Origin of the sequence: Halomonas sp. 11-S5 (assembly GCF_029889825.1) — a bacterium.
Classification (GTDB): Bacteria; Pseudomonadota; Gammaproteobacteria; order Pseudomonadales; family Halomonadaceae; genus Halomonas.
On record NZ_JARANW010000002.1, the window covers coordinates 167,753 to 223,508 of the forward strand.

Below are 55,756 nucleotides of genomic sequence, written 5' to 3' on the forward strand. Positions count from 1 at the left end.
GGCCAATGGCGAGATCGACTACGCGGAGACCGTCGAGACGGGCCTCGAGCGCACCCCGGACGCCTTCCTGGCGCTGTTCGAGGGCGCCAACACCGGCAAGATGCTGGTGCGGCTCTGAACGACGCCGGGCATCGGTTGCGGCTGAGCGCTACTCGGCCGGCGCTCGCACCAAATCATCGACGAGCACGGTGCGCTCATCGCCCCTCACCCGATAGCGCACCACCGCCTGCGCGTCGACCGTGCCATACGAAACCCCGTTGACGATCAGCCGGCCGTCGTACCGTTCGACCCGGTCGCCATTGACCGCCACCCGTGCACTGTGCCCCGTCAGCACGGCCTCCACCACTGCACCCTCGCCCGAGGCCGAGCTGACCACGGCCGAGCTGACCACGGCCGAGCTGATGCTCGACCCCGCCTGGGCAATGCCGGTCATGGCCAGCAGCGCCAGGCCGAAGACGATATGGCCCAGCAGGGTGGAGAGGGGCGCCACCAGCCCCGCCAGCATCCCACTACTCAAGCGAGCGAACATGGCGCACCTCGCGAGGACGGCTACCGTTAGTCAGAGTATAGGCGAGGCGGTCAGGCCGCGCTGTCGCCCAGTGCCTCATGTGTTGCGCCTGATGCGTTGCGGCATCGGCCCCTCAGACCCGGGCCTGGCGCTTGTCCTGGGTCTTCGTCTGGACGTCGCTGGCGTGGTGTCGCTCGTGAAGCTGCAGCGCCGGGTCACCGAAGGTGCGGTTGACCATGCGCCCGCGCTGCACCGCCGGGCGCGCATCGATCTCCCTGGCCCAGCGCTGCACGTGCGCGTACTCCTGCACCTGCAGGAACTCGCCGAAGCGCTCCGCCAGGTAGAGCAGGATCGCGCCCGACTCGAACACCCGGATGGGCGGCGTTGTGCTGTGATCGACCAGTGCCGGGATCTTGGCGTTGGGATTGATCTCGACGAAGCCGCTGCCGAACTGGTCACCCTCGCCGATGCGGATCAGCCAGGCATCGTACTCGGCGTCCTGGTAGCCCAGTGCCAGCAGCTCCTCGAACATCGCCGTGACCTTGACGCCGTTGGGCGTGCCCATCGAGTAGAGCTGGAAGGGGTGCGTGCCGACCGGCAGCGTCTTCTCGTGGGTGGGGCCGGCGACGGGCCGGTTGATGCTGGCGAAGGTGCCGCCGCTCGCCTTCTCCCAGGTCCAGACCCTCGGCGGGACGTACTCGGTTCGTTCGCTCATGTCGGCTCCTTGTCGGACGATGGCTAGCCCACCAAATTGAATAGAGATGGGCGGGATGTACCCTATCGCTTCGACAAACGATAGCCTGTTAAGGTTTCTTCCGCGATCGACGTCACCCCCGACAGAACGGCCAGACCTGGTAGAAGCGCCGGCAACGAAACTCGGCTTCGCAGGCGGCCAGCTGTGACTGGTAGCGACTCGCCAGGGTGCCGACCTGGCGGGCGGCCTGCCTCACCCGGGGCTTGTTGCGGTAGCTGCCGCGCCGATACCCCCCGGCCCCCTCGTGGTAGGCCAGATAGAGGTGTTCAGGGTTGTGCAGCGAGATGCCCAGCTGCCGATGGGTGCGCGCGTTGTACCAGCCGATGAAGTCGGTGGCGTCCTGCATATGGGTGCGGCGCGCGAAGAGGCTCCCGGCATCGTCCTGGTACTCACCCCAGACCGGGTCCTGGGCCTGCGCATAGCCCCGTGCCGAGGAGGAGCGTGGGCCGGGGAAGATCCCCAGGATGCGCTTGCGGGGCGGGCGCACATGGCTGCGGAACGAGGATTCCCGCTGGACGAAGGCCATCTGCGTGGCGATCGGTGTGCCCCACTGCTCCTGGGCGTCGCGGGCATAGTCATACCACTCGGGTTGTTCGCGGAAGATCTCGCAGATGTTGCTCTGATCCTGCGGCGGTGACGGCGCCAGCATGGCACAGCCGCTGGCAAGCAGCCCGAGCCCCACGATCAGCAACCATCGCACGGCCCGCGCCACCACGCAGGATGCCCTTCCCTGTCGATCCATCGATGATCCCACCTGGCCTCCTGATATGTCGCGACGGATGTTTCGCCCCGCATGATAGCGCTCCGACAGGATGGCGTCTCACACGGCCCGGTGGGCACAGGGGCCATTCGAGGCTTTCCCTCGGCGTCTCGCCGATGTATCGCGCCGCTAGCGGCGCTCCCACGACATCACCGCTTTTACGCATGGATTGGTGTTACAGATCCGGGCGGCCACGCAGCCAATCGACTGGATGGCGCTGTTGGCGATGGCATCGAGCGTGACGTGACCTGGCGACCTGGCTTGACAGTGAGTGCGTGGCGCGGGTTGGCTGTCCCCTGAAAGGGCTGCCTCAGACGTTGACGACGGGTTGGCCGCCGAGCGCTACAGTGAATGGCATGAACCCCGACACCTCCTGGCGACGCTACCAGCAAGCGTTCACGAGCCTCTCCGGCGATATTTCCGGTGCCTTCGGCGACCTCGGCACCCTCCTCCCGTTCGTGATCTCGGCCATTTCGCTGGGCGTGCTCGCGCCGACGCCGGTGTTTTTCGGCTTCGCCGCCGGCTACCTGCTGGTGGCCGTGGTCTACCGGCTGCCGATCGCCGTGCAGCCCATGAAAGCGCTAGGCGCGATCATCCTGACCGGCGGCCTGACCAGCCTCGAAACCGCCTGGGCAGGCACCATCATCGGCGCGGTGCTGCTCACCATGTCCTTCACGCCGCACCTGGTCCGACTCGCCCGCGCACTGCCGCAATCAGTGGTCACGGGGCTGCAGGCGGGTTTGGGTTTGATGCTTGGCGTTCTGGCAGTGGACATGATGGGCGCGGGCTGGCTTATCGCCCTGCTGGCGCTGGCGCTGCTCGCCCTCTCGTGGATCTGGCCGCGCGGCCCCTGGGCGCTCCTGGTCGTCGGCGGCGCTCTGCTGAGCGACTCGACCGCCACTCTCCCCCTGGCCGCGGGCTCGTCCCCGGAAAGCCTCGCGCTGTCGATGCCTGCCGTGGCCGAGGGGTTAATGGCGCAGTTGCCGTTGACCCTGCTCAACGCCGTGGTCGTGGCGACGGCGGTCGCGCATTCGCTCTTTCCCGATTCGGCCCGGCGGGTCAGCGAACGTCGCCTGGCTGCCACCAGCGGGCTGCTCAATCTGGCGCTGGTACCCTTCGGCGCCATGCCCATGTGCCATGGTGCCGGCGGCATTGCCGCCCACTACCGCTTCGGCGCACGCAGCCTCATCGCCCCGCTGACTGTGGCTGCCGCCTGCGTCCTGGCCGCCCTCCAGGGCCCCACGGTGATCGCATGGCTGGCCGCGATTCCAACACCGGTGATCGGCGCCCTGCTCGCCAATGCCGCGATCGAGCTGATGCTAGGCAAACGACTGTTCGACGCTCGCCCCGACTGTCGCCCGGTAATCGCCGCCACGGCCCTGGGCACACTCTTTGGGGGAGCCCTTGTCGGCCTGGCGATGGGGCTTGTCTCCGACCGCTTGCGCCTGCATGTTAAGCACAGGCGCGCCGCAAGGGCGCCACAGGATGGGGGCGATAGCTGATAGCTGGGAGCAAGGCCCGCGACACGCAATCCATCAATACGGCGAAAGGAGAGACACGCATGAAGATCAGCGCACGCAATGTGATCAAGGGCACCGTGCTCGAGGTGAAGGAAGGCCCGGTGAACAGCCAGGTACGCGTCGACATCGGCGGCGGCAACACCATCAAGTCGATGATCACCAGTGACGCCATCGAGGACCTCGGCATTGCCGTGGGCAGCGAGGTTCAGGTCGTCATCAAGGCCTCGGACGTGATGCTCGGCATCGACTGACCGCTCGCGCCAGTGGCGACGCAGGGCGACCGACAGAGGCTGCGTCGGGCGCCGGCCCCTTGACCAGAGCAGCGCGAGGATGGGGCGACGGGAGCAACTCGCCAAGCCCCCTCTTCCCGCGGTATCAGCCGTGGCCCTTCTCACCCGCCACCATGTCCTCGGCGGTGGAATGAGGGTCTGTCCCCGATTTTCCCCCTTGGCCGCCCCTTCCGGGGCTAGACCACGCCTTCCGCCCAGCCGTAGACGGCCCCGATCACCGCGCCGAAGATGAGATGGGCGATCAGCATGGACAGCGGTGCCACCAGCCCGAAGCCCAGGCCGAACAGGCCGGAGCCCGCCAGGGGAAAGACCGTGACCATCACCACCAGCCAGCTGCCCACGCCGAACTCCAGGCCCCGCCGGGTGGGGGTGCGGCCCGGGAGATAGGGGACCAGCAGCGCGAACAGCAGCCCCCAGATCAGCGTGCCCACGGCGAAATGGATGCCCCAGGCCAGCATGTGGCTGTCCGGCGCGCCGAGCAGGTCCTGAGCGGCCAGGTTCATGACCTCGATGGGGTCGTACCAAGGGATGATGCCCGCCGCCAGGCGCAGCACCAGCATCAACGAGATGACCAGGGTAGCCGCGAACCCGGCCATCAACCCTCGTAACAGGCGAGTGCTCATGGCGTCCTCCTTGCGGTGGCTGTGCCTTTCAGTGTAGCCACTCCATCGGAGACGATGCACAGGGCCAGGCGCCCGGCAAGCCACGCCCCTGCGGTCACACCGGGAGGCCTCGATCAGCCAAGCCGGGTATTGCCCTGGGCATCGATGGGGAACCCCGGGTTGTGGGCTACCTCCCAGAGATGGCTATCGGGATCGGCGAAATAGCCGGAGTAACCGCCCCACTCCGCCCGGCTGGCCGGTTTCACGACACGACCGCCGGCGCGCTCGGCCTCGCTCAGCACCGCGTCGACCTCGGCCTCGTTCGATACGTTGTGGGCCAGGGTGATGCCGGCGAACCCGCCGCCTGCATCCACCACCCCGGCATCACGGGCCAGGGCGGCGCGAGGGTAGAGCGACAGGATCAGCCCGTTGAGCTGGAAGAAGACCACCTCGTCATCCATCGCCATCCCCACCTACCAGCCCAGCACCTCATAGAAGCGCCGCGCTCGCGCCAGATCGCCGACGCCCAGGGTGATCAGACTCACGCGCTGTTCCATCGCAATTACCTCCCGGCCTGTGCCCTATCAATAGCAACACCATAGCGGGCAGACGAGATTCGGTGCCACGGGATCAGCACATTCAGTCTATGCGACGGTGGCTGTTTCGAGCCAAGAAAGAGGGCCTGTCCCCGATTGCTCCGATTGCTCCTAGTCAACCCGCTGCTCAGCCCCTATCTGGTCAAGGTGGGCAAGATGGGCCGCAAGCTCTCCCACTGGATTTGGATGGCCACCCAGAACCTCGAGGACTTCCCGGACGCGGCCCGCAAGCTGCTCAACATGATCGAGTTCTGGCTGTGCCTCTGCATGCCGCCGGACGAGATCGAGCAGGTCAGCCGCTTCAAGGAGCTCACCGCCACCCAGCGCAAGCTGATGGCCTCCGCTACCAAGGTCTCGAAGAAGTACACTGAGGGGGTTGTGCTGTCAGGGCGCCTGGAAGCGCTGTTTCGGGTGGTGCCCCCCAGCCTCTACCTGGCACTGGCCGGCACGGAAGGTGAAGAGAAGGCCGAGCGCATGCGGGTGATGCGCGAGCAGGACTGCTCGGAGCTCGAGGCGGTGCTGCATATTACCCAGCGGCTGGACGAGGCCCGGGGTATCGGACACGCGACGTAGGTATGGGTTTAGAAAAGTCGCTGAAATTGGCCTAATCTTCCATTTCAGACACTCAAGTTAAACCATTGTGGTTTAATTTGAGCATCATAGTTGGTTGATTGGGCAATCTATGGCAACGAAAGTAAACCAGCTGTGGCAGCAGATCCCCCATGGCGCCGTCGTCACGACGGCGTGGCTGGAGGCCCGCGGCATCAGCGCCAACCATGCCGCCAAGCTCACGGATGCCGGCTGGCTGAAACGTCTCGGGCGAGGCGCCTACTGCCGTGCCGGCGACCCGCTGACCTGGGAGAGCGGGGTGTATGCGCTGCAGGTACTTCATGATCCCGAGGCGCCGCCGTTCTGGCCGGGTGGCCAGACCGCCCTGGCTCTGCAGGGCTTTGCCCACTACCTGCCCATGGGGCATGACACCACTCACCTATACGCGGCGGAGCGCCGCTCGCAGCTGCCGCTGTGGCTGGAGAAGGCCGACTGGGCCGGGGCAATCGACCTGCATCAGGACAAGGGGCTGCCGTTGGACCTGACAGGCAGCTTCACGGACTACAACCCGCCTGGAGTGGGGTTTGCCCTGCGGATATCGACGCCGGAGCGCGCTATCCTCGAGTGGATCGCCATCACGCCCACCGACCTGCTGTTCAGCAGCGAGCTGGTGGATACCTTTACCGGGCTCAATACGCTACGCCCGCGCCGGCTGCAGGCGCTGCTGGGAGGGTGCCGCTCGGTGAAGACCAAGCGCGCTTTTCTGGTGCTGGCTCGCCATGCCGGCCACGCCTGGTACCATCGCCTGGATACCCGTAACCTCGACCTAGGGAAGGGCAAGCGGCAGCTCTGCAAAGGGGGGCGGCTGGACAAGGAATATCAGGTCACGGTCCCGGAGGCGTTCACGGATGAGCATTGATGCCCGCTATCACGAACAGGTGCGCCTTCTGGTGGCGCTGTTGCCCTTTCTGAACGCCGAGCCCTGCTTTGCGCTCAAGGGCGGCACGGCCATCAACTTCTTCGTCCAGCCCTTCCCGCGGCTGTCGGTCGATATCGACCTCGCCTACCTGCCGCTGGAGCCACGTGATGAGTCCCTGAGTCGCTGCCGCCAGGCGCTACAGCGGCTGGCTCAGGCCATCGGTACCCAACTGCCCGGGGTACAGGCGGATCTCCAGGACAACCGCAGCGATGAGCTGCGAATCCTGGTGCGCCGTGGCCGCAGCCAGGTGAAGGTCGAAGTCTCGCCGGTGCTGCGCGGCACCGTGCATCCGCCTCAGCAGCTTGACCTGGTTGAGGCTGTGGAAGACGAGTACGGCTTTGCCTCGGTGCAGGTTGTGTCGCTGCCGGACCTCTATGGCGGCAAGCTCTGTGCTGCGCTGGATCGTCAGCATCCTCGCGATCTCTTCGATGTGAAGCTGTTGCTGGATCAAGGCGGCCTGGATCGCAGTGTCTTCGAGGGGTTCCTGGTCTACCTGCTCGGGCACCCCAGGCCGATGAACGAAGTCATCAACCCGAGGATGAAGCCGCTGGAGGCCATCTACCGCAAGGAGTTTGTCGGTATGGCCATAACCGACATCCCTCTGCCGCAGCTGGAGGAAGTACAGTCCAGGTTGCTGGAACGGCTGGCCCAGCTGTTCACCGATGACGATGCTCGCTTTCTACTTTCGTTCAAACAGGGGGAGCCCGACTGGTCGCTTTTCCCTGCTCAGGGAGTTGACCAGTTACCCGCTGTGATGTGGAAGCTTGCCAATATCAGAAAGATGGGGCCAGAGAAACATAGTCAAGCACTTGAGGAACTTGGCCAGGCTCTGAGAAATTTCAATTATTAATTGGCTGATGTCACTGGACAGTATCCTGAATCCGTGATCCCGAAGCCCAAGTCTTCCCTATCTCGCCTCCCGAGCAATTTTTGATCACCGGCATCCCCTTTATCGGTCCTGGTGATGACTGACCAGGGCGATATCGGCCTCCTTGCCCCCTGTTGACGGCCTGTTTCACCACCCTTTCACCGCCATTTGCGACAGCCAGGCATTCCTTACCCGCCGGCCAGTGCGGCAGCGTCGGTTTGCTGATGATCCGACAGGATCGCCCGGTCAGCATGGCGCGGCCTTGGGATAACGAAACCGGCGACGCAACGTCTTCAGTACCGTCATACGCCCGATGTCCTGGCCGAAATCGAGAATGATCTGCCGCGCCTTGTGGATCACCAGGGCGGCGCGATGCACCAGCTCTTGCAGGACCGTGCGCAGCCGCCGGCGTTTCGCCGGATGACGCACCGGACTGAGCTCGCCGGTGATGCCGGCGAACCCGCCGCCTGCATCCACCACCCCGGCATCACGGGCCAGGGCGGCGCGAGGATAGAGCGACAGGATCAGCCCGTTGAGCTGGAAAAAACGACATCGCCCTGCGCCATCCCCACCTGCCAGCCCAGCGCCTCATAGAAGCGCCGCGCTCGCGCCAGGTCGCCGACGCCCAGGGTGATCAGACTCACGCGCTGTTCCAGCGCAACTTCTCCCGCAGGTGGGCGCTAAAAACTGTTACTCTTCGACAAAGTAGTCCGTGTCCAAGCGCTTGATCACATAACGTTCGACCGGCGACACACCCACGTCGTGATCGATCATCAGTCGGGCCAGACGATACCCATCGATCAAGACGATACGGTTATCGATCATCGACGCATACTCGCGGGCCTCTCGAGTGAAGCTCGAGGTGGTAATGAAGACACCCTTCTTGGCACGCCGCCCCTGAAGCGCGCCGGCAAACTTCTGGATCTCGGGGCGCCCTACCATGCCCTCCCAGCGCTTGGCTTGCAGATAGATCACGTCCAGGCCGAGCGGATCCTCGTCGATGATGCCATCGATGCCGCCATCCCCGCTCTGCCCGACCGCACGCGCCGCACCGAGTCGCTCGCCGCCGTAACCCATGGAGACCAGCACATCCACCACCAGCTGTTCGAAGAACGCGGGCGAGACTTGCTTAATCTGGTCCACCACTTCGGATTCCAGGTTCTCCTGGATCTCTTTCCATGCTTTGGCAAGTGCTTCTTCTGGCGTCTGGCCCTCATCTTCAAGATCAGGAGTGGGCTGCTCTACTGTCTCAGCAGTGGCATTCGATCTTTCGTTGTCACTGCGCTGGCTTCGGAACTCCCGAAAGGCCTCGAACTGCATCAGATAATTCAGTGTTATGCGCTCTGGTGCATCGACCAGGACCTTTTTCCCCTGCGAAGTGATGGCATAGACACCTCGACGTCGAGGCTCCAGAAGTCCAGCTTTTTTCAGATGGGTGACAGCCCACGCGACACGATTGCGGAACAGACGAACTCGACCACTGGGCAATAGCTGCTCTCTTTCTTCCTCCGAGAGCTGAAACTGGTCAGCCAATACGGGGTAAGTTTCCTTCATTGAGCGCTCTTCAGCACCCGCCGCAAACTCAAGTACCGGACGCATAAGCGTCTGAAAATCCGGCATTGCCATGTCGCCACCTCCCTGTGCGTGGGCCAGATACACGAAGGGCCCACCAATGGTGGGCCCTTCAAAGCCTACATGATCGACGGAGCTATCACTCCCACTCAATCGTCGCCGGCGGCTTGCTGCTCACATCATAGGTCACGCGGGAGACGCCGCCGATCTCGTTGATGATGCGGTTGGAGACGGTCTCCAGCAGATCAAAGGGCAGGTGCGCCCAGCGGGCGGTCATGAAGTCGATGGTCTCCACGGCGCGCAAGGCGATGACCCACTCGTAGCGGCGGGCGTCGCCGACCACGCCGACCGAGCGCACCGGCAGGAAGACGGCGAAGGCCTGGCTGGTCTTGTGGTACCAGTCCGCCTTGTGCAGCTCCTCGATGAAGATGGCGTCGGCCTCGCGCAGGATGTCGGCGTACTCCTTCTTCACCTCGCCGAGGATGCGCACGCCCAGGCCCGGCCCCGGGAAGGGGTGGCGGTAGACCATGTCGTAGGGCAGGCCGAGCTCGACGCCGAGCTTGCGCACCTCGTCCTTGAACAGCTCGCGCAGCGGCTCGACGAGCGTGAGCTTCATGGTCTCGGGCAGGCCGCCCACGTTGTGGTGCGACTTGATCACATGCGCCTTGCCGGTCTTGGCGGCGGCGGATTCGATCACGTCCGGGTAGATGGTGCCCTGGGCCAGGAAGTCGACACCTTCAATCTTGCTTGCTTCATCATCGAACACGTCGATGAAGGTGTTGCCGATGATCTTGCGCTTGGCCTCGGGGTCGGCCTCGCCCTTCAGCTTGTCGAGGAACAGCGCCTCGGCGTCCACGCGGATCACCTTCACGCCCATGTGGCGGCCGAAGGTCTCCATCACCTGGTCGCCCTCTGCCTTGCGCAGCAGGCCGTTGTCGACGAACACGCAGGTCAGCTGGTCGCCGATGGCCTTGTGCAGGAGTGCGGCCACCACCGAGGAGTCCACGCCACCGGAGAGGCCGAGCAGCACGTGGCGGTCGCCCACCTGCTCGCGTACCCGCACAATCTGGTCCTCGATGATCTGCGCCGGGGTCCAGTTGCGCTCGGCGCCGCAGATCTCCAGCACGAAGTGCTCGAGGATGCGCTGGCCCTGCAGGGTGTGGGTCACCTCGGGGTGGAACTGCACGCCGAAGAAGCGCTTCTCCTCCCAGGCCATGGCGGCGATGGGGCAGCTGGGGGTGGAGGCGGTGACGGTGAAGGCGTCGGGCACCCGGGAGACCTTGTCGCCGTGGCTCATCCAGACGTCGAGCAGGTTCTTGCCGGTCTCGTGGTCGATATGGTCCGAGATGTCGCGGAACAGCGCCGTCTCGGCGTCGAGGCGGATCTGGGCGTAGCCGAACTCGTGGACGTGAGAGCCCTCCACGGCGCCGCCGAGCTGCTCGGCCATGGTCTGCATGCCGTAGCAGATGCCCAGCACCGGCAGGTCCATCTCGAACACGCACTGGGGGGCGCGGGGCGAGCCCAGCTCGGTGACCGATTCCGGCCCGCCGGCGAGGATGATGCCGTTGGGGGCGTACTCGCGGATCTCGGCCTCGGTGATGTCGAAGGCGCGAACCTCGGAGTAGACGCCGATCTCGCGCACCCGGCGGGCGATCAGCTGGGTGTACTGGGAGCCGAAGTCGAGGATCAGGATCTTGTGGGCGTGAATGTCGGTCATCTGGCCTTTCCTTTGAGAGGCGAACGGCCCGGAAACACGAAAGCTGGAAGCGGCGCGGCCACTTCCAGCTTCAAGCTTCCGGCGTCAAGCGTGTATCAACCCGCGCGGTAGTTCGGGGCTTCCTTGGTGATCTGCACGTCGTGCACGTGGGACTCGTTGAAGCCGGCCCCGGTGATCTGCACGAACTGCGGCTTGGTGCGCATCTCCTGGATGTCGCGGCAGCCGGTGTAGCCCATGGAGGCGCGCAGGCCGCCCATCAGCTGGTGGACGATGGCGCTCATCATGCCCTTGTAGGGCACGCGGCCCTCGATGCCTTCCGGCACCAGCTTCTCGGCGCCCTCGCTCTTGTCCTGGAAGTAGCGGTCGGCGCTGCCTTGGGTCTGGGACATGGCGCCCATGGAGCCCATGCCGCGGTAGGCCTTGTAGGTGCGGCCCTGGAAGAGCTCGATCTCGCCCGGGGATTCCTCGGTGCCGGCCAGCAGGCCACCGGCCATCACGGTGCTGGCACCGGCCGCCACGGCCTTGGCCAGGTCGCCGGAGAAGCGCACGCCGCCGTCGGCGATCAGCGGGATGTCGTAGGGCACCAGCGCCGCGGCGACGTTGGAGACGGCGGTGATCTGCGGCACGCCCACGCCGGCCACCACGCGGGTGGTGCAGATGGAGCCGGGGCCGATGCCGACCTTGACGGCATCGGCACCCGCTTCCGCGAGGGCCTGGGCGGCCTCGGCGGTGGCGATATTGCCGCCGATCACCTGGATCTGCGGGAAGTGCTCCTTGACCCAGCGCACCCGCTCGATCACGCCCCTGGAGTGGCCGTGGGCGGTATCGACCACCACCACGTCGACACCGGCCTCGGCCAGGGCGGCCACGCGGTCCGGCGTCTCGGGGCCGGTGCCCACGGCGGCGCCGACCAGCAGGCGGCCGTCGGCATCCTTGGCCGCCAGGGGGAAGGTGCGGGCCTTCTCGATGTCCTGGAAGGTGACCAGGCCGCGCAGGCGGTTCTCGTCATCCACCACCAGCATCTTCTCGACGCGGTGCTTCTGCATCTTGCCCTTGATGATGTCGAGGCTGGTGCCCACCGGCACGGTGACGAGCTTCTCGCCGGGGGTCATGATGTCGGCCACGCTGTCGCCGTGGTTGGGCTGGAAGCGCATGTCACGCTGGGTCACCAGGCCCACCAGGGTCTCCCCCTCCACCACCGGGAAGCCGGAGAAGCCGTGCTCCTCGGCCATCGCCAGCAGGTCCGCCAGCTTGGCCTTGGGCCCCACGGTGACGGGGTCCTTGACGATCACGCTCTCGTGCTTCTTGACCTTGCGTACCTCGGCCGCCTGGTGGGCGATGGTCATGCTCTTGTGGATGATGCCGATGCCGCCTTCCTGGGCCATGGCGATGGCCAGGCGGGCTTCGGTGACGGTATCCATGGCGGCGGAGACGAGCGGGATGTTCAGGAAGAGGTCGCGGGTCAGGCGGGTCCTGAGGCTGACCTCGTTGGGCAGGACATCGGAATACCCGGGCAGGAGTAATACGTCATCGAACGTAAGAGCTTCTTGGGCCATACGTAGCATATGCGGCAACACCCAGTGAACTGGTGGGAGGGAGTGAAGTTAATCTCCCATTATAGCGACCACGGCCGGGGGGCGGCAATGCGAGTCGTGGCCGTCCCCCGTCACTCGGCGCGGCGGAACTCGCGGCGCCAGCGCGCCAGGAAGGCGGCGCGGCGCTGGGGATCGACGAAGGCCAGCAGCGAGGCGTTGAGGGGAATAGGGAAGAGCCGCTCGCCCACCTGATCGCGCAGCCGCGCCGCCGTGTAGGGCCCGACGATGTCCGGGCGCACGCTGAACAGCGTGGTCTGGCCGGCCAGCACCCGCTGCCCCTCGCGGCCGAGCAGGAAGTTGACGAAGGCCTCGGCGGCCACCGGATGCGGCGCGTCGCAATGGATGAAGGCCATGCGCATCATTACCAGCGCGTAGTCCCGAGGTACCTGCACGATCACCTCGGGGTGCTGCTGGGCCCAGAGCATGGCGTAGGAACCGAGCAGGTTGTAGCCGAGCCAGTAGCGCCCCTCGCTCAGCCCCTCGAGCATCGCCCGGGTACTGCCCTCGAGTTGGGCGTTCACCCGCCCCATGCCGGCCACCAGGTCCCAGAAGCGCGGCGTGTAGCGGGCGTCCTGCTGGTAGAGCGTGTAGCCCACCCCGCTCTTGAGCGGCGAGTAGCCAGTGACCTTGCCCTCGAGCTTGCCCGGCTCGGTGGTCAGCAGGGTGTGCAGGTCAGCGTGGGTCTGGGGCGGCGCCATGTGGCGCGAGAGATCGAGCCGGTAGGCCATGACGATGGGTTCGAAGGTGAAGCCGAACACCTCGTCGCGCCACTTGGCCCAGGCTGGCCAGCGCCGCGCCGCCGGCGAATCCAGCCGCCGCGCGTAGCCCTGGTTGACCCGCGCCATCTGCCAGGGCATCGCCGAGCTGATCACCACGTCCGGCGCCGGGTCGGCCTCGCCGACCCGCGCATCAACCTCCAGGGTCGAGCGGTCGCGGAAGTCCAGGGCGATGTCGGGATGGGCGGCGCGGAAGGCGTCGAGCAGCGGCGCGACCACCTCGCGGTCGAGCGCCGCCTCAACCACCAGCGGCGTCGGCGCCGCGTGCAGCGGGGCGGCCCCTGCCAGCAGCATCGCCAGCAGGACCAGATGCAGACCGACTCGCCATCGCGTCATGGAGTCTCCTTGGGATTGCACAGGGGCAGGTAAAGTCTCACCACCAGGCCGTGAGGCTCGCAAGTCCCCAGCGTCAGCCGACCGCCGAGCCCCCGGGCGATAGAGTCGACGATCGCCAGACCCAGCCCGGAGCCGTCGGTATCCTGGCGCCCGCCCCGCTCGAAGGGCTGCAGCAGCCGCTCGCGGGCATCAGCCGGCACGCCCGGGCCGTCGTCCTCGACGAAGAGCACCGCCTCGTCGCCGTGGACCGCCACGCCCAGGGTGATCACGCTGCCCGGCGGGGTGTAGCGCAGGGCGTTGTCGATCAGGTTGCCGAGCAGTTCGCGGATCGCCCAGCCCTCGGCGCACACCCACAGCGGGCCGCCGGGCAGATCGGCCAGCCCAAGGTCATGGTGGCGCGCCACCTCGCGCCCGGCCCAGTCCAGCACGGTCTCGCGCAGCACAGCGGCGAGGTCCAACGGCGCCACCGCGTCGGCCTCGCCTAGGTGGCGCAGGCGGGCGAGGCTCAGCAACTGGCCGGCCAGGCGGCTGGTGCGCCCGGCCCCCTCGTGCACCGCCGTCAGAGCGGCCTGCCAGTCGGCCGGGTCCTCGCTCTGCAGCGCCAACTCGCTGGTGCTCTGCAGCCCGGCCAGCGGTGTCTTGAGCTGGTGGCTGGCGTCGGCGGTGAAGCGCAGCAGCGCCTCGCGGCTCTGGCGCTGGCGGGCGAACAGGTGGTCAAGGGTCTGGGCCAGCTCGCGCATCTCCTCGGGCACCCGGGCATCGAGCGGGCGCATGTCGTCGGCGTCGCGGTGGCGCAGCTGACGACGCAGCCGGCGCATCGGGCCGAGCGCCACCCGCAGGGCCAGGGCCATCAGCACGCCGGCCAGCAGTACCATGGTCACGAAGCGGGTCAGGGTGCGCTCGAAGAGCTCGTCGGCCAGCGCCACCCGCCCGCCGCGGGTATGTCCTACCCAGATCTGCACCGGCTCCTGGGAGACCCAGCCTGCCGAGTCATACTCGCGGCCGTAGAGCCGCCAGGCGGCGCCGTCGAGGCGGGTGGTGAGCGCCATCGGCGCGCTGGTCACCTGTTCGCGCCAGGCCGGCTCGATGGTGAAGGGCAGGTTAGTGGACACCGCCTCGCCGTCGGCGTCGAGCACGGCGTAGAAGACCCGCTCCTGGCGCCGGGTGGCCAGTATCTGCAGGGCCGCCGCCGGCACCTCCACCAGCGGTTCGCCCTGCTGCCACTGCACGGCCTCGGCGATCGTCAGGGCGGCGGCCTCGAGCTGGCTGTCGAAGGCCCGCTCAGCGGCCCGGTGGGTGCTCATCCAGGCCTCGACCATCAGCAGTGCGCCGAGGCCGGTGACGGTGACCAGCAGCCACACCGCCAGGCGGCGCTTGAGCGAGCCCGTGACCTCGATCACCCGGCATCCTCCTCCAGCCGGTAGCCCAACCCGCGGAAGGTGCGAATCTGAACCCCGGAGCCGGCGAGCCGCTTGCGCAGCCGGCTGACGTAGACCTCCAGAGCGTTGGAGCCCACCTCGTCGAAGCCGAACAGGCGACGCTCCAGCGCTTCGCGAGGGGCGATACTGCCGGCGTGCAACAGCAGCCCCTCGAGCAGGCGCAGCTCGCGGCGCGGCAGCGCCAGCGGAGCGTCGTCGAGGGTCGCCGCGCCGGTGGCCGGATCGAAGACGAGCGTCCCGTAACGCAGCCGATTGTCGCTGCGCTGCTGGCTGCGCCGCAGCAGGGCCCGCACCCGGGCCTCCAGCTCGGCGAGCGAGAACGGCTTGGCCAGGTAGTCGTCGGCGCCGTGGTCGAGGCCGCTGACCCGATCGTCGACGGCATCCCGGGCAGTGAGGATCAGCACCGGGGTGGTGTCGCCGCGGTCGCGCAGCGCCGACAACAGACTCAGGCCGTTCCCGTCGGGCAGGCCGAGATCGAGCAGCACCAGGTCGAAGCGGTCGTGGCGCAGGGCGGCCGCGCCCTCGCCGTGGGTGGTGAACACCTCGACGGTATTGCCCAAGGGGGACAGCGCCTGCTCCAGCGAGCGGGCGATCAGTACATCGTCCTCGATGACCAGCAGGCGCATACGACCAATGTCTCAGGGAGTGACAGGCAAGGTGACAGGTTGATGAAAGGTGACGGGCCTAGCATCTCCCTGGCCATCACGAGATGGCGGCGAGGCCCTTGCCCGCCCTTCATTACAAGAGAACAGGAGTTCGTCATGAAGATCAACCCGACCCTTCGCCGCGCCTCTGGCCTTGCCGCCATCGGCAGTGCCTTGTTTATTGGCCAGGCTCACGCTCAGACGATCCCGGAACCCACCGAGTGCATCGCGCCAGCCAAGCCCGGCGGTGGCTACGACCTGACGTGCCGACTGGCTGCCAATGGCCTGCAGGATACCGGCCTGATCAGCAAGCCGATGATGGTCAGCTACATGCCCGGTGGCATTGGCGCGGTAGCTTATAACCATGTCAACGGTGTACGCACCGATGACCCTGGCCTGATCGTTGCCGCCAGCACCGGTGCCGCCGTCAACCTGGCGCTGGGCAAGTTTGGCCAGTACGACGCTGATGAGGTTCGTTGGCTTGGCGCGCTCGGCGTCGACTATGGCGCTATCGTCGTCAGTGCCAATGCACCGTGGGAAAGCCTCGAGGAGCTGATGGCCGACCTCAAGGACAACCCGGGCGAGATCGCCTTCGGCGCTGGCGGAACGGTGGGTAGCCAGGACTGGATGAAGGCGGCATTGATCGCCAAGTCCGGGGACATGTCGCCAAGAGACCTTCGTTACGTGGCCTTCGAGGGTGGCGGCGAGGCCCTGGCGGCATTGCTCGGCGACCATATCCAGGTCTTCACCGGCGATCTCTCCGAGCTCAAGTCACAGCTTGGGAGCGGCAAGATCCGCGTGCTGGCGGCCCTCTCCGAAGAGCGCATGGACGGCCCCTACACTGAAATCCCCACCGCGGCCGAGCAGGGCTACGACGTCCAGTGGCCGATCTGGCGCGGCTATTACATGGGTCCGGACGTCAGCGACGAAGCCTACCAGGCCTGGATCAAGCGCATGCAGGAACTGGCAGAAGACCCTGCCTTTGCCGAACTGCGTGAAGCGCGCGGTCTGTTCCCGATGTCACGCTTCGGTGACGACTTCGACAGCTACGTCAAAGAACAGGTTAGCGAATTCAAAGGGCTGGCCGAAGAAGTGGGTCTAACGCAATGAGAATCGCCGCCGACCGAGTACTGGGTATTGCCCTGATCGGTCTGGCGGCGTTTATCGCCGTCCAGGCCCTTCAGCTGGAAATACCTTTCAGCTATGAGCCCGTCGGCCCCAAGGCATTCCCTTTGGGGCTGTCGATTCTGCTGACCTTACTATCGCTGGTCATGATCCTCAGGCCCGGCGACAACGGCAGCTGGCCTCACAAGGCGCTGGCGCTCCGGTTGTTACTGGTGCTGGTGTTGCTGTTGGTCTATGCCGTCTTGTTCAGACAGCTGGGGTTCATCGTCTCATCGCTGCTGGTGGTAACCGCTCTAGCGCGACTGTTTGATGCGACCTGGGGTAAGGCACTGATCACCGGCGTTGTCATGTCGATTGTCGGCTATTTTCTGTTTTCCGCCGCCCTCGGCATCAGTCTGCCTTCTGGCTACTTTTTCGCCAGCTTCATCTAAAGGATCGCTGAGATGTTCGATTTCCTGATCGACGGCTTCGGGGTTGCTCTAACTCCTCTCAACCTGGGCCTGGCCTTCCTTGGCGCGCTGCTCGGCACGCTCTTCGGGGCACTGCCGGGCATCGGGCCGATCAACGGCATCGCCATTCTGATGCCGTTGGCCTACACCCTTGGCTTGCCGGCGGAGTCATCGCTGATCCTGCTGGCCGCCGTCTACACTGGCGCCGAATACGGCGGGCGCATGTCGAGCATCCTGCTCAACGTGCCTGGTGATGCCGGCGCCGTCATGACCACCCTGGATGGCTACCCGCTGGCACAGAAAGGGCTTGCAGGCCCCGCTCTAGGCCTTTCGGCCGTCAGTTCATTCATTGGCGCGACCATTGCCATTATTGGCCTGACGCTCTTTGCGCCGCTGCTGGCAGAAGTCGCGGTGATGTTCGGCCCAGCAGAATTTTTTGCGCTCATGATATTCGCTTTCTCTTCCATGTCGGTGATGATGGGCAAGGACCCGATCAAGACCGCCATTGGCGCGGTGCTCGGCGTGCTGATTGCCACCGTAGGCATCGACTCCGGCAGCGGCGTGTTGCGCTATACCTTCGGTTTGCCCGAGCTCTACGACGGCATCGACTTCGTGGTGATGATCATTGGGCTGTTTGCCATCAGTGAAATTCTGCTGATGCTTGAGCATGCCCACCGCTCGGAGGACGAAGGCAAGCTCCCGCCGCTGGGCCGGGTCTTCGTCACCCTCAAGGAAGTACTTGCATGTAAAGGTGCTATCGGCCGTTCGGGGTTGCTAGGTTTTATCATTGGCGTTCTCCCCGGCACCGGTGCATCGGTGGCTGGCGCCGTCTCCTATACTACCGAGAAGCGCCTTTCCGACAAGGAAGGCACCTTTGGCAAGGGCGACATGCGCGGTTTGGCAGCGCCAGAGTCGGCCAATAACGCGGCTGCAGTTGGCTCCTTCGTGCCCATGCTGACGCTTGGCATTCCCGGTTCTGGCACCACGGCCGTGCTACTCGGCGCGCTGATGCTCTACAACATCACCCCCGGGCCGATGATGTTCACCGAGCGCCCGGAAGTGGCCGGTGGCCTGATCGCCTCGCTGTACATCGGTAACGTTGTACTGCTGGCGCTCAACCTGCCGCTGGCTGGCGTATTTGCTCGCGTGCTGACCATTCCGCGCTGGGTACTGGTGCCCGCCATTGCCATCCTGGCCTTCGTTGGTGTCTATCAGTTGCACTCCGACCTGTTTGCCATATACCTGATGCTGGTCATCGGCGTGTTTGGTTACCTGCTGCGCAAGCTGGGGTTCTCCCTGGCCCCCGTGATTCTTGGCTACGTGCTGGGTGGTTTGATGGAGCAAAACCTTCGCCGCGCGCTGTCGATCAGCGGGGGCGACATCGATATCCTCTGGCAGTCCGGCATCTCGCTGGGACTATGGCTTGCCGCCGCCGCGTTGCTGGTGCTGCCCTGGCTGCTGCCTAGGCTGCTGGCGGGCAATTCGCCCCGCGAGGACGTCGAGGACGGCTAAGGTCATCCCCCACCCCTTTTCTACCCCCTGGCCCGACATGTCGGGCCCGGGGCGATTGATGTGAGGTCACAGGTTAGTGCTTGACACCTTCACCACACGGCTGACTGCCCTGAGCCGTTTCCTGCCGACACTGGCCTTGGGACTGGCCGGCGGCGCCCTCGCCTTCTGGCTCGACGTGCCCCTGCCCTGGCTCCTCGGTGCCATGTTCGCCACCACCCTGGCGAGCCTTGCCGGCGCCCAACTGCGCTCGCCGGGGCGAGGCCGAAAGGGGGTGCTGGTGGTGATCGGCGTGATGCTGGGCGCGGCCTTCACGCCTGAAATGTCTGGCGACCTGAGCCTGTGGGGCGCCAGCCTGAGCACAATGCTGCTGGCCACGGCGATGATGATGGCCTTCTCGGTATGGTTCTCACGACGGGTCGCCGGCCACTCACTGGATACCGCCCTCTACGCCGGAGTCCCCGGTGGGGTGTCGGCGGTCACCGGCATGGCGCTCTCCTCCGATGCCGACCTGCGGGTGGTCGGCATGACCCATGCGGTGCGCATCCTGGTGCTGCTGGTGGCCATTCCGCCGGTGCTTGACGGCATCGGCCACGTCAGCCTGACCGCCGCCACGCCGGCCCCGGACCGGTGGCTGTGGCTGCCTGGCCCGGCGGATGCCGCCTGGCTGGCCAGTGCCGGCGTGCTGGGCGCCTGGCTGGGACACCTCGTGCGCCTGCCCAATGCGATGTTGTTCGGCCCGGCGCTGGCCTCGGCGGCACTGCACCTCACCGGCGTCACCCACGCCGCGGTGCCGCCGACGTTGCTGGCCCTGGCCCAGGTGATCATCGGCGTCTCGGTGGGCGTGCGCTTCACGGGGACCTCGCTGGCCCGGGTGGGCCATACCCTGGTGATGGCCGTGCTGCAGGCGCTGGGCCTGCTGGCGATCGCCATCCTCGCCGCTTGGGGTATCCACGCCGGGGCGGGGGTGTCGTTGCCGGCGGCGCTGCTCGCCTACATGCCGGGCGGGGCGCCCGAACTGAGCCTGGTCGCGCTGTCACTGGGCATCGACCCGGCCTTCGTCACCGTGCACCACCTGCTTCGCATCACGGTGCTGATCCTGCTGATGCCGGTGCTGCTGGGCGCTTGCCGGCGCCTGAGCGCCTGACGCGACCGGCACCAGGAACCAGGCAGGGCCGGTTCCATGCTAGGCTGGGCGGCGTACCGGCCGGAGACCTTGCCACCATGCCCCCCAACGCCAGCGGCACCACCGTCGCCCCCCCTGCCCTCTCCGTCAGCGAGCTCAACCGCCGCGCCCGCCAGGCGCTGGAACAGGATGTCGGCGAAGTCTGGGTGGAGGGCGAGCTCTCCGGGGTGTCGCGGCCGGGCTCGGGGCACATCTACTTCACCCTCAAGGATGACCGGGCCCAGCTGCGCTGCGCGCTGTTCCGCACCCGGGCGCGCTTCGTCGCCGCCCCCCTGCGTGACGGCGACCGGGTCAAGGTGCGCGGCCAGGTGTCGCTGTTCGAGCCCCGCGGCGACTACCAGCTGATTGTCGAGGCGGTGCAGGCGGCCGGCGTTGGCGAGCTGCTGGCGGCCTTCGAGCGGCTGAAGGCCCGGCTCGCGGCCGAGGGCGTATTCGCCAATGCGCGCCCCCTGCCCTATCCGCCGCGGCACCTGCTGGTGCTCACCTCGCCCACCGGCGCGGCGATCCGCGATGTGCTGGCGGTGCTGGCGGCGCGCTGGCCGCTGACGCAGGTGACGCTGATCCCGGTGCCGGTGCAGGGGCGCGAGGCCGCCCCGGCGCTGATCTCGGCGCTGGGCCTGCTCAACCGCCAGCAGGCGCTGGACCCGGCCCGCGACGCCATCCTGATCACCCGCGGTGGCGGCAGCCTGGAGGACCTGTGGGCCTTCAACGACGAGCACCTGGCCCGGGCGATCTTCCACTCGCGGTTGCCGGTGATGTCGGCGGTGGGCCACGAGGTGGACGTCACCCTGGCCGACTTCGCCGCCGACCTGCGCGCCCCCACCCCCTCGGCCGCCGCCGAGCAGCTGGTGCCCGACCGCCGCGAGCGGCGCCACCGCCTCGAGCGGCTGGCCGAACGGCTCACCCGCGCCCAGCGCGCCCGCCTGGAGACCGAGGCCCAGCGCCTGGACCACCTGCGGGCCCGGCTGCGTCACCCCGGCGAGGTACTGGCCGCGCGTCGCCGGCAGCTGGCCCAGCTGGAGGGGCGGCTGCGGCGGGCCATGCAGGCCAGGCTCGCCAGCGAGCGGCGCCGCGAGCACCACCTGCACCAGCGCCTCGCCCTGCGCTCGCCGGACCGGCTGGTGGAACAGGCCGGGCAGCGCCTCACCCGGGCTCGCTGGCGGCTCCACCAGGCCATGCCGAGGGCGCTTTCCCGCCATCGCGAGCGGCTGGGCGGGTTGGTGCGCGAGTTGCAGGCCGTCAGCCCGCTGGCGGTGCTGGGCCGGGGCTATGCGATCCTCGAGGACGACCGGGGCCGGGTGGTGCGCCGGGCGGCGGACACGAGCCCCGGCCAGTCACTCGAGGCCCGGCTGGGCGAGGGGCGACTCGCGCTCACGGTGGCCGGCGTCGAGGACGACGTCGAGGCCGACAATCCCGGGTCCCATGGCGGGAAGACATCGAATCGATAGATAATGGAATATATGTATTCCATAACATGATAACTACACTGATACCATCGCCTTGAGGACCACGAGCCCATACCCATATCCCAAGGAGCCAGGCACTTCCCCGGGCCCGGCAATCGGACGCCCGGGGGTCACACCCCCAACCCACAGGGAGCAACACCATGTCACTACGCATCAATGACGTCGTACCCGATTTCGAGGCCGATACCAGCCAGGGCCCGATCCGCTTCCACGAGTGGCTCGACGACAGCTGGGCGATCCTGTTCTCACACCCCAAGGACTTCACCCCGGTCTGCACCACCGAGTTCGGCGCCGTGGCCAAGCTCGGCGAGGAATGGAAGAAGCGCGGCACCAAGGTGATCGGCGTCTCCGTGGACGGCGTGGAGGACCACAAGAAGTGGATCAATGACATTTCCAGCTTCGCCAGCTGCGACGTCGGCTTCCCGATCATCGCCGACGAGGACCTCAAGGTCGCCAAGCTGTTCGACATGCTGCCGGCCGATGCCTACCTGCCGGACGGCCGCACCCCGGCCGACAGCGCCACCGTGCGCTCGGTGTTCATCATCGGCCCGGACAAGCAGCTCAAGCTCTCCATGACCTACCCGATGAACGTCGGCCGCAACTTCGCCGAGGTGCTGCGCGCCCTGGACGCCCTGCAGACCGCCAACGGCAAGGGCGTGGCCACGCCCGCCGACTGGACCGTCGGCGAGGACGTGATCATCCCGCCGACGGTCTCCGACGAGGATGCCAAGGCGAAGTTCGGCGAGTTCGAGACCATCTTCCCCTACCTGCGCAAGACCAAGCTGCCCAAGTAAGGCCAGCGGTTCGCCATACCCCACGATGACCCCTGCTCCGGCAGGGGATCTTGCGTTGGGGGCTAGTGGTGCTCGGGCTGGCGGGCGGCCGGCTTGAAGGCGCTGGGCTCGAGCTCGTGGCGGGCCAGCAGCTTGTAGAAGTCGGTGCGGTTGCGCCCGGCGATGCGCGCCGCCTGGGTGACGTTGCCCTCGGTGATCTTGAGCACCTTGACCAGGTAACTGCGCTCGAAGCCGGCGCGGGCGTCGTTGAAGGTCGGCAGGGCGTTGTCCTCGGCGGCCAGCGCCTGGGCGACCAACCCCTCGGGGATCATCGGCGAGGTGGTCAGGGCCACACACTGCTCCACCACATTGACCAGCTGGCGCACGTTGCCGGGCCAGGCCGAGGCGGCCAGCAGGTTGAGCGCCTCCGGGGAGAAGCCCTTGACGAAGGGCTTGTGCCGGGCGGCGGCCTGGGCGACCAGGTGCTTGGCCAGCAGCGGGACGTCCTCGGCGCGCTCCTTGAGCGGCGGTAGCCGCAGGTTCACGACGTTGAGGCGGTAGTAGAGGTCCTCGCGGAACTCCCCCTCGTGCATGGCGCGGTCCAGATCGCGGTGGGTGGCCGAGATGATGCGCACGTCGATGGGGATCGAGGTGGTGGAGCCGAGCGGGCGGATATGGCGCTCCTGCAGGGCACGCAGCAGCTTGACCTGCAGCGTCAGCGGCATGTCGCCGATCTCGTCGAGGAACAGGGTGCCGCCGTTGGCCGCCTGGAAGAGGCCGCGGTGCTCGCTCACCGCCCCGGTGAAGGCGCCCCGGGCGTGGCCGAACAGTTCGCTCTCCAGCAGCTGCTCGGGCAGCGCGCCGCAGTTGATCGCCACGAAGGGCTTGTCGGCCCGCGAGCTGGCCTTGTGGATGGCACCAGCCAGCAGTTCCTTGCCCGACCCCGAGGCACCGGTGACCAGCACGCTGACATCCGCGGCGGCCACCATGCGGGCCTGCTCGAGGATGCGCTCCATCTCGGGGCTGCGGGTAATGATCGCCTCGCGCCAGTGGTCGTCGCCCTGGGTGCCGGAGGTGGAGGTCTGGGCCAGGGCATCGTCGATGGCGGAGAACAGCTCGTCGCGATCCACCGGCTTGGTGAGGAAGCCGAACACCCCCTGGCGGGTGGCGCTCACGGCATCGGGAATCGAGCCGTGGGCGGTGAGGATGATCACCGGCAGGCCCGGCACCCGGCGCTGCAGCTCCAGGAACAGGGCCAGGCCGTCCATCTCATCCATGCGCAGGTCCGACAGCACCAGGTCGGGGCGTGCGACCTCCAGCCGCTTGAGGGCCTCGCGGCCGCTCTCCGCGGTGGTGACACGGTAGCCGCGGCTCTCGAGCCGCATGCCCAACAGCTTCAACAGGCTGACGTCGTCATCCACCAGCAGGATGTGCGCACCATGGTCACCGGCGTTGGGCAGGCGTCCGGACTGCTTCATGTCGTCTCTCCCGGTTCATTCATTCTGCTGTCGCAGATTGATGCTCTGTTCGATGGCGGTGAGCTGCTCGAGCTTCTCGGCCATGGCCTCGAGCTCCTCGGTGAGGGCCGCGTTCTCCTCCACGGCGGCCTGGTGCTCGCCCCGGCTCTCGGCCAGCTGGCCGGCCAGGCGGCGACGCCCCTCCAGCTCGTTGAGCCAGTAGCGCAGCAGTGGCTGCAGCTCGGGCGGCGCACCGTGCAGATCGGCCTTGTAGAGCTCCGAGGCACGGTTCCACTGCTGTTCGTCACCCCAGGCGAGCAGCACGGCCCGCGCCAGGCGGCGCTCGGACCTCTCGCCGCCGAGGCGCGTCAGAGTGGCCTCTCGCCACACCCGGTCGCCGCGCTGGGAGGCCAGGCCGAAGGCCACCCAGTCGTCGAGCAGGCAGGGCGCGTTGTCGAAGTCCGGCAGCTCGGCATGGCAGCGCGCCGAGCCGGTGGTGGGGCTCTGGAGGGGCGAGGGGCCGGAGGGCGACTGCAGCGACTCGGGCAGGTATTGGCAGCCGGCCAGCCAGGCCGTGGCCAGGCACAGGAACCAGGGGCGCGCGGTCATGGGGTATCGTTCCTCGAGTGGGCGCCCGCCAGGGCGAGCGTCGGGTGGTCGTGATCCTGTTCGGGAGCCCGGGCCAGCCGCGGCAGGGTCAGGCGAAAGCACACCGCCAGCCGGGTATCGTCCACGAGCGCCAGGCTGCCGTGCTGGAGCCGGGCACAGTCGGCGGCCACCGAGAGGCCGATGCCGGAGCCCTTGAGCGGCCCCTTGCGGCGCCCGCGGCCCTGAAAGAAGGCCTCGAAGAGCCGCTCGCGATCCTCCTCGGCGATCGGCTCGCCGCTGTTGGCCACTTCGATCACCAGCCGGTCGCGCAGCGGCCGGGCGCGGATCTCCAGCGTACCGCCGTCCTCGCCGTAGGCGACGGCATTGGAGATCAGATTATCGAGGACCCGTGCCGTGGCGGTGCGGTCGAGCGCCCAGGTCAGGGGGCCATCGAAGCAGCTGACGCGCATCTCCTTGTTGTCCAGCGCCAGGCGGTGCTTGGCCAGCACCTCCTTGGCCACGGTGGCGACGTCCAGCCGCTCGATGTCCAGCTGGCGGTTGTGCTGGAGCAGGTTGTAATCCAGCAGCTGCTCGATCAGCTGCTGCAGCTCGCGCCCACTGGCGTCGATCAGGTCGAGGATCTCGCGCTGGCGCGGCGTCACCTCGCCGGCCACGCCGTCGGCGAGCAGCGACGAGCCCTCGCGCACGCTGGCCAGTGGGGTCTTGAGCTCATGGGACATATGGCGCAGGAACTGCTGCTTCTGGGCCTCCAGCTCGTCGAGCCGCGAGGCCAGCCAGTCCAGCCGCTCGTCCAGGGTGACCAGTTCCGCCGGGCCCTTGAAGGGCCGCGGCGTCTGCGCCGCGTCCCCGCCCACGCTACCGATCCCCAGGATGCGCCGTTCGAGCTGGCGGATCGGATGAATGATCAGCCGGGTGAACAGCAGCATCAGCACCAGGCTCGCCGAGACCAGCGCTGCGGTCTGCCACCACAGGCGCACCTGCACGGCCTCGGCTCGGGCTCGGATGCCCTCGATGCGCTCGTCGATGCGCCGGTTGGTGGCGCGGCGCATCGCCTCGGTGTGCTGGGCGAAGGGCAGGAAGTCGGAGAGCCGGGCGGTGAACGCCTCGAGCGGCAGGTCGGGCAGCTCGGCGAGGTCGTCGAGTTTCTCCTCCAGCGCTGCCACATCGGGATCATCGGGCAGCAGCTGACGCTGCTGGGCCAACAGCTCGCGGAACTCCTCGAGGCGCTCGCCGTAGATTTGCAGCAGGCTCTCCTGCTCGACCACGGCATACTGGCGCGCACCGCGCTCCATCTCCAGCGCCAGAGCACCCAGCGAGCGGGCACGCCGGGTCTCCTCCACCGCCTGGCGGGCACTGACATCCGCCAGGCGCGACAGCTCGGAGATGGCCTGCCCGGCCTGGATCATCAACACGGCCAACGGCAGCATCACCACCAAAAAGGCCAGCAGCACCAGCTGCAACAGCGAGCGCGGCCTCCAGCGACGCGTAACGGCTGAGGTCATGGACAGCGTTCTTTGCAGGAAGGTAACGGGAACCACCATCGTTCATTCCTAAGGATACCAGAGTTCAGCCGAGCGCCCCGTGGCCAATCGGTGCCAGCTCGCAGCAAACATTCCGCCAGCAAACATTCCGCCAGAAAAAAAGGGCCGGCAGAGCCGGCCCAATACGCAGGGAACTGAAGGGTCAAGACATTCGCTCAATCGACGACCTGGTCCGTCCTTTGCCCGAATGTCCATGGGCCGGGGAGGCCCCGAAGCCATGAGGCGCCATCTGCCACCAGGGGCTGGTCATCCTCATGCGGGTGGCAAGCCATCGCATGGCGCGCCGCCCTGCTCCGTTCCTGGCACCACCGCCGCGACCGGAGGCCGATGGCGATGCTGCGCGATTCGATCCCCCACAACGGGGGAGAGGCATCCATGCCAGGGCGTCCTTGCCCTCTCGATACCGATCCTTGCCTGGCGGCGGTACCGTCTCATCGCAACCTAAAGTCACACATCGCTTGGAGCAGACACTGGCCGCGTCGGGGAGCGGGAGCACAGGGCAGTGATGGCCCGCCTCCCTTCGGCGACCGGGAAACGGTTCGAGCCGAATGAACCGTTTTCCCTTGCTCACCCTGACAACTGCCAGCGGCGTGCCACAACTCACATCATCCCTTTTATATCAACAGGTTGAAGACAGGGAAAAAGGAGACAGATCGGAAGCGGCCTGCCGAGCGGCAAATCAGTGGGGGTGATCGCGGGATTTTCGTCGCCAAGTGACGACGCCTTTCGACAGCTTTCCTGGATGGCGCTTATTTTCAGTCGGTTAGCGCGTCTCCGGATGGCGACAGCGCGCCACTCAGGCGAGGGTCTTGACCAGGATCTTGGATTTGCGCGCGTGGCTGTAGGTGTCGCGACGCAGCGGCGGCAGGGCCTCGATGTCGGCCAGGCGGAAGCCGTGCTCGAAGAACCAGTGGGTGGTGTGGGTGGTCAGGGCGAACAGCGCCGAGAGCCCCAGGCGGCGGGCCCGGCGCTCGACCTCGGCGAGCAGCAGCTCACCGCGCGCCCCGCCCCGGTAGTCGTCGTGGACCGCCACGCAGGCCAGCTCCCCCATCGTGGCCTCGCCGAAGGTATGCAGGGCGGCGCAGCCGATGATCATGCCGTCGCGCTCGATCACCACATAGTCGTCGATCTCGTACTCCAGCCGCTCCCGGGAGCGCGGCACCAGCATGCCCCGCCGCTCGAGCGGCTCGAGCAGCTCGAGCAGGCCGCCGATGTCGCCGAGCTCCGCCGGCCGCAGCTGCTCGTAACGATGCTCGGTGATCATGGTGCCCACGCCGTCGCGGGTGAACAGCTCGCCGAGCAGGGCGTCATGGTCATGCCAGGAGAGCAGGTGGGTGCGGGCCACGCCATGCCGCGCGGCGGCGCAGGCCGCGCCGAGGTGCCGGGTCAGCTCGCTGGACGGGTCGGCCTGCTGGAGCAGTGGCTCGGCCTGGCCCGGGGTCAGCTGGCGCTGCAGCTGGCCGCTGCGGTCGAACAGCCCGCTGGCCTCGCCGAGCAGGATCAGCTTGTCGGCGCCGAGCGTCGTGGCGGCATGGCGAGCCACCTCGGCGGCGTCCAGGTCGAAGACCTCGCCGGTGCTGGAGAAGCCCAGCGGCGGCAGTGCCACCAGCGAGCCGCGCTCGAGCAATCCCTCGATGGCCTCTGCCCGCACCCGACGCACCTCGCCGCTGTGGTCGAAGTCGACGCCTTCGCGCACGCCCAGCGGCTTGGCCATCACCAGGTTGCCGGAGACCACGGTCATCTCGATGCCGTGCAGCGGCGTGTTGGGCAGCCCCGGCGAGAGCCGCGCCTCCAGCCACAGGCGCTGCTCGGCGGCGATGCGCTCTACCCGCGCCATGATCGCCTCGTCGGCCACCCAGCGGCCCTGGTGGTAACGGGGCACGATGCCCGCCTCGTCCAGGGCCTGCTGCACCTGGGGACGGATACCGAACACCACCACCAGCCGCACGCCCAGGGTATGCAGCAGCGCCAGGTCCTGAATCAGCTGCTCCCCTCGCCCGCTGGCCATGGCCTCGCCCTCGATCAGGATCACGAAGGTGCGCCCCCGGTGGGCATTGATGTAGGGGGAGGAATTGCGGAACCAGTCGACGAAGGGGAAACGAGTATCCAAGGCCGCACTCCGGCAGCAGGTGAACGAAGGGGGAGTCGACAGACACTATATCAGAGCGACGAAAAAGGCGGCACCGTCAAGCTGCCAAGCTGCCAAGCTGCCAAGCTGCCAAGCAGCCAAGCAGCCAAGCAGCCAAGCAGCCAAGCAGCCAAGCAGCCAAGCAGCCAAGCAGCCAAGCAGCAGCATGGAATCCGCCGCCGCAAAAGAAAACCCGAAGGCCGAGGCCTTCGGGTTTTCTTGTAGCTCGGCGCTTGTAGCTCGGCGCTTGTAGCTCGGCGCTTGTAGCTCGGCGCTTGTAGCTCGGCGCTTGTAGCTCGGCGCTTGTAGCTCGGCGCTTGTAGCTCGGCGCTTAGCCGAACATGCCCTTGAAGGTGAAGAAAAAGAGGATGGCGAGGCCGGCGCCGGCCGGCAGGGTGATCAGCCACGACATGGCGATGGTGCCGATGACGCGCAGGTTGAGCGCCGCCATGCCGCGGGCCAGGCCCACTCCCAGCACCGCCCCCACCAGGGTCTGAGTGGTAGAGATCGGTAGGCCGGTGCCCGACGCCAGTACCACGGTCACCGCGGCCGCCAGGGTGGCGGCGAAACCGCGGCTCGGGGTGAGCTCGGTGATGCCGGTGCCCACGGTGGCGATCACCTTGTGGCCGTAGGTGACCAGGCCGACGACGATGCCGCCGCCGCCCAGCACCAGCACCCACCAAGGCACCAGGGCCGCCCCCTCGATCTCGCCGCCGGTCTGCACCACGCTGATCACCGCCGCCAGCGGCCCCACGGCGTTGGCCACGTCGTTGGAGCCGTGGGCAAAGGCCATGGCGCTGGCGGTGAAGATCATCAGCACGCCGAAGACACGCTCCACCCCGGAGAAGCCGAACTGGTCGGACTGGCGGCTCGACGCCTTGACGCGACGCTCCATGACCACGCCGAGCGCCGCGATCACCAGGCCGGCGAGGATGGCGAGCAGCAGGCTGGCGCCGAAGCCGAGATCCAGGCCGACGTGCTTGAGGCCCTTGGTGAGGGTCACCATGGTCACCGCGAAGCCGACCAGGAAGACGTACATGGGCACGTAGCGCTTGGCCGCGGCGAAGGGGTCGCGGGCCTCGAAGATCAGGTGTTGCACCGACTTGAAGAGGGTGAAGGCGATGGTACCGGCCAGCAGTGGCGAGACCACCCAGCTGGCGGCGATGGCGCCCACGGCCCCCCAGTCCACCGCGCCCGCGCCCAGCCCCGCCACCGCGAAGCCGACGATGGCGCCAACGATGGAGTGCGTGGTCGACACCGGCCAGCCCTTCATGGAGGCGAGCAGCAGCCAGGTCGCCGCCGCCAGCAGCGCCGCGAGCATGCCGTAGACCAGCAGCTGGGGGTCCTTCTGCAGCAGCTCGGGGTCGATGATGCCCTTGCGGATGGTGTCGGTGACTTCGCCGCCGGCCAGCCAGGCGCCGAGGAACTCGAAGATCACGGCGATGATGATCGCCTGCTTGATGGTGATGGCCCGAGAGCCCACCGAGGTGCCCATGGCGTTGGCCACGTCGTTGGCCCCGACGCCCCAGGCCATGAAGAAGCCGAAGAGACAGGCGAGGATGATGAAGATCTCACCGTACTGCGCAATGATCGACATAGGGAGGGTTCCCTTGTAGCGGTCGGAAGAAGGTCGACACGACACGGCCCCGGGATCGCCGGGGCCGTTGTGTTCAGTTGGCCGTCATGATCTGTAGGCGGCTGCCGACGCGCTCGGCGCGGTCGGAGAGCTCGCCCACCCAATCGATGATCTTGTAGAGGAACATCACGTCCACCGGGGGCAGGCGGTCCTCCAGCTCGAAGAGCTGGCGGCGGATAGTCACCTGCTGGCCGTCGGCCTGCTGCTCGAGCGCGTGCAGCTCGCGGATCATCTTCTGCATCACGTCGGCGACGTTGCGACCGAAGCCGGACTCGAGCAGGTCCTTGAGCTCCTCCAGGGCGTGGCGGGCCTGGGCCACGCAGGCCACCGAGGTGCGCATGTAGTCGCGCATCGGCTGGGCCAGCTCCTGGGGCATCTGCATGCGGCGACCCAGCATGATGCCGGTGATGTCGCGGACCTTGTTGGCGATCTTGTCCTGGACGCTGATCAGGTCGAGCAGGTCGGAGCGCGACACCGGCAGGAACATGGTGTTGGGCAGGTTGAGGCGCAGGTCGGTCTTGAGCTCGTCGGCCTCATGCTCGAGGCGCGTGATGGTCTCGCGATGCTGGGCGGCGGTGTCCCAGTTGCCCACGAGGGAGGCCTCGAAGAAGGGCAGCAGCTCGTCGGCACACTCGTTGGCCTTGACGATATGGGCCAGCAGCGGATGGAATGGCGAGCGGCCGAACATCGCGGAGAAGGGATTGGATGTCACCATGGGGCATCTGTGAACCTGGAAAATGGCGGCGTCAGTATAGAGACTGACACCGCCACCGTCATGAAAAAATCATCCATTATTCATCGAACCGAGGTGGCGCCCCGATGGCAGACGAGATAGAGCTCAAGCTGGCCCTGGGGGCCGAGGCGCCCGAAGCCCTGCGCCGCCACCCCCACCTGGCTGGCCTGACCCCCGCGCTCACGCGCCTGGGCAACACCTACTACGACACCCCCGAGGGCGACCTGGAGCAGGCGCGCATGGCGCTGCGCCTGCGCCGCGCCGGCGACCGCCTGCTGCAGACCCTGAAGACCCGCGGCCAGGGCGGTGGCGGCCTCTCGACCCGCGGCGAGTGGGAGTGGGAGGTGCCGGGCCCGGGGCTCGACCTGCGCGGGCTGGCCGCCCTGCCCCCCATGGCCGAACGCGACCCGGGCCTGCTCGAGCGCCTGGTGCCGCGCTTTGCCACCGATTTCATGCGCGAGACCTGGTGGCTGGAGGAGGACGGCCTGAGCGTGGAGCTCGCCCTGGACCTCGGCGAGATCCGCGCGGGCGGGCAGGCGGTGGCGATCCGCGAACTGGAGCTGGAGCTCAAGGCGGGCGACCCGACCGCGCTCTGGGCCCTCGCCGACGCCCTGGCCGATACGGTCGCCTTGCGCGCCTCGGACACCAGCAAGGCGGCCCGCGGCGGGGCGCTGCTCGGCGGTGGCTGGACGCTGCCCGAGGGCACCGGCGCCGCGGCCTGGCTGCACCGTGCCAGCATGGCGCTGGATGCCCTGGCCGATACCGGCCAGGACGCCTGGCGCGACGAGGCGCGCCGGGCCTTCCAACGCCTGTCGGAACTGGGTGATGATGCCCTCGACGATGAGGCACTGCGCGACGACGCCCGAGGGCTCGCCGAGGCCCTTGGCGCCGAGACCTGGCTGACCCCCGCCTTCGGGCGCCGGATGCTGCGGCTGGCCCGCCGGCTGCCCGGCGACATCGACCTGGCCTGACCGGCCTCGACCACCACAAGGACGAAGCGTGAACCACCTCCCCAAGCCCGCCGGCGAAGGCCTGCGCACCCGGGTCTTCCAGATCATCTTCGAGTCCGACACTCCGCTGGCCAAGGGCTTCGATATCGCCCTGGTCGTGACGATATTCGCCAGCGTGCTGGTGGTGATGCTGGAGAGCATCGCGAGCCTGCGCGCCGACTACGGCACCCTCTTCTACTGGGTGGAGTGGGGCTTCACCATCCTCTTCACCCTGGAACTGGCGGTACGCCTCTACTGCCTCGAGCGTCCCTGGATGTACCTCAGGAGCCTCTACGGGATCATCGACCTGGTGGCCATCCTACCCACCTGGCTGATGCTGCTCGTTCCCGGTGCCCAATCGATGGTCGTGGTCCGGCTGTTGCGCACCCTGCGCATCTTCCGTGTGCTGCGCCTGATGCAGTTCGTCGGCGAGGGGCGTCTGCTGGTCGACGCCCTCAGACGCAGCACGCGACAGATCCTGCTTTTCTTCTTCACCATCTTCATGGTGGTGACCATCTTCGCCTCGGTGATGTACCTGATCGAGCCCGCCGAGGCCGGCTTCACCAGCATCCCCATGTCCATCTACTGGGGGATCGTCAGCCTGACCACGGTGGGCTATGGCGACATCGTGCCGGTGACCCCGATCGGCCAGGCGATCACGGTGATGCTGATGCTGATCGGCTACTCGATCATCGCGGTGCCCACCGGCGTCTTCTCCGCCCAGGTGATCCGGGCGATCCGCGAGGATCGCTACTCCGACGAGGCCTGCCCCGGGTGCGGCCATGAACGCCACGAGCAACGCGCCCGCTACTGCCTGAGGTGCGGCACCTGGCTGGACGAGACCGCCCCCGACCCACGCCTCTCGGAGGAGGAACGCAAGGCCTGGCGGTACAAGCACGGCGACGAGGAGAGAGACGATAACGGGTCGCCGCCGGCACGCTGAGCCGGCGGCGAATGGGAGGGAATCAGACCTGGAAGGGTGAGACGTCGCCGCGTCCCTCGCGGACGATCTTCGGCGGCAGGTCGCGCAGGTCGATCACGCTGGTGGCATCCAGGTGGCAGGCGCCGCCGTCGATCACCAGGTCGAGGTGCGCCCCGAAACGCTCGCGGATCTCCTCGGCGTCGGTCATCGGCAGCTCCTCGCCGACCGGGATCAGGGTGACGCTCATCAGCGGCTCGCCCAGGGCGGCGAGCAGTGCCCGGGTGATGGCATGGTCGGGCACGCGCACGCCGATGGAGCGGCGCTTGGGGTGGAGCAGCAGCCGCGGCACCTCGCTGGTAGCATCCAGGATGAAGGTATAGGCCCCCGGCGTATGAGCCTTGAGCAGGCGGAAGACATCGTTGTCCACCTTGGCGTAGGTGCCGATCTGGGAGAGATCGGAGCAGACCAGGGTGAAGTTATGCTTGTCATCCAGCGAGCGCAGCCACTTGATCTTCTCGATGGCCTTCTTGTCGCCCAGGTGGCAGCCCAGGGCATAGCCGGAATCGGTCGGGTAGGCGACCACGCCGCCATCGCGAATGATCTGGGTCGCCTGGTCGATCAGGCGCTTCTGGGGGTTGTCCGGATGGATCTGGAAGAACTGGCTCATGCGTGCTCCCTGTGGGGTGGCCGGTGGAAGGTGTCTGTCACTATAGCGCGTCGCGATCCGACGTCCCGGCCTCAGGCGGCTGCCGGGGCGGCGAGGCCGGCCAGGCGCGGGTGGGTCCACACCGGCGGCGTGGCGGTACGTGGCACCGGACTCATGCTGCCCGGCGCCAGGTGGCCGCCGGGGAAGTGGAAGTCGCTGCCCACCGAGCCGTAGAGGTCGCGCTCCTGCAACTGCCGCGCCAGGTCGCGGGTCACGTCGGCATTCTGGAAGCCACTGACCAGCTCGGCGGCCTGGCCCCCGGCGGCGGCGAAGTCGTCGAGCAGCAGGCCGCGCTTGCGCCGTGTCAGGCCGTGGCGCAGCGGATGGGCCAGCACCGCGACCCCGCCGGCATCGAGGATCCAGGCCACCGCCGCGGAGAGGAAGGGCCAGTGGGCCTTGATGTCGCCGGCCTTGCCGTTGCCCAGGTGCTTCTTGAAGGCGGTGCCGATATCGGGCACCAGCCCCGCCGCGACCAGCGCCCGGGCGAAGTCCGGGCGGCCCAGCGGGCGCGCCGATCCGGCCTGCTCGCGGGCCCGCGCCAGGGCATCGGTGAGTCCGACCTTCTCGAGCCGCTCGGCGATGCGCCACGAGCGCCGCTCGCGCGCCTCGGCCTGGGCTACCAGGCCTGGGACCAGATCGCCGCGGGGGCCATCGGGCAGCAACCCCACCACGTGGATATTGATGCCGCGCCATTGCGTGGAGAGCTCGGTACCGGGAATCAGCCGGATCCCCTCGCGGCGGGCGGCCGCCTGCGCCTCCGCGATGCCGTCCATGGTGTCATGGTCGGTGAGCGCCATATGGGTCAGTCCCCGAGCCCGGCACAGCGCCACCACCTCGGCCGGCGGCAGGGCGCCGTCGGAAGTCGTGGAGTGCATGTGCAGGTCGATGGTAAGGGGCTCGCCCTCGAAGCGCACGGGAAGTGCTGTCATGGGCATGACGCCGGCAGGTGACTTTGTCAGAATATCCTTCCATGTTGCGTGCCCGACCGGTGACGGTCAATGCCGGGCGCCAGTCACACCCGCGGCGCGAGCCGCCCACCACCGAGGAAGACCCGAGATGCTCTACACCATCATCAGTGAAGATGTGAACAACAGCCTGGAGCGGCGCCTGGCCGCTCGTCCCGACCACCTGGCCCGCCTCGAGGCACTGCGCGATGAGGGCCGCCTGGTGCTGGTCGGCCCCCACCCCGCCATCGACAGCGAGGACCCGGGCGAGGCCGGCTTCACCGGCAGCCTGGTGGTCGCCGAGTTCGAGGACCTGGAGAGCGCTCAGGCCTGGGCCGATGCCGACCCCTACATGATCGCCGGCGTCTATGCCAAGGTGACGGTGAAGCCCTTCAAGAAGGTCATGCCATAGCTCAACCAGTAAGTATCCCCCGGCAAAGCCGGGGGCTTTATTTTGTTAGCCCCTCAAAGGGGCAAGAACCTGAGCCGCCTGAAGGCGGCTATCTTCACATGCCGAACTTAAGCTGATCATAATGCTCATCTACCTTTCTTGGTTACGGATGTAATCCCGGACCACATTCTCATCAAGCCCGACAGTGGAAACAAAATAACCTCTTTCCCAGAAGCTATCGCCAGTAAAGTTATTCGCTCTTCCCGTAAAATTCCTGGCTATTGAAATCGAACTTTCCCCTTGATGTAACCGAGTGTGACACAGAATGCATTGATGGAATGCTGATACACTCTCTCATTGGTAAACTCCTATCACTTGGCCGAGATTGGAGGTTCCCAGTGACCGCACCACACGGTCAAACCTCGGGTAGTCCCCCGGCAAAGCCGGGGGATTACCTTATTTATTTATCAACAGCGGGTTTCCCACAGCTACTGTGGACAAGCCTGTTGAAACGCGGCGGACGCCTTGCGCCAGCGCGGTCAGCAGGCCGCCGAGACGCGAGCGATCAAATCCTGACCAACCCGCCCTTTCGACCCCCCTAGGGAGCCCCGCCTTGACCGCTGCCCCCGATGACCTGTCCCCGCTCTCCGGCCTGGAGAGCGCCCGCCTGGACTGGCGCCGGGAGGAAGGCGGCGAGGAGGCCCCCCACTCCACGGCCTTCGATGATGTCTATTTCTCGCGCCATGACGGCCGCGCCGAGACCGAGCACGTTTTCATCGCCGCCAACCGGCTGCCCGAGCGGTTCGCCGGCTGGCAGGAGGCGCGCCCCTTCGTGATCGGCGAGACCGGGTTCGGCACCGGGCTCAACATGCTCTGTGCCTGGGCCTGCTTCGATGCCCATGCCCCGCCGGCCGCCCGACTCCATCTGGTCTCCACCGAGAAGTTCCCGCTGCGCCGCGACGACCTGGCCCGGGCGCTGTCCGCCTGGCCGGACCTGGCCGAGCGCGCCGCACGCCTGGTCGCCCAGTGGCCCGAAGCGGTGGCCGGCGTGCACCGGCTATGGCTCGACGTGCGCGTCACCCTGGACCTGCACCTCGGCGACACCGCCGAGCGCCTGGCGCTGCTCGATGGCCGGGTGGACGCCTGGTTCCTCGATGGCTTCGCCCCCGCGAAGAATCCCGAGATGTGGCGACCCGAGCTGTTCGAGGCGATGGCGGCCCGCTCGCGCCCCAGAGCGACCCTGGCCACCTTCACCTGCGCCGGGGTGGTCAAGCGTGGCCTCGCCGCCGCCGGCTTTCGCTGGCGCAAGGTGCCGGGCTTCGGGCGCAAGCGCGAGATGCTGGCCGGCGAGATCGCCGAGCCCACCGCGGATCGCCGCCGCGAGCACTCCCCCTGGTTCTCGCCCCCGGCCCCGCACCGCACCCGTCATATCGCGGTGATCGGCGCGGGCCTCGCCGGCGCCAGCACCGCCGCCGCCCTGGCCCGGCGCGGCGTGACGGTCACCCTGATCGACCGCGAGGGGCCCGGCAGTGGCGGCTCCGGCAACGCCCAGGGCGCGCTCTACGTCAAGCTCGCGGCCGACACCAACCCCCAGAGCCGGGTCTATCTCGCCGGCCTGCTGCACAGCCGGCGCTGGCTCGAGGCCCTCGACCCCGACCGGGAACTCTGGGCGCCCTGCGGCGTGTTGCAGCTGGCCACCCACGAGAAGGAACAGGCCCGCCAGGCGCGCTTCCTGGCCCACCACCCCCTGCCGGAGGGCGTGGTGCGAGGGGTGACGGCGGACGAGGCTTCCCGGCTGGCCGGCACGCCAATCGACCACGGCGGACTTGAGTACCCCCAGGCAGGCTGGGTGCGGCCGGCCGCCCTCTGCGCCCGGCTGGCCGCCACGTCGGGCATCCAGGTTCGTCGCGCGGAGGTGGTCGGCATGACCCCGGACGAGCAGGGCTGGTCGCTGGCGCTGGCCGACGGCGAGCGCCTGGCGGCCGACCAGGTGGTGATCGCCAATGCGGCGCTGGCCAACCGCTTCGCGCCGACGGCGCGGCTCCCGCTGCAGCCGGTGCGCGGCCAGGTCAGCCGGCTCGCCCTGCCCCGGGGCGCCCCCGAGCTCGAACGGGTCATCTGCGCGGGCGGCTATGTGTCGCCGGCGCTGGACGGCGTGCTCACCTTCGGCGCCAGCTTCGCGCCCCGCGAGACGGACACCGGGATCCGCGAGGCCGACCACGCGGCCAACCTGGCGGAGCTTACGGCCACCCTGCCCGCCTTCGTGGCCGCCCTGCGCGAAGCGGGGGCCCGTCTCGACCCGTGTGACCTGGAAGGACGGGCCGCGGTGCGCGCCGCCAGCCCCGACAAGTCGCCCTATGCCGGCCCGGTGCCCGACGCCGAGGCCTGGCAGAGCGACTATGCGGCACTGGCCAGGGACGCCACCCGCGTGCCCGACACACCCGGCCGCCACCATGCGGGGCTATGGATCAGCGCCGCTCACGGCTCCCGGGGCCTGGCCAGCGCGCCGCTGTGCGCGGAGCTTCTCGCTTCACGGATCTGCGACGAGCCGCTGCCGCTGGAACAGCCGCTGGTGGACCACCTCCACCCCGGCCGGCGGCTGATCCGCGACCTGATTCAAGGCAAGCAGCCAGCGAGAGGCGTCGGAAACAGCTCGTAGAGGGGGCGTAGGAGCCTGTCGGACTTAACGCTGATCTACTGCGAGATCCGGTCTTTCGGCCAATTTCATTCGATCTGATTCGTTAAATAGCGGGCTATTCGCCTCATCAGATCGATAAACTTGTCTCGAAATCCGAATCTCTCGTCACGATCGGTCAAATCCGACAGGCTCCTAGCCCTCCTCGTCGTCGGCCAGGTCGCGGCCGAAGGCGCGCCACTGGGCCAGGGTCATCACCTCGGTGGTCTCGGTCCTGAGGTCATGGGCGATCAGCAGCTCGCCGCGCTCGAGCTGGGCCTTGAGCTGGGCCACCCAGCCGCGCATGCCATCAGAGGTATCGGTGGTGTCATAGCCCTGGCGGGTGACGAAGGCCTCCAGCAGGGCGTCCAGGGTCTCGCCCGGCAGCATGCGGGACGGCACCTCGATAAAGCGATCGCCATTCATGAATCGGTCTCCCCCTTTTCCCAGGCGGCCAGCCGCTCGAGGAAGCTGGCCTCGTCGATGACTTCGACCCCTATCTGCTCGGCCTTCTCCCGCTTGCTGCCGACGGCCTCGCCGGCCACCACGCAGGCGGTCTTGCGCGAGACACTGCCCGCCACCTTGGCGCCCAGGGCCTGGAGTCGCGCCTTGCCCTCGTCGCGGGTCATGCTCTCCAGGGTGCCGGTGAGCACCCAGCTCTGGCCGGCCAGCGGCCGGGGGCGCTCGCCGACCTCCTCCTCAGGCCAGTTCAGCCCGCAGGCGATCAGGTCGTCGATGGTCTCGCGGTTGTGGGGCTGGCGAAAGAAGGTATGCACGTGGGCGGCGACGACGGGGCCCACATCCTCCACGGCCTCCAGTGCCTCGATGTCGGCCCCCATCAGCGCCTCCAGGCGGCCGAAGTGTCGGGCCAGGTTGGCCGCCGTGGCCTCGCCCACTTCACGGATGCCCAGGGCATAGATGAAGCGCGCTAGAGTGGTTTCTTTTGCCTTCTCCAGCGCCGCCACCAGGTTCTCGGCGGACTTCTTGCCCATGCGCGGCAGCTCGGCGAGGCGCTCGGTCTCGAGCCGGAAGAGGTCCGCCGGCGTGGTCACCCAGTCACGCTCCACGAGCTGGTCGATGAGCTTCTCGCCCAGGCCGTCGATGTCCAGCGCCCGGCGCGAGGCGAAGTGCTTCAGCGCCTCCTTGCGCTGGGCGGGACAATAGAGCCCCCCGGAGCAGCGCGCCACCACCTCGCCCTCCAGGTGCTCGATGTCCGCGCCACAGGCCGGGCAGTGCTCGGGGAAGACGATCGCCCGTGCATCGTCCGGACGGCGCTCCTCCAGCACCCGGACCACCTGGGGAATGACGTCACCGGCGCGACGGATCGCCACGGTGTCGCCGATCATCACGCCGAGCCGGTCGATCTCGTCGGCATTGTGCAGGGTGGCGTTGGCGACGGTGACCCCGGCCACTGAGACCGGCTCGAGCCGGGCCACGGGGGTGATCGCCCCGGTGCGGCCGACCTGGAACTCCACGCCGTTGAGCCGGGTGGTCTCCTCCTGGGCGGGAAACTTGAAGGCGATGGCCCAGCGCGGGGCGCGCGCCACGAAGCCGAGCTCGCGCTGCCGACGCAGGTCGTCGACCTTGATCACCACGCCGTCGATGTCGTAGCCGAGTCCGTCGCGCTTCTCGCCGAGCCGCCGACAGTAGTCGATGATCCCCTCGGCCCCCTCGACCACCGCCAGCTCCTGACTGGTGCGAAAGCCGTACTCGCCGAGCCTGGCCATCAGCTGGCTGTGACTGGCGTCGTCTCGCTGCGGCTCGATGCGCGCCACCTGATAGGCGCTGAACTCCAGCGGGCGCGTCGCGGTGACCTTGGGGTCGAGCTGGCGCAGGCTGCCGGCGGCGGCGTTGCGGGGGTTGGCGAACACCTTGCCGTCCGACTCCCGGGCCCGCTCGTTCAACGCCTCGAAGCCCTGATGGCTCATGATCACCTCGCCGCGCACCTCCAGCAGGTCGGGCGGGTCATCACCACGCAGACTCAACGGGATGGAGCGCAGGGTGCGCAGGTTGGAGGTGATGCCCTCGCCGCTGCGGCCGTCGCCGCGGGTGGCGCCGTTGACCAGCATGCCCTGCTCGTAGACCAGCGACACGGCGGCACCGTCGAGCTTGGGCTCACAGCAGAAGGCCAGCGGCTCGCCATGGCCCTCCAGGCGGTCGGCGACGCGCCTGACGAAGGCCTTGATTTCCTCCTCGCTGAAGGCGTTGTCCAGCGAGAGCATGGGCACGGCATGCCGCACCTCGGGGAAGCCGGCATCGGGCGCGGCTCCCACCCGCCGGGTCGGCGAGTCGGGGGTCACCAGGTCGGGATAGGCGTCCTCGAGCTCCTGCAGGCGGCGAAGGCGGCGGTCATAGTCGGCATCGGTGAGCCGGGGCTCATCGAGGACATAGTAGCGGTAGTTGGCATCGTCGAGCTCGGCACGCAGGCGCGCCACCTCGTCGAGGATCTGCGGGTCGGCTTGGGTCATGACGTCCCTGGTCTGATAATGGCGGGAAAGCTCGAAGCTTGAAGCTCGAAGCTTGAAGCTTGAAGCTTGAAGCCAGGCTTCATTTCGTATCCCTGATAACAGAACAACCCCATGGATTCATGGGGTTGTTCCGCTTCAAGCTTACGGCTTACGGCTCCGGGCGTAGCCCGGTCGGCTAGTTCACCTGATAGCGGTTGAGGCGATTGCGCCGCTCGAACTCCTGGACCCGCTGGCGGGCGAACCCCACGGTCTGGGCGGTCATCACGCTCTGGTTCTCGTCCTTCAGCTCGCCGCCGAGGTGGCGGACGATGACCATGGCGGTCTCGACCATCGCCTCGAAGGCGGCCGCGGTATCACTGGCGCCCGGCAGCGGCATCAGCAGGGTGATGCCCTGGGTGCGGAAGTCGTCCATGGCCTCGATGGGGAAGGTCCCCGGCTTGACCACGTTGACCATGGAGAACTGCAGGCGGCTCTCGGGATCCTCGGTCTCGAAGCGATGGAAGATGCCCATGTCGCGGCCATAGCGCAGCCCGCAGGCCAGCATCAGGTCGAGCAATGCCGTCCCGGAGAAGCCCTCCTCGTCCCGGGACATCACGCTGATGACGATGATCTCGTCGGCCTGGCTCAGGGTCTCACGGGCATGCTCGGCGTTGACGTCATGGCGAAGGGCCCGTTCCAGCACCGGGTGGGTACGCACCACGTCGTCGCGCGGGGCCACGTCGTCCCTCGCGGTCTCGACCGGTGCCTCCTCGGACGCCTGCCGCGGGTGGTGGGCGGGGGTGAAGAGCGGGTCATCGTCATCGGCAAAGGCCACCGTCTCGGCCTCCAGGCGACGCCGCTCGGCCTCCCGGACGGCCTTCTCGTCCTCGGCCTGCTGGCGACACGCCGCCTCGCGAGCGGCGTTCTCAGCGCGCTGCTGCTCGCGGCGAACCTTCTCGCTGCGCTTGTGCTCACGCCGCTCGGTGAGGCTCTTCTGCAGGGAGGCCCCGAAGCGCTGCATGGAGGAGCCGACCCGCTTGGAGCCGCTCTTGAAGGAATCGCCCATGCCCTCGAGGTCCACCAGGCGATAGTGCTCCTCGTCGGCGTAGGTGTCGTGATCCTCGGGGTCGGCCGCCAGGGGCTGGGTATCCTGCCGTGCTGCAGCGGACTCCATGGGCTTATCATCCAGGCCATCCAGGCTCGAGAGCCCCGGCTCGCGGCGCTCGTCGGCCTCGGGGTAGAGACCCGTCGGCTCCTGATCCGCCGCCGGCGCCGTCACCGGGCCCCCGGCGGGACGGGCGACGCTCGGCTCTTGCTCGCCGGCCGGCTGGGGGCCCGATGCCTCGGGGCCGTCGGCATGCCGCCGGAACTCCGCCAGCACCCGCGAGGGGCCGGGGTGCTCCTGACGCTGCAGCTTGGGCTTGGATTGTACCCCCCGGTCGTCCGCCGGCCTGATGACCCGCGCCCCTCCGTTGGGCAGCTCCCAGTTGATTTCGGCCGCGCGGGCCGCGGCTTCAGGGTCCTCGTCGTTCCCCGTGGGGCCACGCTCGTCACGGTCCGCAGAGACCTGGTCGAGACGTGGAACACGACGCTGACGCTGCAGGCGACGCACACCATCGATGACGATGAGGGTCACCAGCGCCAGCCCTAGTAAGATCAGCCACTCTCTTAGTTCCATGGGTCGTCATGCCTTTTGCTAAGGCGCCATGCCTGATGGTTGTCCGTCAACAGCATAGCGCGATTGCCAAAAAAAGGGCCACTTTTTTTATTTGTCAAGCTCGGCATTTTGCTGCCGTAACCCGACCGGACCCTTCGCAATCGCCCTTAAGGTTCCCCGTGCTTCCGTGCAATGCAGTATTCATTGTCTTCCTTGTTAACCCGTTTGCCGTTCACGTTCAAGCCCATCAGGCCTCGGCCAGGGCCGCGGCCTCCTCGACGCCGACCGACACCAGGCGTGACACCCCGGGCTCCTGCATGGTCACCCCCATCAAGCGTTCCGATGCCTCCATGGCGATCTTGTTGTGGGTGATGTAGATGAACTGGACGGTGTCGGACATCTCCTTCACCAGCTTCGCGTAGCGTCCCACATTGGCATCATCCAGCGGGGCATCCACCTCGTCGAGCATGCAGAAGGGCGCCGGATTGAGCTGGAAGATGGCAAATACCATCGACAGCGCGGTGAGCGCCTTTTCCCCACCGGAGAGCAGGTGAATGGTGGTGTTCTTCTTGCCGGGGGGGCGCGCCATGATGGCCACCCCGGATTCCAGCAAATCCTCGCCGGTCAGGGTCAACCACGCGGTTCCCCCACCGAATACCCGCGGGAAAAGCACCTGCAGGCCGGCATTGACTCGCTCGAAGGTGTCGCGGAATCGTGTCCGGGTTTCCTGGTCGATACGCCGGATGGCCCGGTCCAGGGTCTCCAGCGCCTCGCTCAGCTCGGCATGCTGGGCCTCCAGGTAGTCGCGCCGTTCGGCCTGCTGGTCGTACTCCTCGATGGCCGCCAGGTTGATGGCCCCCAGCCGGCGGACGCGCTCGCCGACCTCCTCCAGCCGGGTCTGCCAGGCGGACTCGGTGGCATTGGGATCAAGGGACTCGGACAGGCTCGCGGCGTCGTGGTTCAGCTCGGCGAGCTGCTCGTCCTGGGCCTCGGCCTTGAGGGAGAGGGCCTGGGCCTGCATGCGCGACTCCTGGAGACGCTCGCGAATGCCCTCGAGGCTGCGCTCGTGGCCCTGGCGGGCCTGCTCATCCTCGCGCAGCCGCTCGACCAGTTCGGCGGCCCGGGCACGGGTCTCGTTGAGCACCCGCTCCTCGCGCTCGCGGCGCTCCAAGAGCTCGTCGAGCCGCTCGCGACGCTCCTCGTCGGGTTCATGGAGGCCTTCGCGCGCCTCCTCGAGCTCGGCACAGCGCAACTCGAGGCGCTCGCGCGCCTCGCCGGCGCGGCCCAGCTGCTCGGCCAGCCCGCTGCGTTCGGTGGCGGTCCGCTCCTGCTCCAGGGCCAGGCGCTGGGCCTGCTCGGCCAGGGGACGCTGCCGTGCGCGCAGCGCGGCCAGCGTCTCGCGGGCCTCGCGACGTTCCCGCTCGAGCCGCTCGCGGGTCTCGGCCCCCTCCTCCAGCCGCGCCATCGCCGCCTGCCACTGCTCGCGTGACTCCTCGAGGGCCAACAGGGCCTCCTCGCGGGATTCGGCCAGGCCCTCGAGCTCCTCGGCGAGTTCGGCGGCGCGCCCTTCCAGGTGCTCGAGCCGGCTGGCCAGCCCGCTCTCCTCCACGGCCAGCTGCTGGCGCTGCTGCTCGAGCTCGCGCTCTTCGAGTCGCGCCTGCTCCAGGTCCGCCTCGGCCTGCTCGACGCGGGCCGCGGCCTCCTCGAGGTGACGGTCCTGGTCGGCGAGGCGGGCTTCCACCCCGGCCAGCTCATCGCGCACCTCCGCCTCGCGGCGACGGCTGACCAGCAGGGCATCCGGGCCGTTGCCGGCGCCACGATGGCGCACCCAGCCGGCCCCCAGCCAGAGGCCATCGGGGCTAATCAGGCTCTCGCCGGCCGCCAGGCCCTCGCGGGCCGCCCAGGCCGCCTCGCGGTCCTCGACGCAACGGATTCCGGCCAGCCACTGGCCGGCCGCCCCGGCCCCACGCACCCGGGCCGCCAGGCTGCCGGCCGGGGCAGGCGACACCTCGGCCTCGAGCAGGCCGAGTTCGGCGTCCGGCGGCGAGGCCAGGGCCTCGCGGGCGCCGGGCAGCGACACCAGCCGCGCCCGCAGCCAGGGCGCCAGCACCCAGGAGACCGCCTCCTCCCAGCCGGGCTCGACCTCGAGGGCCTCGCCGAGACGCGGCTGCTGACCCAGGCCGTGCGCGGTCAGGTGCGCATCCAGCGCCTCGTCGTGATCGGCCAGGGCCGCCTGGATCAGCGCCTCCAGCGAGGCCAGCTCGCCCTGCAGGGTGCTGCGCCGCTGGCGGTCGGCCTCGCGGGCCGCCTCGGTCTCCCGCACCAGCTCCCGGGCGCCATCGCGGCTGGCCTGGTGCTCGCCGCGGCGCGCCTCGAGCTCGGCCAGGCGCTCCTCGAGCTCGGCATGGCGTTCGGCCAGTTCGCGGCGCTGCTCGCCCAGGCCGGCGATGTCGGGCAGTTCCTCGTGCTGCTGGCGGCGGCGGCGCTCGTCGGCGGCCAGGCGCTCGAGCCGACTCTCCAGGTCGCGCAGCCGGTCCTGGGCGCGCTCCGCCTCGCGGCTCTGTTCCTGCCAGCGCTCGCCGAAGCTCTCCCAGGCGGCCTCGGCCTCCTCGGCCCGAGGCTCGGCCTCCTCCAGGGCGGCCTCCAGCTCGGCGAGCTGTTCCGCCACCTCCTCCTGTTCCGGCCCCAGGGTCGCGAGGTGCTCGTCCAGGCGAGCCAGGCGCGCGTCGTCGTCGTCACCGAGGCGGGCGAGCTCGGAAAGCTCGCGGCGCGCGGCCTCGAGATCGCGGGCCAGCTGCTGGTCCCGGGAGCGGGTGTGCTCCAGGTCCTGCTCCAGGCGGGCGATGGCGGTGGTGGTCTCGAAGAAGCTCGCTTGCCGGCCGTCGAGCTCCTCGGCGAGGCGGTCATGCTCGGCGCGGGCCTCCTCCAGGCGGCTCTCGGCCTGGCGCATGCCCAGCACCTCGCGCTCCACGGCGGTCTCCAGCTCGCGAACGCGGGACTCCTCCTCGGTCTGGCTGGCACGCAGGGCGCGACCGCGCAGCAGCGCCAGCTCGCCCTTGAGGCGATGCTCCTCCTGCTTGAGGGTCTGGTAGCGACGCGCCGCCTCGGCCTGGCGATTGAGCCGCTCGAGCTGCTTGTCGAGCTCCTCGCGGATGTCCTCCAGGCGCTCCAGGTTCTCCTGGGTGCGCCGCATGCGGTTCTCGGTCTCGCGGCGTCGCTCCTTGTACTTGGAGATGCCGGCGGCCTCCTCGAGGGTCGAGCGCAGTTCCTCGGGGCGCGCCTCGATCAGCCGCGAGATCATGCCCTGGCCGATGAGGGCATAGGAGCGCGGCCCCAGGCCGGTGCCCAGGAACAGATCCGCGATGTCACGGCGGCGGCACTTCTGGCCGTTGAAGAAGTAGCTGGACTGGGCGTCGCGGGTGACCTGGCGCTTGACGGCGATCTCGGCGTACTGGGCATAGACGCCGCCCATGGCGCCGTCACGGTTGTCGAAGAGCAGCTCGATGGAGGCCAGCCCCACCGGCTTGCGGCCAGTGGAGCCGTTGAAGATGACGTCGGTCATCGATTCGCCGCGCAGGGTCTTGGCCGAGGATTCGCCCATGACCCAGCGCACCGCATCGATGATGTTGGACTTGCCGCAGCCGTTGGGCCCCACGATGGCGGTCATGTTGCCGTCGAAGGGCACGGTGACCGGGTCGACGAAGGACTTGAACCCGGCCAGGCGGATCGACGTCAGGCGCATGGGCTTACTCGACGACCCGGTCGATCACTACCTCGACGGGCTCGCCATCGGTGTCGCCCACCGTCACCCCCTCGAGGGTCCCGAGCAGGTCGCCGGGCCGGGGCGTGGCCTGGCCACTCGCCGAGACACGGACCCTCAGTCGCGCCTGGTCCACCTGGGAGATCCGCGCCTGGGGGGACATGGAACGGCCATCATCGAGCACCACGGTGGTCGGCAGCTCGCCCAGCCGGGCCCGGACCACGGCCAGCGGCGGCAGCTCCCCTGCGAGGTCCCGCGCCACCACGAAGACGGTGGCGTCGTCGTCGAGTCGCCCGGCGAGGTCATCTGCCAGGCGAACCCTGACGGTGATGCCGGGCCCCTCGGCGACGGTCTGCTCGGCCTCGTCCGGCGCGATCCCCAGGCGCTGCTGGGCGACGCGGATGCCCTGGCGCAGGGCGTCGGCGGTATCGGGGTCCTCCATGCCGGCGATGGCCCGGCGCCACTGGTCGATGGCGGCATCAAAGTCGCCCGTCTCGAAGGCCTCGACGCCGAGCATGCCGAGCAGCGTCGGCTGGGCGGGGTCCATCGCCAACACCTCGTCGACCAGCGCCTGGACCTCAGCGGTCATCTCACGGCCGGCGGCGAAGTAGCGGATCTGGGCGAGCTCGGCCAGCAGCCAGGGCTGGCGCCCCTCGAGCTCGACCAGCCGTTCCAGGGTGCGAATGGCCGCGTCGCTGCGGCCGCTGTCACGGTAGAGCGGGAACAGTGCCCGCCAGACGTTGGGATTGTCGGGCTGGCGGGCGGCCTGCTCCTCGAGCCGCTCGATCAGCATCGGCAACGAGGCCTCGGGGTCGTTCATCACCTGCTGCTGGACCGTATAGAGGGTGAGGTCGCCCTCCGCCCCCTCCTGGAGGTACCAGGTGAGGCTGGCCAGCACCACGGCCACCATGACGACCGGCACCGCCAGCTTGCCGGACGCGGCCGGCTTCAGCGGCGCGCGCGCCAGGCGCTCGGTATCCTCGAGCAGGCTGCGCTCGAGCTCCAGGCGATCCTCCTCGAAGCGCGACTGGTCGATGTCGCCCCGCTCCAGGGCCGCCTCCAGCGAGGCCAGCCGGCGGCGGTAGATGGCCAGGTTCTGGTCGGTCGTGCGGTCGTTGGCCTCGACGTCACGCTGGGCGGCACGCACGGAGGCGGCACGCCGCAGGGGGGCCACCAGCAGCCACAGGGCCGGCAGCAGCAGGACGGCAAGGGCGATCCATAGCAGGGTCATTGGGTCCTCTCGCGTTTGATCAGGGCATCCAGGCGCGCGCGCTCCTCGGCGCTCAGATCGCGGACCGAGGTGCGCCGACGGGCGCGCACCATGAGCACCACCACCAGGGCGCCCAGCAGCACCAGGCCCGCGGGGAGCCCCCACAACAGCAGGGTGCGTCCCTCAAGGCGCGGGTTATAGAGCACATAGTCACCGAAGCGGTTGACCATGAAGTCGAGGATCTCCTTGTCGGAGCGGCCGTCCTGGAGCTGGAGATAGACCCGTTCTCGCATGTCGCCGGCGATGGGCGAATCGGAGTCACCGATGGCCTGGTTCTCGCATTTGGGGCAACGCAGGGTCGCGGTGAGGTCGCGATAGCGCTGTTCGGTGACCGGGTCATCGAACTCGCGCACCTCCACCGCCGCCTGGCCCAGGATGGGCCACAGCAGGACGGCACACAGCAGCAGTCGGGGGATCAGCGCCATCTTTCCACCTCCGGCAGTATCGTCTTGCGCACGTCCTCCGGCCGGATATAGCCGGTATGGTGGTAGCGGATAATGCCGTCGCGGTCGACCAGGAAGGTCTCCGGGGCACCGTAGACGCCCAGGTCGAAGCCCAGGCTGCCCTCGGGGTCGAAGATGTTGACCTCGAAGGGGTTGCCGAACTCGGTGAGGAACTCACGTCCCTTATCCCGGGTGTCCTTGTAGTCGACCCCCACCAGGCGCACGCCGCGCTCGGCGAGGTCGAGCAGCTGCGGCATCTCCTGCTTGCAGGTCGGGCACCACTCGCCCCAGACGTTGACCAGAGTGACCTCGCCCTCGAGCAGCGAGGCATCCACCACCCGCTCGGGATCCTCGAGGGTGGTGAGCTCGAAGGCTGGGAACTCCCTCGCCATCAGCGCCGAATCTCGCTCGAAGGGATTGATCGACAGCCCCATGTAGAGGAAGGCACCGAGCACCAGGAAGCCGACCAACGGCAGCAGCAGCAGCAGGCGTCGCTTCATGTGGTGGCCTCCCGGGGCTCGGCGACTACCGCGCGTTCCGGGTCGCGGGCCTTCACGCTGCGCCGATAACGCCGGTCCGCCACGGCCAGCAATCCGCCGGTGGCCATCAGCAGGGCCCCCAGCCACAGCCAGCGCACGAAGGGCTTGACCTGCAGGCGCATGGCCCAGCTGCCGTCCCCCAGGTCCTCGCCCATGGCCACGTAGAGGTCACGGAACAGGCCGGGGCTCAGCGCGACCTGGGTCATCGGCATGCCCCGAGCGATATAGAGGCGCTTCTCGGGGGTCATGGTGAAGCGGCGCCGGCTGTCGCCGCGACGCACCTCGATCTCGGCGGCGTCCGCCAGGTAGTTGGGCCCCCGCCGATTGGTGAGCTCGGTCATGGTGAAGGTGTAGCCGGCCACCTCGACACTGTCGCCTACGCCCATGCGCACGTTGCGCTCGATGGCGTAGTTGGAGACCACGGTGACGCCGATGATGGTCACCGCGATGCCCAGGTGGCCCAGCACCATGCCCCAGTAGGCAAGCGACAGCCGCTTGATGCCGGCCAGGCGGCCGGCAGAGTGGCGGGACCTGGCCCAGAAGTCGCGAGCCATGGGCAACACGATCCACAGCGCCACCGCCACCCCCAGGCTCACCTTGAGGTTCCACTCCCCGCGATAGAGCAGCGGTGCAACCGCACCGATCACCAGGGCCGCCAGGCCGGCGAGCCAGCTGCGCCGGAAGAGGTCGCGGGGCGAGGTATCCTTCCAGCGCGACAGGGGGCCCAGGCCCATGAACAGGCAGAGCGCCACCGTCAACGGCACGAAGAGGGCGTTGAAGTAGGGCGGGCCGACGCTGATCTTGCCCAGGTTCAGGGCATCGAGCAGCAGCGGATAGACCGTGCCGAGCAGCACCGTGACGGTCATGATCACCAGCAGGATGTTATTGATCAGCAGCAGGGCGTCACGCGACAGCCAGCCGAAGCCCACCCGCTGGCTGACCCGCGGTGCGCGCAGCGCGAACAACAGCAGCGACAGCCCCACGGTGATGCCCAGCAACGCCAGGATGAACAGCCCGCGGGCGGGGTCGTTGGCGAAGGCATGCACCGAGGTGAGAACGCCCGAGCGCACCAGGAAGGTGCCCATCAGTGACAGCGAGAAGGTGAAGATCGCCAGCAGCACCGTCCAGCTCTTGAAGGTCCCCCGCTTCTCGGTCACCGCCAGCGAGTGGATCAGCGCCGTGCCGGCCAGCCACGGCAACAGCGAGGCATTCTCGACCGGGTCCCAGAACCACCAGCCGCCCCAGCCCAGCTCGTAGTAGGCCCACCAGCTGCCCAAGGCGATGCCCACGGTGAGGAAGGCCCAGGCGATGTTGGTCCAGGGCCGCGCCCAACGGGTCCAGGCCGCATCCAGGCGCCCCTCCAGCAGGGCGGCGATGGCGAAGGCGAAGACCACCGAGAAGCCCACGTAGCCCATGTAGAGCATCGGCGGGTGGACGATCAAACCGAAGTCCTGCAGCAGCGGATTGAGGTCGGCGCCATCCTGGGGGACGTTGGGCAGCAGCCGCTCGAAGGGGTTGGAGGTGATCAGCACAAAGGCCAGGAAGCCGACGCTGACCAGCCCCATGACGCCCAGTACCCGGGCCAGCATGTCGCGGGGCAGTCGCTTGGAAAGGTGAGCGACGGCGAAGGTCCAGCCCGCCAGGATCAGGCTCCACAGCAACACCGAGCCCTCGTGATTGCCCCACACGGCGCTGGCCTTGTAGTACCAGGGCAGCATCGAGTTGGAGTTGTTGGCCACGTTGGCCACGCTGAAATCATCCAGCAGGTAACTGGCGGTCAGGCAAAGATAGGCAATGCCCAGAAACAGGAACTGTCCAGTGGCCATGGGACGCGCGTAGGCCATCCACAGCGGGCGACGGGTGGCCGCCCCGGCGAGTGGCATCACCGCCTGGACCAGGGCCATCAGCAGGGCAATGATCAGGGCGTAGTGGCCGATTTCGGGGATCATCAGGGTCTGCATGGGTACTCCGGGTCAGTTCTGGCTGGCGCCGTCATCCTGCGCGTCCAGCCGCTCGGGCGCCTTGGCCTGGTAGTCCTCCGGCGAGTAGCCGGCCTCCTCCAGGGCCTGGGCCACCTCGGGGGGCATGTAGTTCTCGTCGTGACGCGCCAGCACCTGGTCGGCCCGCAGCCAGCCATCCTGCTGGAGCTCGCCGACCACCACCACGCCCTGCCCCTCGCGGAACAGGTCGGGCAGGATGCCGCTATAGCGCACCTCGAGGTCATCGACATAATCGGTGACGGTGAACGTCACCTCGAGACTCTGCTTGTCGCGATCCACCGAGCCCTCCTTGACCATGCCGCCAGCGCGGAGCTGGCGTTCCAGGGGAGCATCCCCGGCGGCGATCTGTACCGGGCTGAAGAAGAGGTTGATGTTGCTGCGCAGGGCATAGAGGGTCAGGCCCACGGCGATGGCGACCAGCGAGACCAGCCCCAGGATCACGAACAGCTTCTGCTTGCGTTTAGCTCTCACGGGCGCGGCCCTCTTGATGTGAAATCGGCGGTGCGGCGGCGCCCGAGGCGCCGTGGTATTGCGCGCGACGCGCCCGGCGCCGCAGGTCGCGCAACAGCGCTCGACGCTCGGCGCGGGCGTGAATGACCACCCCCACCAGCAGCAGCCCGGTGACGCCCCAGGCCGCCCAGACGTAGACGCCATGGCCGCCCATGGCCAGGAAGGCCGACAGGGAGTCGAACGCCATCAGCTCACCTCCTCGGCCAGCTCACGCACCCAGCGCTTGCTCGCTTCGCGACGCAGGATCTCGCTGCGGGTGCGCATCAGGGTCACCGCAATGAAGAAGCAGTAGAAGCCCAGCACCATGATCAGCAGCGGGGCCCACATCTCCAACGGCATGGCCGGGCGCGAGGTGACGCTGAAGGTGGCCGGCTGGTGCAGGGTGTACCACCAGTCCACCGAGTACTTGATGATAGGGATGTTGATTACGCCGACCATGGCCAGCACCGAGGCGGCCCGAGAGGCGCTGTCGCGGCTGGTGAAGGCGCCGCGCAGGGCAATGACGCCGAAGTAGAGGAACAGCAGGATGAGCATCGAGGTCAGGCGCGCGTCCCACATCCACCAGGTGCCCCAGGTCGGCACGCCCCACACCGCGCCGGAGAACAGCGCCACGAAAGTCATGGCAGCGCCCAGCGGGGCCATCATCGCCGCCGCCATGTCGGCGATCTTGATCTTCCAGACCATGAAGATGAAGCCGGCCACCGCCATGCTGACGAAGATCGACTGAGCCAGGAAGGCCGCCGGCACGTGCACGTAGATGATGCGGAAACTGTTGCCCTGCTGGTAGTCCGCCGGGGCGAAGGCCAGTCCCCAGGCGCTACCGACCAGGATCAGCACCACCGCCGCCGCCCAGAACCAGGGCGAGAGCCGCGCGCTGATGCCATAGAACCACTTGGGGGATCCGAGCTTGTGTATGAAGGCCCACATGCCGATTGTCGTCCTCAACCGTTGATACTGATGCGCAGTGACGCCGCGATCGCCCAGGGGGCGAGGCTCAGCGCCACTGCCAGGAGCGCACCCAGGATGGCCAGATGCGCCGAGACGCCATCGCCGAGGATGGCCGCCTGCACGGCCCCGGCGCCGAAGATCAGCACCGGGATATAGAGAGGCAGCACCAGCAGCGAGAGCAGCACGCCACCCCGCGAGAGCCCCACGGTCAGCGCCGCCCCGATGGCGCCGATCAGGCTCAGGCTGGCAGTGCCCAGCGCCAGCGACAGCGACAGCACCGCATAGCTGCCTGCCGGCAGCGACAGCATGATGCCCAGCAGCGGCGCCATCAGCGCCAGCGGCAGGCCGGTCAGCAGCCAGTGCACCGCTACCTTGGCGAGCGCCAACGCCGGCAGCGGCTGGGGCGAGAGCAGCAGCTGCTCCAGGGAGCCGTCGTCATAGTCGCTGCGAAACAGGCTATCCAGGGAGAGCAGCGCCGCGAGCAGGGCCGCCACCCACAGCAGGCCCGGGGCGATGGTCGCCAGCAGCTCCGGGTCCGGCGAGATGCCGATCGGGAACAGGGTGATCACCAGGGCGAAGAACACCAGCGGGTTGAGCACCTCGCTGCGCCGGCGCATCATCAGCACCAGGTCACGCTTCAGCGTCGCTCGAATTGCGACCCCGGCACCGCCCTCGGGTTCCCGGAACAGCGGCATGTCACCCGGCTCCTGCGCCAGGCGTGACTCAGCGTGCGGCATCGTCGCCCCCCTGCCCCAGCCGGATGCGCCGCAACGCAGGAGAATCGGCCAGTTCGTGGTGGGTGGTGACCAGCACGCAGCCGCCACGCCGGGCATGAGCCGCCAGGCGCCCCTCGAGGGCCGCCACGCCGTCGCGGTCGATGGCGGTGAAGGGCTCGTCGAGCACCCAGAGCGCACGCGGGATCAGCTCCAGCCGGGCCAGGGCCACCCGGCGCTGCTGGCCGGCAGAGAGCTGGCCGGCGGGCAGGTCCTCGAAGCCGGCGAGCCCCACGGCCGCGAGTGCCGCGAAGCGCGCGGCCTCGTCATCGGGCTCGCCCGCCAGGGCCTGGTACCAGGCCAGGTTCTCCAGTGGCGTCAGCGCCGCCTTGACCCCCGGCGCATGGCCCAGGTAGAGCAGGTTGGCCAGGAAGTCCTGGCGCGAGCGCCGCATGGGGTGGTCGTTCCAGTAGAGCTCACCCTGGAAGTCAGCCAGCTGCCCGGACAGGATCTTCAGCAGGGTGGTCTTGCCGCTGCCGTTGGGGCCTTCCACACGCACGATCTCGCCGGCATGAATGTCCAGATCCAGGTCTCGGAACAGCCAGCGATCGTCCCGCTCACAGGCCAGCTTTCGGGCTTGCAGACGCAGGCTCAAGGCACTCTCCCGGCATGGGGTATTTCGCTCGGAACTCTACACGGAAAGGGCCCTGGCTACCAGTCGAGCCGGCTGCGTCAGCCGGTCGCACTTGCCCTGGATCACGCCTTGCGTGGACCGCCATCCCTTGCCAGATTCCGGTCCGCTGCTATGCTCGTGAAACACTGTACGTATCGACAGTCATTGACGACAGGGGAAACATCGCATGCCCAACGTCACACCGCAGTACCTGGAGCGCCGCCCCAACCTCCCGCTCGCCCAGGCCTGGGCGGCCATCGCGGCCGACGACCTGACCGAGATCCCGCTGCTCGGCCGCGTCTCGGCGGGAATGCCCATCGAGGCCTGCCCCGAGGCCGGCTGCATCCAGGTGCCCACGCGCATGGTGCGTCGCAACACCTATGCCCTGCGAGTACGCGGTGACTCGATGGTCGATTGCAACATCTTCGACGGGGATGTGATCATCATCGAGCGCCGCGAGAGTGCCGAGAACGGCGAGACCGCCGTGGTGATGATCAACGACCAGGAGGTCACCCTGAAGAAGCTCTACATCGAAAAGTCAGGCGTGCGCCTGCAGCCGGCCAACGAGCGCATGGCCCCCATCTACCTGCGCAACGACGACATCCAGGTGATCGGCCTGGTGATGGGCGTGGTACGCCAGGTGGAGCTGGCCGCCTGATGCGCTATGCCGTCCCCGACGTTCCTGCGGGACGCTGGCAGGAGAGCGAACTGGAAGTGGAGAAGAGCCGCTTCATCACCTGGATCTGCCATGCGCCGGACACGACCGCCTTCGCGGCGATGCTGGCCGAAGCACGCCGCACCCACCCCAACGCCAGCCACCACTGCAGTGCCTTCATCGCCGGCCCGCCCGGCGAGCAGACCGCCATCGGCTTCTCCGACGACGGCGAGCCCGGCGGCACCGCCGGGCGCCCCATGTTCCAGGTACTGGAGGGCGCCGGCCTCGGCCAGGTCGGCTGTGTGGTCACGCGCTACTTCGGCGGCACCAAGCTCGGCACCGGCGGCCTGGCGCGCGCCTACTCCCGCGCCGTGGCCGAAGGCCTGGAGGCCCTGCCGCGCCGCGCGGTGGTCGAGCGCACCCCGCTGCGCCTGCGGGTCGACTTCGCCGGCGAGGCCGAGGCCCGCGCCTGGCTGGCCGAACAGGACGTCCCGGTCGAGCAGGCCGACTACGGCGCCGACGGGGTGGACCTCACCGTGGGCTGGCCCAGCGACGCCCCCGACGACCTGAGCGCCCTCGAGGCACGCCTGCGGGGAAGGCTGGCACGACTGGACGATCGACCCCACCACGACGAACGGCGCCCGTAGGCGCCGTTACGGGTCAACGGGGTCCTGCCGATCACCCCAGGTACTTGATCATCACCCCGGCGGCCACCGCCGAGCCGATCACCCCGGCCACGTTGGGCCCCATGGCGTGCATCAGCAGGAAGTTGTGGGGGTTGGACTCCAGCCCCACCTTGTTGGAGACCCTTGCTGCCATGGGTACCGCCGAGACCCCCGCCGAGCCGATCAGCGGGTTGATCGGCATGCGACTCACCGCATTCATCAGCTTGGCCATCAGGATCCCGCAGGCAGTGCCGATGGCGAAGGCCACCATGCCCAGCGCCAGGATCCCCAGGGTCTCCACGGCCAGGAAGCGGTCGGCCATCAGTTTGGAGCCCACCGAGAGGCCGAGGAAGATGGTCACGATGTTGATCAGCGCGTTCTGAGCGGTGTCGGAGAGCCGCTCCACCACCCCGCACTCGCGCATCAGGTTGCCGAAGCAGAACATCCCCAGCAGCGGTGCGGCATCCGGCAGGAAGAGCACCACCAGGATCAGCAGCGCCAGCGGAAAGACGATCTTCTCGAGCTTCGACACCGGCCGCAGCTGGGTCATGACGATCTCGCGTTCCCGCTTCGAGGTCAGCGCCTTCATGATCGGTGGCTGAATCAGCGGTACCAGCGCCATGTAGGAGTAGGAGGCCACGGCGATGGCGCCCAACAGCTCCGGGGCCAGGATACTCGACACATAGATCGAGGTGGGGCCGTCGGCGCCGCCGATGATGCCGATGGCGGCGGCCTGGTTGAGCGAGAAGTCCATCCAGCCCATGGCCGACATGCCCACCGCGCCGAGCAGGGTGGCGAAGATGCCGAACTGCGCCGCCGCGCCCAGGAACAGGGTCCGGGGATTGGCCAGCAGCGGCCCGAAGTCGGTCATCGCCCCCACGCCCATGAAGATCACCAGCGGGGCGATGCCCGAGGCGATCGCCACGCTGTAGAACTGGTAGAGCATGCCGTGGGCGAAGCCGGCGTCCATGGCCATGTCGTTGGCGGCCCGCAGCAGCGCCGGCGAGACGTCGCCATGCAGGACCTCGGTCAGGGTATGGCGCCAGGCGTCGATGCCGGCGGCCGGGTCGAGGCCGAGCTGCAGGGTCGCGGCCATCTGCTCGAGCAGCGCCGGCCGCGCCAGGTGCGCCGCCTGCTCGGCCGCCGACAGGGCGAGGCCCGCCTCGGGAATGTTGGCCAGGATGCCGCCGAAGCCGATCGGCACCAGCAGCAACGGCTCGAACTTCTTGGCCATGGCCAGCCACAGCAGCAGCAGCCCGACCAGCACCATCACCGCCTGGCCGAGGCTCAGGTTGTAGAGCCCCGAGCCGGTCCAGAGTGTCAGTATCTTCTCCGTCATGGGTACCTTCCTCAGAGCTCGATCAGGACATCACCGACGACGACGCTGTCGCCCTCGCTGACATTGACGGAGGAGACGGTGCCGGCAGCGGTGGCGCGCACCTCGGTCTCCATCTTCATGGCCTCGAGGATGATCACCACGTCGCCCTCCTCGACGCTGTCGCCCTGGCGCACGTTGACCTTGAAGATGTTGCCGGCGAGCGGCGCGGTGATCGCCTCGCCGGACGGCGCGGCGGGCTCGCTCGCGGCCGGCGCGCTGCCGCCCTGCTCGGCCACCTGGCCGACCTCGCCGCCTTCGGCGACCTCGACCACGTACTGCTTGCCATTGACCTTGACGGTATAGGTCTCGGGGCCGGCCGGGGCCGCGCCCTGGGTCGCCGGCGCCCTGGCCTCGGCCCCGCCTTTCTGTGGAGAGGCCGGCAGGCTGGCGTCGGACGTCTCTTTACCAGGAGCCTGGGGCGCCGGCTCGAAGGCATCCGGGTTGTCGCGGTTCTTGAGGAACTTCAGGCCGATCTGCGGGAAGAGCGCATAGGTCAGCACGTCGTCGATCTCGCGCTCGCCCTCGGCCAGGCGGATGCCCTCGGCCTTGGCCTTTTCCTTGAGCTCGGCGGCCAGCTTGTCCATCTCGGGGCTGAGGTTGTCGGCCGGGCGACAGGTGATCGGCTCGCCCCCCTCCAGCACACGCGCCTGCAGCTCCTTGTTGAACGGCGCCGGGGCGGCACCGTACTCGCCCTTGAGCAGCGCCTGGACCTCCTTGGAGATCGACTTGTATCGGCTGCCCATCATCACGTTCATCACCGCCTGGGTGCCAACGATCTGCGAGGTCGGGGTGACCAGCGGAATGAAGCCCAGGTCCTCGCGCACCCGTGGGATCTCCTGGAGCACGTCGTCGAGCTTGTCGCCGGCGCCCTGCTCCTTGAGCTGGCCTTCCATGTTGGTGAGCATGCCGCCCGGCACCTGGGCGATCAGGATGCGCGAGTCGATACCCTTGAGCGAGCCCTCGAAGGCGGCGTACTTCTTGCGCACCTCGCGGAAGTAGGCGGCGATCCCCTCGAGCAGCTCGAGGTCCAGGCCGGTGTCCCGCTCGGTGCCCTGGAGGATGGCCACCACCGACTCGGTGGGGCTGTGGCCATAGGTCATGGACATCGAGGAGATGGCAGTATCGACGTTGTCGATGCCCGCCTCGGCGGCCTTTAAGGCAGTGGCGGTGGACATGCCGGTAGTGGCATGGCACTGCATGTGGATGGGGATATCCACGGCGGCCTTGAGCTTGGTGACCAGCTCATAGGCATCATAGGGTTTGAGCAGGCCGGCCATGTCCTTGATGGCCAGAGAGTCGGCGCCCATGGCGGCGATGGTCTTGCCGAGCTCGACCCAGCCGTCCAGCGTGTGCAC

Annotated in this window: 52 protein-coding genes and 2 pseudogenes (2 of these 54 cut by a window edge); 18 read left to right on the forward strand and 36 right to left on the reverse strand. The window is 68.0% G+C overall.

Annotated elements, in window-relative coordinates; genetic code table 11:
* A protein-coding gene (locus OP497_RS02310) for an NADP-dependent oxidoreductase (RefSeq protein WP_280546394.1) crosses the window boundary here: on the forward strand, positions 1 to 118 show its 3' end. Its footprint begins 881 nt before the window's first position; 118 of the gene's 999 nt are visible here — the last part of the coding sequence; its start codon lies off the left edge, out of view; its stop codon occupies positions 116 to 118.
* 30 nt (positions 119 to 148) lie between these two features.
* On the opposite strand, the gene OP497_RS02315 is transcribed toward OP497_RS02310, so the two are convergent.
* The 3 genes from OP497_RS02315 to OP497_RS02325 all read right to left on the reverse strand — a co-directional run bounded on the left by OP497_RS02315 (position 149) and on the right by OP497_RS02325 (position 2,004).
* On the reverse strand, positions 149 to 529 hold the full coding sequence (locus OP497_RS02315) for a hypothetical protein (RefSeq protein ID WP_280546216.1): 381 nt from the start codon (positions 527 to 529) through the stop codon (positions 149 to 151).
* Between the two features lie 112 nt (positions 530 to 641).
* The gene (locus OP497_RS02320; protein WP_280546217.1) at positions 642 to 1,223 is read right to left on the reverse strand and encodes a hypothetical protein; all 582 of its coding nucleotides are present in this window, start codon (positions 1,221 to 1,223) and stop codon (positions 642 to 644) included.
* 112 nt (positions 1,224 to 1,335) lie between these two features.
* Positions 1,336 to 2,004: a lysozyme-like domain containing protein gene (locus OP497_RS02325; protein WP_280546219.1), complete on the reverse strand. Its 669-nt coding sequence runs from the start codon at positions 2,002 to 2,004 to the stop codon at positions 1,336 to 1,338.
* A 374-nt stretch (positions 2,005 to 2,378) separates the two neighbouring features.
* Between OP497_RS02325 and OP497_RS02330 the strand changes: the two genes are divergently transcribed.
* Both OP497_RS02330 and OP497_RS02335 read left to right on the forward strand, forming a co-directional pair.
* On the forward strand, positions 2,379 to 3,524 hold the full coding sequence (locus OP497_RS02330) for a putative sulfate/molybdate transporter (protein ID WP_280546220.1): 1,146 nt from the start codon (positions 2,379 to 2,381) through the stop codon (positions 3,522 to 3,524).
* Between the two features lie 59 nt (positions 3,525 to 3,583).
* Positions 3,584 to 3,793, forward strand: a complete 210-nt coding sequence (locus tag OP497_RS02335) for a TOBE domain-containing protein (protein WP_280546221.1) — start codon at positions 3,584 to 3,586, stop codon at positions 3,791 to 3,793.
* A gap of 215 nt (positions 3,794 to 4,008) precedes the next feature.
* Here OP497_RS02335 and OP497_RS02340 read toward each other — a convergent pair whose 3' ends face one another.
* Together OP497_RS02340 and OP497_RS02345 are read right to left on the reverse strand one after the other, a co-directional pair.
* Positions 4,009 to 4,455: a DUF6789 family protein gene (locus OP497_RS02340; protein WP_280546222.1), complete on the reverse strand. Its 447-nt coding sequence runs from the start codon at positions 4,453 to 4,455 to the stop codon at positions 4,009 to 4,011.
* Between the two features lie 113 nt (positions 4,456 to 4,568).
* Positions 4,569 to 4,901, reverse strand: a complete 333-nt coding sequence (locus OP497_RS02345) for a VOC family protein (RefSeq protein WP_348533105.1) — start codon at positions 4,899 to 4,901, stop codon at positions 4,569 to 4,571.
* A 225-nt stretch (positions 4,902 to 5,126) separates the two neighbouring features.
* Between OP497_RS02345 and OP497_RS02350 the strand changes: the two genes are divergently transcribed.
* The 3 genes from OP497_RS02350 to OP497_RS02360 all read left to right on the forward strand — a co-directional run bounded on the left by OP497_RS02350 (position 5,127) and on the right by OP497_RS02360 (position 7,408).
* Positions 5,127 to 5,603, forward strand: a complete 477-nt coding sequence (locus tag OP497_RS02350) for a hypothetical protein (protein ID WP_280546223.1) — start codon at positions 5,127 to 5,129, stop codon at positions 5,601 to 5,603.
* A gap of 109 nt (positions 5,604 to 5,712) precedes the next feature.
* A complete protein-coding gene (locus OP497_RS02355; RefSeq protein ID WP_280546224.1) occupies positions 5,713 to 6,498 on the forward strand; it encodes a type IV toxin-antitoxin system AbiEi family antitoxin domain-containing protein in 786 nt (261 codons plus the stop codon).
* Entirely contained in the window at positions 6,488 to 7,408 is a 921-nt protein-coding gene (locus OP497_RS02360) for a nucleotidyl transferase AbiEii/AbiGii toxin family protein (protein WP_280546225.1), read from the forward strand. The genes OP497_RS02355 and OP497_RS02360 overlap by 11 nt, the downstream gene beginning before the upstream one ends.
* Before the next feature lie 264 nt (positions 7,409 to 7,672).
* On the opposite strand, the pseudogene OP497_RS02365 reads toward OP497_RS02360, so the two are convergent.
* From OP497_RS02365 to OP497_RS02395, 7 genes and pseudogenes are all read right to left on the reverse strand, one after another.
* Positions 7,673 to 7,879 (reverse strand): annotated as a pseudogene (locus OP497_RS02365) (IS1380 family transposase); the annotation flags it as partial.
* Between the two features lie 237 nt (positions 7,880 to 8,116).
* Positions 8,117 to 9,052: a restriction endonuclease gene (locus OP497_RS02370; RefSeq protein WP_280546226.1), complete on the reverse strand. Its 936-nt coding sequence runs from the start codon at positions 9,050 to 9,052 to the stop codon at positions 8,117 to 8,119.
* An 85-nt stretch (positions 9,053 to 9,137) separates the two neighbouring features.
* Positions 9,138 to 10,715, reverse strand: a complete 1,578-nt coding sequence (guaA, locus tag OP497_RS02375; protein ID WP_280546227.1) for a glutamine-hydrolyzing GMP synthase — start codon at positions 10,713 to 10,715, stop codon at positions 9,138 to 9,140.
* 95 nt (positions 10,716 to 10,810) lie between these two features.
* Positions 10,811 to 12,280 carry an IMP dehydrogenase gene (gene guaB, locus OP497_RS02380; RefSeq protein ID WP_280546228.1) on the reverse strand — a complete coding sequence of 490 codons (1,470 nt, stop codon included), beginning with the start codon at positions 12,278 to 12,280 and terminating at the stop codon, positions 10,811 to 10,813.
* A 101-nt stretch (positions 12,281 to 12,381) separates the two neighbouring features.
* Positions 12,382 to 13,422 carry an ABC transporter substrate-binding protein gene (locus OP497_RS02385; protein ID WP_280546229.1) on the reverse strand — a complete coding sequence of 347 codons (1,041 nt, stop codon included), beginning with the start codon at positions 13,420 to 13,422 and terminating at the stop codon, positions 12,382 to 12,384.
* On the reverse strand, positions 13,419 to 14,822 hold the full coding sequence (locus OP497_RS02390) for a sensor histidine kinase (protein WP_280546230.1): 1,404 nt from the start codon (positions 14,820 to 14,822) through the stop codon (positions 13,419 to 13,421). The genes OP497_RS02385 and OP497_RS02390 overlap by 4 nt, the downstream gene beginning before the upstream one ends.
* Positions 14,819 to 15,487 carry a response regulator gene (locus tag OP497_RS02395; protein WP_280546231.1) on the reverse strand — a complete coding sequence of 223 codons (669 nt, stop codon included), beginning with the start codon at positions 15,485 to 15,487 and terminating at the stop codon, positions 14,819 to 14,821. Before OP497_RS02395 ends, OP497_RS02390 begins: the two co-directional genes overlap by 4 nt.
* A gap of 135 nt (positions 15,488 to 15,622) precedes the next feature.
* On the opposite strand from OP497_RS02395, the gene OP497_RS02400 reads away from it, so the two are divergent.
* From OP497_RS02400 to OP497_RS02425, 6 genes are all read left to right on the forward strand, one after another.
* The gene (locus tag OP497_RS02400; protein ID WP_280546232.1) at positions 15,623 to 16,615 is read left to right on the forward strand and encodes a tripartite tricarboxylate transporter substrate binding protein; all 993 of its coding nucleotides are present in this window, start codon (positions 15,623 to 15,625) and stop codon (positions 16,613 to 16,615) included.
* A complete protein-coding gene (locus OP497_RS02405; RefSeq protein WP_280546234.1) occupies positions 16,612 to 17,061 on the forward strand; it encodes a tripartite tricarboxylate transporter TctB family protein in 450 nt (149 codons plus the stop codon). Before OP497_RS02400 ends, OP497_RS02405 begins: the two co-directional genes overlap by 4 nt.
* 12 nt (positions 17,062 to 17,073) lie before the next feature.
* Positions 17,074 to 18,591 (forward strand): tripartite tricarboxylate transporter permease, encoded by a 1,518-nt coding sequence (locus OP497_RS02410; protein ID WP_280546235.1) that lies wholly within the window; start codon positions 17,074 to 17,076, stop codon positions 18,589 to 18,591.
* 76 nt (positions 18,592 to 18,667) lie between these two features.
* Positions 18,668 to 19,735 (forward strand): AbrB family transcriptional regulator, encoded by a 1,068-nt coding sequence (locus tag OP497_RS02415; RefSeq protein WP_280546236.1) that lies wholly within the window; start codon positions 18,668 to 18,670, stop codon positions 19,733 to 19,735.
* Between the two features lie 77 nt (positions 19,736 to 19,812).
* Positions 19,813 to 21,222, forward strand: coding sequence for an exodeoxyribonuclease VII large subunit (xseA, locus tag OP497_RS02420; RefSeq protein WP_280546238.1), 1,410 nt, complete (start codon positions 19,813 to 19,815; stop codon positions 21,220 to 21,222).
* A 158-nt stretch (positions 21,223 to 21,380) separates the two neighbouring features.
* Positions 21,381 to 22,034: a peroxiredoxin gene (locus tag OP497_RS02425; protein WP_280546240.1), complete on the forward strand. Its 654-nt coding sequence runs from the start codon at positions 21,381 to 21,383 to the stop codon at positions 22,032 to 22,034.
* Positions 22,035 to 22,096: 62 nt separating this feature from the next.
* Here OP497_RS02425 and glrR read toward each other — a convergent pair whose 3' ends face one another.
* The 6 genes from glrR to OP497_RS02455 all read right to left on the reverse strand — a co-directional run bounded on the left by glrR (position 22,097) and on the right by OP497_RS02455 (position 30,099).
* Complete coding sequence (gene glrR / locus OP497_RS02430) at positions 22,097 to 23,491, reverse strand: two-component system response regulator GlrR (protein WP_280546242.1); 1,395 nt, start codon at positions 23,489 to 23,491, stop codon at positions 22,097 to 22,099.
* 15 nt (positions 23,492 to 23,506) lie between these two features.
* Positions 23,507 to 24,079, reverse strand: a complete 573-nt coding sequence (locus tag OP497_RS02435) for a hypothetical protein (RefSeq protein ID WP_280546244.1) — start codon at positions 24,077 to 24,079, stop codon at positions 23,507 to 23,509.
* Complete coding sequence (locus tag OP497_RS02440) at positions 24,076 to 25,581, reverse strand: ATP-binding protein (protein ID WP_280546245.1); 1,506 nt, start codon at positions 25,579 to 25,581, stop codon at positions 24,076 to 24,078. The genes OP497_RS02435 and OP497_RS02440 overlap by 4 nt, the downstream gene beginning before the upstream one ends.
* Before the next feature lie 835 nt (positions 25,582 to 26,416).
* Entirely contained in the window at positions 26,417 to 27,730 is a 1,314-nt protein-coding gene (gene argA, locus OP497_RS02445) for an amino-acid N-acetyltransferase (RefSeq protein ID WP_280546246.1), read from the reverse strand.
* Between the two features lie 349 nt (positions 27,731 to 28,079).
* Entirely contained in the window at positions 28,080 to 29,345 is a 1,266-nt protein-coding gene (locus OP497_RS02450; RefSeq protein ID WP_280546248.1) for an inorganic phosphate transporter, read from the reverse strand.
* A 73-nt stretch (positions 29,346 to 29,418) separates the two neighbouring features.
* The gene (locus OP497_RS02455; protein ID WP_280546250.1) at positions 29,419 to 30,099 is read right to left on the reverse strand and encodes a TIGR00153 family protein; all 681 of its coding nucleotides are present in this window, start codon (positions 30,097 to 30,099) and stop codon (positions 29,419 to 29,421) included.
* 104 nt (positions 30,100 to 30,203) lie between these two features.
* Here OP497_RS02455 and OP497_RS02460 point away from each other — a divergent pair, with 104 nt between their 5' ends.
* Both OP497_RS02460 and OP497_RS02465 read left to right on the forward strand, forming a co-directional pair.
* Positions 30,204 to 31,088: a CYTH domain-containing protein gene (locus OP497_RS02460; protein ID WP_280546252.1), complete on the forward strand. Its 885-nt coding sequence runs from the start codon at positions 30,204 to 30,206 to the stop codon at positions 31,086 to 31,088.
* Positions 31,089 to 31,116: 28 nt separating this feature from the next.
* Entirely contained in the window at positions 31,117 to 32,049 is a 933-nt protein-coding gene (locus OP497_RS02465; RefSeq protein ID WP_280546253.1) for an ion transporter, read from the forward strand.
* A gap of 22 nt (positions 32,050 to 32,071) precedes the next feature.
* Here OP497_RS02465 and OP497_RS02470 read toward each other — a convergent pair whose 3' ends face one another.
* Positions 32,072 to 32,695, reverse strand: coding sequence for an L-threonylcarbamoyladenylate synthase (locus tag OP497_RS02470; RefSeq protein ID WP_280546255.1), 624 nt, complete (start codon positions 32,693 to 32,695; stop codon positions 32,072 to 32,074).
* Between the two features lie 71 nt (positions 32,696 to 32,766).
* The gene (locus tag OP497_RS02475; protein ID WP_280546256.1) at positions 32,767 to 33,669 is read right to left on the reverse strand and encodes a PHP domain-containing protein; all 903 of its coding nucleotides are present in this window, start codon (positions 33,667 to 33,669) and stop codon (positions 32,767 to 32,769) included.
* A gap of 121 nt (positions 33,670 to 33,790) precedes the next feature.
* On the opposite strand from OP497_RS02475, the gene OP497_RS02480 reads away from it, so the two are divergent.
* A complete protein-coding gene (locus OP497_RS02480; protein WP_280546257.1) occupies positions 33,791 to 34,090 on the forward strand; it encodes a YciI family protein in 300 nt (99 codons plus the stop codon).
* 94 nt (positions 34,091 to 34,184) lie between these two features.
* Here OP497_RS02480 and OP497_RS02485 read toward each other — a convergent pair.
* A pseudogene (locus OP497_RS02485) lies at positions 34,185 to 34,418 on the reverse strand (transposase); the annotation flags it as partial.
* Between the two features lie 264 nt (positions 34,419 to 34,682).
* Here OP497_RS02485 and mnmC point away from each other — a divergent pair.
* Entirely contained in the window at positions 34,683 to 36,728 is a 2,046-nt protein-coding gene (gene mnmC, locus OP497_RS02490) for a bifunctional tRNA (5-methylaminomethyl-2-thiouridine)(34)-methyltransferase MnmD/FAD-dependent 5-carboxymethylaminomethyl-2-thiouridine(34) oxidoreductase MnmC (RefSeq protein WP_280546258.1), read from the forward strand.
* 171 nt (positions 36,729 to 36,899) lie between these two features.
* Here the strand turns inward: mnmC and OP497_RS02495 are convergent, their stop codons facing one another.
* The 13 genes from OP497_RS02495 to ccmA all read right to left on the reverse strand — a co-directional run bounded on the left by OP497_RS02495 (position 36,900) and on the right by ccmA (position 51,685).
* Positions 36,900 to 37,169: a YheU family protein gene (locus OP497_RS02495; RefSeq protein ID WP_280546261.1), complete on the reverse strand. Its 270-nt coding sequence runs from the start codon at positions 37,167 to 37,169 to the stop codon at positions 36,900 to 36,902.
* Positions 37,166 to 39,211, reverse strand: coding sequence for an NAD-dependent DNA ligase LigA (ligA, locus tag OP497_RS02500; protein WP_280546263.1), 2,046 nt, complete (start codon positions 39,209 to 39,211; stop codon positions 37,166 to 37,168). The genes OP497_RS02495 and ligA overlap by 4 nt, the downstream gene beginning before the upstream one ends.
* 175 nt (positions 39,212 to 39,386) lie before the next feature.
* The gene (gene zipA, locus OP497_RS02505) at positions 39,387 to 40,868 is read right to left on the reverse strand and encodes a cell division protein ZipA (protein ID WP_280546265.1); all 1,482 of its coding nucleotides are present in this window, start codon (positions 40,866 to 40,868) and stop codon (positions 39,387 to 39,389) included.
* 226 nt (positions 40,869 to 41,094) lie between these two features.
* Positions 41,095 to 44,589, reverse strand: coding sequence for a chromosome segregation protein SMC (smc, locus tag OP497_RS02510; RefSeq protein WP_280546267.1), 3,495 nt, complete (start codon positions 44,587 to 44,589; stop codon positions 41,095 to 41,097).
* A 4-nt stretch (positions 44,590 to 44,593) separates the two neighbouring features.
* Positions 44,594 to 45,838, reverse strand: coding sequence for a c-type cytochrome biogenesis protein CcmI (ccmI, locus tag OP497_RS02515; RefSeq protein WP_280546268.1), 1,245 nt, complete (start codon positions 45,836 to 45,838; stop codon positions 44,594 to 44,596).
* Entirely contained in the window at positions 45,835 to 46,302 is a 468-nt protein-coding gene (locus OP497_RS02520) for a cytochrome c-type biogenesis protein (RefSeq protein ID WP_280546269.1), read from the reverse strand. The genes ccmI and OP497_RS02520 overlap by 4 nt, the downstream gene beginning before the upstream one ends.
* Positions 46,293 to 46,820, reverse strand: a complete 528-nt coding sequence (locus OP497_RS02525) for a DsbE family thiol:disulfide interchange protein (RefSeq protein WP_280546270.1) — start codon at positions 46,818 to 46,820, stop codon at positions 46,293 to 46,295. Before OP497_RS02525 ends, OP497_RS02520 begins: the two co-directional genes overlap by 10 nt.
* On the reverse strand, positions 46,817 to 48,820 hold the full coding sequence (locus tag OP497_RS02530; RefSeq protein WP_280546271.1) for a heme lyase CcmF/NrfE family subunit: 2,004 nt from the start codon (positions 48,818 to 48,820) through the stop codon (positions 46,817 to 46,819). The genes OP497_RS02525 and OP497_RS02530 overlap by 4 nt, the downstream gene beginning before the upstream one ends.
* Before the next feature lie 12 nt (positions 48,821 to 48,832).
* On the reverse strand, positions 48,833 to 49,330 hold the full coding sequence (gene ccmE, locus OP497_RS02535) for a cytochrome c maturation protein CcmE (RefSeq protein ID WP_280546273.1): 498 nt from the start codon (positions 49,328 to 49,330) through the stop codon (positions 48,833 to 48,835).
* Positions 49,320 to 49,556, reverse strand: a complete 237-nt coding sequence (gene ccmD, locus OP497_RS02540) for a heme exporter protein CcmD (protein ID WP_280546275.1) — start codon at positions 49,554 to 49,556, stop codon at positions 49,320 to 49,322. The genes ccmE and ccmD overlap by 11 nt, the downstream gene beginning before the upstream one ends.
* Complete coding sequence (locus tag OP497_RS02545; protein ID WP_280546276.1) at positions 49,556 to 50,296, reverse strand: heme ABC transporter permease; 741 nt, start codon at positions 50,294 to 50,296, stop codon at positions 49,556 to 49,558. The genes ccmD and OP497_RS02545 overlap by 1 nt, the downstream gene beginning before the upstream one ends.
* A gap of 14 nt (positions 50,297 to 50,310) precedes the next feature.
* Positions 50,311 to 51,012 (reverse strand): heme exporter protein CcmB, encoded by a 702-nt coding sequence (gene ccmB, locus OP497_RS02550; protein ID WP_280546395.1) that lies wholly within the window; start codon positions 51,010 to 51,012, stop codon positions 50,311 to 50,313.
* A 28-nt stretch (positions 51,013 to 51,040) separates the two neighbouring features.
* On the reverse strand, positions 51,041 to 51,685 hold the full coding sequence (gene ccmA, locus OP497_RS02555; RefSeq protein ID WP_280546279.1) for a cytochrome c biogenesis heme-transporting ATPase CcmA: 645 nt from the start codon (positions 51,683 to 51,685) through the stop codon (positions 51,041 to 51,043).
* A gap of 205 nt (positions 51,686 to 51,890) precedes the next feature.
* Here ccmA and lexA point away from each other — a divergent pair, with 205 nt between their 5' ends.
* Together lexA and OP497_RS02565 are read left to right on the forward strand one after the other, a co-directional pair.
* Positions 51,891 to 52,361, forward strand: a complete 471-nt coding sequence (lexA, locus tag OP497_RS02560) for a transcriptional repressor LexA (RefSeq protein WP_280546281.1) — start codon at positions 51,891 to 51,893, stop codon at positions 52,359 to 52,361.
* Positions 52,361 to 53,005, forward strand: a complete 645-nt coding sequence (locus OP497_RS02565) for a YigZ family protein (protein WP_280546282.1) — start codon at positions 52,361 to 52,363, stop codon at positions 53,003 to 53,005. The genes lexA and OP497_RS02565 overlap by 1 nt, the downstream gene beginning before the upstream one ends.
* A 31-nt stretch (positions 53,006 to 53,036) precedes the next feature.
* On the opposite strand, the gene OP497_RS02570 is transcribed toward OP497_RS02565, so the two are convergent.
* Together OP497_RS02570 and oadA are read right to left on the reverse strand one after the other, a co-directional pair.
* The gene (locus tag OP497_RS02570; RefSeq protein ID WP_280546283.1) at positions 53,037 to 54,362 is read right to left on the reverse strand and encodes a sodium ion-translocating decarboxylase subunit beta; all 1,326 of its coding nucleotides are present in this window, start codon (positions 54,360 to 54,362) and stop codon (positions 53,037 to 53,039) included.
* Between the two features lie 11 nt (positions 54,363 to 54,373).
* On the reverse strand, positions 54,374 to 55,756 hold the 3' portion of the coding sequence (gene oadA / locus OP497_RS02575) for a sodium-extruding oxaloacetate decarboxylase subunit alpha (RefSeq protein WP_280546284.1). Its footprint extends 459 nt past the window's final position; only the last 1,383 of its 1,842 coding nucleotides appear in the window; its start codon lies beyond the right edge, outside the window; its stop codon occupies positions 54,374 to 54,376.

Excerpts from the sequence above, each read along its gene's own strand:
- OP497_RS02315 (WP_280546216.1), bottom strand. The coding sequence starts at position 529 with ATGTTCGCTCGCTTGAGTAGTGGGATGCTGGCGGGGCTGGTGGCGCCC.
- OP497_RS02320 (WP_280546217.1), bottom strand. The coding sequence starts at position 1,223 with ATGAGCGAACGAACCGAGTACGTCCCGCCGAGGGTCTGGACCTGGGAG.
- OP497_RS02325 (WP_280546219.1), bottom strand. The coding sequence starts at position 2,004 with ATGGATCGACAGGGAAGGGCATCCTGCGTGGTGGCGCGGGCCGTGCGA.
- OP497_RS02330 (WP_280546220.1), top strand. The coding sequence starts at position 2,379 with ATGAACCCCGACACCTCCTGGCGACGCTACCAGCAAGCGTTCACGAGC.
- OP497_RS02335 (WP_280546221.1), top strand. The coding sequence starts at position 3,584 with ATGAAGATCAGCGCACGCAATGTGATCAAGGGCACCGTGCTCGAGGTG.
- OP497_RS02340 (WP_280546222.1), bottom strand. The coding sequence starts at position 4,455 with ATGAGCACTCGCCTGTTACGAGGGTTGATGGCCGGGTTCGCGGCTACC.
- OP497_RS02345 (WP_348533105.1), bottom strand. The coding sequence starts at position 4,901 with ATGGCGATGGATGACGAGGTGGTCTTCTTCCAGCTCAACGGGCTGATC.
- OP497_RS02355 (WP_280546224.1), top strand. The coding sequence starts at position 5,713 with ATGGCAACGAAAGTAAACCAGCTGTGGCAGCAGATCCCCCATGGCGCC.
- OP497_RS02360 (WP_280546225.1), top strand. The coding sequence starts at position 6,488 with ATGAGCATTGATGCCCGCTATCACGAACAGGTGCGCCTTCTGGTGGCG.
- OP497_RS02370 (WP_280546226.1), bottom strand. The coding sequence starts at position 9,052 with ATGGCAATGCCGGATTTTCAGACGCTTATGCGTCCGGTACTTGAGTTT.
- guaA (WP_280546227.1), bottom strand. The coding sequence starts at position 10,715 with ATGACCGACATTCACGCCCACAAGATCCTGATCCTCGACTTCGGCTCC.
- guaB (WP_280546228.1), bottom strand. The coding sequence starts at position 12,280 with ATGCTACGTATGGCCCAAGAAGCTCTTACGTTCGATGACGTATTACTC.
- OP497_RS02385 (WP_280546229.1), bottom strand. The coding sequence starts at position 13,422 with ATGACGCGATGGCGAGTCGGTCTGCATCTGGTCCTGCTGGCGATGCTG.
- OP497_RS02395 (WP_280546231.1), bottom strand. The coding sequence starts at position 15,487 with ATGCGCCTGCTGGTCATCGAGGACGATGTACTGATCGCCCGCTCGCTG.
- OP497_RS02400 (WP_280546232.1), top strand. The coding sequence starts at position 15,623 with ATGAAGATCAACCCGACCCTTCGCCGCGCCTCTGGCCTTGCCGCCATC.
- OP497_RS02405 (WP_280546234.1), top strand. The coding sequence starts at position 16,612 with ATGAGAATCGCCGCCGACCGAGTACTGGGTATTGCCCTGATCGGTCTG.
- OP497_RS02410 (WP_280546235.1), top strand. The coding sequence starts at position 17,074 with ATGTTCGATTTCCTGATCGACGGCTTCGGGGTTGCTCTAACTCCTCTC.
- xseA (WP_280546238.1), top strand. The coding sequence starts at position 19,813 with ATGCCCCCCAACGCCAGCGGCACCACCGTCGCCCCCCCTGCCCTCTCC.
- OP497_RS02425 (WP_280546240.1), top strand. The coding sequence starts at position 21,381 with ATGTCACTACGCATCAATGACGTCGTACCCGATTTCGAGGCCGATACC.
- glrR (WP_280546242.1), bottom strand. The coding sequence starts at position 23,491 with ATGAAGCAGTCCGGACGCCTGCCCAACGCCGGTGACCATGGTGCGCAC.
- OP497_RS02435 (WP_280546244.1), bottom strand. The coding sequence starts at position 24,079 with ATGACCGCGCGCCCCTGGTTCCTGTGCCTGGCCACGGCCTGGCTGGCC.
- OP497_RS02440 (WP_280546245.1), bottom strand. The coding sequence starts at position 25,581 with ATGACCTCAGCCGTTACGCGTCGCTGGAGGCCGCGCTCGCTGTTGCAG.
- OP497_RS02450 (WP_280546248.1), bottom strand. The coding sequence starts at position 29,345 with ATGTCGATCATTGCGCAGTACGGTGAGATCTTCATCATCCTCGCCTGT.
- OP497_RS02455 (WP_280546250.1), bottom strand. The coding sequence starts at position 30,099 with ATGGTGACATCCAATCCCTTCTCCGCGATGTTCGGCCGCTCGCCATTC.
- OP497_RS02460 (WP_280546252.1), top strand. The coding sequence starts at position 30,204 with ATGGCAGACGAGATAGAGCTCAAGCTGGCCCTGGGGGCCGAGGCGCCC.
- OP497_RS02470 (WP_280546255.1), bottom strand. The coding sequence starts at position 32,695 with ATGAGCCAGTTCTTCCAGATCCATCCGGACAACCCCCAGAAGCGCCTG.
- OP497_RS02475 (WP_280546256.1), bottom strand. The coding sequence starts at position 33,669 with ATGCCCATGACAGCACTTCCCGTGCGCTTCGAGGGCGAGCCCCTTACC.
- OP497_RS02480 (WP_280546257.1), top strand. The coding sequence starts at position 33,791 with ATGCTCTACACCATCATCAGTGAAGATGTGAACAACAGCCTGGAGCGG.
- OP497_RS02495 (WP_280546261.1), bottom strand. The coding sequence starts at position 37,169 with ATGAATGGCGATCGCTTTATCGAGGTGCCGTCCCGCATGCTGCCGGGC.
- ligA (WP_280546263.1), bottom strand. The coding sequence starts at position 39,211 with ATGACCCAAGCCGACCCGCAGATCCTCGACGAGGTGGCGCGCCTGCGT.
- zipA (WP_280546265.1), bottom strand. The coding sequence starts at position 40,868 with ATGGAACTAAGAGAGTGGCTGATCTTACTAGGGCTGGCGCTGGTGACC.
- smc (WP_280546267.1), bottom strand. The coding sequence starts at position 44,589 with ATGCGCCTGACGTCGATCCGCCTGGCCGGGTTCAAGTCCTTCGTCGAC.
- ccmI (WP_280546268.1), bottom strand. The coding sequence starts at position 45,838 with ATGACCCTGCTATGGATCGCCCTTGCCGTCCTGCTGCTGCCGGCCCTG.
- OP497_RS02520 (WP_280546269.1), bottom strand. The coding sequence starts at position 46,302 with ATGGCGCTGATCCCCCGACTGCTGCTGTGTGCCGTCCTGCTGTGGCCC.
- OP497_RS02525 (WP_280546270.1), bottom strand. The coding sequence starts at position 46,820 with ATGAAGCGACGCCTGCTGCTGCTGCTGCCGTTGGTCGGCTTCCTGGTG.
- OP497_RS02530 (WP_280546271.1), bottom strand. The coding sequence starts at position 48,820 with ATGCAGACCCTGATGATCCCCGAAATCGGCCACTACGCCCTGATCATT.
- ccmD (WP_280546275.1), bottom strand. The coding sequence starts at position 49,556 with ATGGCGTTCGACTCCCTGTCGGCCTTCCTGGCCATGGGCGGCCATGGC.
- OP497_RS02545 (WP_280546276.1), bottom strand. The coding sequence starts at position 50,296 with ATGTGGGCCTTCATACACAAGCTCGGATCCCCCAAGTGGTTCTATGGC.
- ccmB (WP_280546395.1), bottom strand. The coding sequence starts at position 51,012 with ATGCCGCTGTTCCGGGAACCCGAGGGCGGTGCCGGGGTCGCAATTCGA.
- lexA (WP_280546281.1), top strand. The coding sequence starts at position 51,891 with ATGCCCAACGTCACACCGCAGTACCTGGAGCGCCGCCCCAACCTCCCG.
- OP497_RS02565 (WP_280546282.1), top strand. The coding sequence starts at position 52,361 with ATGCGCTATGCCGTCCCCGACGTTCCTGCGGGACGCTGGCAGGAGAGC.
- OP497_RS02570 (WP_280546283.1), bottom strand. The coding sequence starts at position 54,362 with ATGACGGAGAAGATACTGACACTCTGGACCGGCTCGGGGCTCTACAAC.